The following is a 53,673-nucleotide window of genomic DNA, read 5'->3' on the forward strand; positions in this document are numbered from 1 at the left end:
CTGCTGCAGGGCGATGTGGGCTCGGGCAAGACCGTGGTGGCTGCGCTGGCGGCCACCATCGCCATGGACGCCGGCTGGCAGTGCGCGCTGATGGCGCCCACCGAAATCCTGGCCGAGCAGCATTTCGCCAAGATGATCGGCTGGCTGGAGCCGCTGCTGGCCGCGCACGGCCGCCGGGTGGCCTGGCTGGTGGGCGGGCAGAAGAAAAAGGACCGCACCGCCATGCTGGCCCTGGTCGAAAGCGGCGAGGCCGCCCTGGTGGTGGGCACGCATGCCGTGATCCAGGAGCAGGTGCGCTTCAAGAACCTGGCGCTGGCCATCATCGACGAGCAGCACCGCTTCGGCGTGGCGCAACGGCTGTCCTTGCGCCAGAAACTGGCGGCCCAAGGCATGGAGCCGCACATGCTGATGATGAGTGCGACGCCGATCCCGCGCACCCTGGCCATGAGCTACTACGCCGACCTCGATGTCTCGGTCATCGATGAGCTGCCCCCTGGGCGCACACCCATCGTCACCAAGCTCATCGCCGACAGCCGCAAGGACGAAGTGATCGCTCGCATCGGATCCCAGGTCGCCAGCGGCCGGCAGGTCTACTGGGTCTGTCCGCTGATCGAGGAGAGCGAGGCGCTGGACCTGAGCAATGCCACCGCCACCCACGCCGACCTGAGCGAGGCCCTGCCCGGTGTCATGGTCGGCCTGCTGCATTCGCGCATGCCGGCGGCCGAGAAAAAGGCCGTGATGGCGCTGTTCAGCAGCGGGCAGATGGGAGTGCTGGTGAGCACCACGGTGATCGAGGTGGGCGTGGACGTGCCCAATGCCTCGCTCATGGTCATCGAGCATGCCGAGCGCTTCGGCCTGTCGCAGCTGCACCAGCTGCGCGGGCGCGTGGGGCGCGGTGCGGCGGCATCGGCCTGCGTGCTGCTGTATTCCACCAACGAGAGCGGCCGGGTGGGCGAGACCGCCAAGGAGCGCCTGCGCGCCATGGCCGAGACCAACGACGGCTTCGAGATCGCCCGGCGCGACCTGGAGATCCGCGGGCCGGGCGAATTCCTCGGGGCCCGCCAGTCGGGCGATGCCCTGCTGCGCTTTGCCGACCTGGCCACCGACACCCACCTGCTCGAATGGGCGCGCGAGCTGGCGCCGGTGATGCTGGACCGCCACGCCGCCCTGGCCGAGCGCCACGTCATGCGCTGGCTGGGGGGAAAATCCGACTACCTGAAAGCCTGACCCCCGCCATGACGCAAGCCCCTGCTGCCCTCCCTGGCAGCTCTGCGCACGCCGATCGCAGGGGGGCGTGCGCTACTGCGACGCTGTGCCCTGGGCGTTTCGGCGCCTGGCGCTGCACAATGCGCGTACCATCCGTCTGGAATCTCCATGACCCTCACCGAACTCAAATACATCGTTGCCGTGGCGCGCGAAAAGCACTTCGGCCATGCGGCCGACGCTTGCTATGTGTCCCAGCCCACGCTGTCGGTGGCCATCAAGAAGCTCGAGGAAGAGCTCGATGTGAAGCTTTTCGAACGCAGCGCCGGCGAAGTCACCGTCACGCCGCTGGGCGAGGAAATCGTGCGCCAGGCCCAGAGCGTGCTGGAGCAGGCCGCCGCCATCAAGGAAATCGCCAAGCGTGGCAAGGACCCGCTGGCCGGGCCGCTGACCCTGGGCGTGATCTACACCATCGGCCCCTACCTGCTGCCCGACCTGGTGCGCCATTCGATTGCACGCACCCCGCAGATGCCGCTGATGCTGCAGGAGAACTTCACCGTCAAGCTGCTGGAGATGCTGCGCACCGGCGAGATCGACTGCGCCATCCTGGCCGAGCCGTTTCCCGACACGGGCCTGGCCATGGCACCGCTGTACGACGAGCCCTTCATGGCGGCCCTGCCGGCCAACCACCCGCTGGGCACGCAAAAGTCCATTTCCGCCGCCGAGCTCAAGAGCGAAACCATGCTGCTGCTGGGGGCCGGCCATTGCTTTCGCGACCATGTGCTCGAGGTCTGCCCTGAGTTCGCGCGCTTTGCCAGCAATGCCGAGGGCATCCGCAAGTCCTTCGAGGGCTCGTCGCTGGAAACCATCAAGCACATGGTGGCCGCGGGCATGGGCGTGACCCTGGTGCCGCGCCTGTCGGTGCCGCGCGATGCGCTGCTCACGGTGTCGCGCCGGCGCAAGAGCGACGAGAACTACATCCGCTATGTCCCCATCCGCGAGGACGACGGCAGCCCGCCGCCCATGCGCCGCGTGGTGCTGGCCTGGCGCCGCAGTTTCACGCGCTACGAGGCCATCGCCGCGCTGCGCAATGCGATCTACGCCTGCGAATTGCCGGGCGTCACGCGCCTGTCCTGACAACCCTTGCTGCGGGCGCCCTGGCGTGCAGTGGGCCGGCGGCGATACACTTTCGCCGCGCGGGACCCTGCGGCCTTCGGCAGATTGCCCGCCGGCGCGCCCCTACAGGGGCTCCGGTGCTGCGGGTTGGCGCGACATGCTGCCCGCACCGGTCCCGTGCTCCCCCATACTAGGAAAGCTACAGAGATGAAGAAGATTTTGATGGCCGCTGGCCTTGCCGTGGGCCTGGCAGCCTGCTCCAGCGTGACGACGAATGCACCCGCCGAGGGCTCCACGATCAAGAAGGTCCAGATGGACCGCCTGGTGGCTGCCTTGCCGGCCGCCGCACAGGGCAGCTTCGACGAGTTTCTGGCGCAGGCCGCGCGCGAGAACCCGCTGCTGCAGGCCAGCGTCGCTGCCTACAAGGCCAAGGCCCCGCTGGCCGGCGACGACCTGGTCAACATCAGCCGCCTGCTGGGCCTGTACAACCGCCTGCGCAACCAGGCGGCGGTGATCGACGCCACGGCGCGCATGGTCGCCATCCCCACCTTCCGCAACGACAAGGTGCCGCCGCACGAGGACAAGGCCATCATCGCCTTCGGCACCCTGGTCGAAGGCATGGCCAAGGAATTCGGCCTGGAATACCGCAACGTGGACAACCGCATCTTTGAAGTGAAGCTGCCGGGCTCGGGCAAGGAAGAATTCGGCATCCTCACGCACGCCGACGTGGTGCCCGTGGTGGCCGACGAATGGGTGCTGGACGATGGCACGCGCCTGGACCCCTTCAAGCTCACGCGCGTGGGCGGCAACCTGTATGGCCGCGGCTCCATCGACGACAAGGGCTCCATCGCCACCGTGCTGTACGCGATGAAGGCCGTCAAGGAAAGCGGCCTGCCGCTGTCGCGCACCATTCGCCTCATGATCGAGACCACCGAGGAGACCGGGGGCGACGCCATGAAGTACTACCGCACCAAGACCGAGCTGCCCGAGTACAACATCGTGCTCGACAGCAAGTACCCCGCCGTGGTGGCCGAGAAGGGCTCGGGTGCCCTGCGCACTTCGTTCCCGCTGCAGGATGCGCCGGCCGGCTACACCGCCATCACCGCCATGACGGGTGCGGCGTCCGCCAACGCTGTTCCGCAGACCGCGACGCTGCGCCTGCAAGGCGGTGACCTGGCCGCTGCCGTCGCGCGCCTGAACGCCGCCAAGGCGGCTTTCATCGCCAAGTACACGCCCCAGGGCGGCGCCTTCAGCATCGACGTGACGCAGGACGCGAACGGCGTGCTGATCAAGGTGACCGGTGTCTCCGCCCACGGCTCGCGCCCCGAAGAAGGTGTCAATCCACTGCCGCGCCTGGCCATGTTCCTGCGCGAGTCCGGCGTGCCCTATGCGCCCACCGGCTACGCCAGCGCCGTGCGCTACATCGCCGAACTGTATGGCACCGACTACCTGGGCCGCACCATCGGCATGGCCTACAGCGACGACTTCATGGGCCCGCTGACCATGTCGCCCAACCTGGTGCGCGTAAAGGACGACATGGTCGACGTGCTGGTGAATGTGCGCATGCCACGCGGCAACACGCCGGAGGCCCTGGTGCATGCCAGCAAGGTCAAGATCAACGACTGGGCGGCCCAGGCTTCGGTGCCGGTGATCATCGACCACCAGCAGGGCAACTGGATGGCGCGCGACCCCAAGGGCGCCTGGCTGTCCACGCTGCTCAACACCTTCGGTGACACCACGGGGCTCGAAGCCAAGCCCGTGCCCACGGCCGGCAGCACCACTGCCAAGCTCATGCCCAATGCCATCAACTTCGGCCCCGCCATGCCGGGCAAGAAGTACACGGCGCACAACGCCAAGGAGTACAAGGAAGTGGTCGACCTGGATGCGGACATGCAGATGTTCACCGAGATGCTGGTGCGCATCGGCAATTTGGACAAGATGCAGTAAAGGGATCCGGGCTTGCGCTACATTGGGCGCGAGCCCCAGCCCCCTGGTCCGGTGTGAGCCGGCCCCGGGAGGCCGGTCCATCGCTTGTTTCCAACGAAGGAGCCTCTTCCATGGCCAAAGCCGCCAAGTCCACCGCCCCCAGCATCAACATCGGCATCAGCGAGAAGGACCGCGCTGCCATCGCCCAGGGCCTGTCGCGCCTGCTGGCAGACACCTACACCCTGTACCTGACCACGCACAACTTCCATTGGAACGTGACGGGGCCGATGTTCAACACCCTGCACACCATGTTCATGGCGCAGTACACCGAGCTGTGGAACGCCGTGGACCCGATCGCCGAGCGCATCCGCTCGCTGGGCCATGTGGCGCCGGGCTCGTACGCCGACTTCGGCAAGCTGGCCACCGTGGCCGATGCGCCCAGCAAGCCCCCCAAGGCGCTGGACATGGTGCGCGTGCTGGTCGAGGGCCATGAGGCCGTGGCACGCACCGCACGCGGCCTGTTCCCCCTGGCCGACAAGGCCAGCGACGAGCCCACGGCCGACCTGCTGACCCAGCGCCTCACGGTGCACGAGCAGACGGCCTGGATGCTGCGCTCGCTGCTCGAGGAGTGAAAAAAGCAAACGGGGCCGCAAGGCCCCGTTTCTTTGGAGGCGCCCCATTTTTTCCCTGTGGCCGACCGCATTGGCCTCCCGTCCTACAGGCGGTGCCCGGGCTTTCCGGAATGATCCGGGCTGGCGATTCCTTTCTCCTTGCGCCACGTTCCGCTTTCCAGAACACGACGACACCACTCCTATGCGAATCCTTTATGTGGAGGACAACCCCGAACTGCGCGAGACCATCGGCATGCTGATGGAGGGGGAGGGGCGTATGGTCGTGACCTGCGCCACCGCCGAGGAGGCGCTCGCACTGGAGCGCGATGGCCGCTTCGACCTGCTGGTCACCGACGTGAGCCTGCCCGGCCTGTCGGGCACGGACCTGGCCCGCCAGGTGCTGGCCGCCGACCCCGGGCGCTGGGTGGTGCTGTGCAGCGGCTATGACCTGGGCACCCACCCCTCGGGCTGGGGGCCCAACGTGCGCACGCTGATGAAGCCTTTCGAGCTCGAAGACCTGGAGGCCTTGCTGGTCCAGGCGCAAGCCACGCTCGACGCTGCTGCGCACGCCGGCCGCTGAGCCCGCAACGGCGTCCCCTGCGTCCACCCCGGTCGATCAGGCCGCGCTCGGGTGGTGGCGCGGCAGGACCACGTGAAAGCGCGTGTTGCCATCCTCGGACTGCACGTCGATCCGGCCCCCATGCGAGCGCACGATCTGCTGCACGATGAACAGGCCCAGCCCCAGGCCCTGGTGGCGCCCCGGGGCCTGCTCCCGCCCGCGGAAGGGGCTGAACAAATGCGGCAGGAGCGCCGCGGGAATGGTGCCGCCATTGGTCACGGTCAGGGCCAGGGCGTGCGGATCCGTGCCATCGAGCGCTACCTCGATCGCCACGGCGGGATCACCATGGTGCACTGCGTTGCCGATGAGGTTGATGGCCAGCTGGCACAGCCGCTCTTCGTCTCCCATGCCGGCGAGGTCCCCCTGGTCGCTGGTGCTGATCACGTGGTTGGGAAAACCCGCGCGTATCTCCTGCAGCGAGCGCTGCAACACGGCCCGCAGGTCCACGGGGGCCATGCGCATGGCCAGCCCGCCGCCCTGGCGGATGCGTGTCACATCCAGCAGGTCCTCGATCATGCGGCCCATGCGCTGGCTGCTGCTGAGCACACGGCCGGCCAGGGCCTGGGCCTTGTCAGCGGGCAGGGGCTGGCGCTGCAGGGCCGTGGCCGCGGCACCGATGGACATCAGCGGCGTACGCAGGTCGTGGCTGAGCACGGCCATGAACATCTCGTTGATGCGCAGCGCCTCGGTGCGTTCGCGCAGCTCGCGCGCCAGTGAGCGCTTCTGGCGGAACAGCTCGAAGAACACCCCGGCCTTGGACGTCAGCACCTGCGGGTCGATGGGCTTGTACAGGAAATCCACGGCCCCGGTCTCGTAGCCGCGGAACTGCCAGTTCTGGTCACGCGAGCCTGCCGTCATGAAGATCAGCGGGATGTGGCGCGTGCGCTCGCTGCCGCGGATCAGCTCGGCCAGCTCGAAGCCGTTCATCTCGGGCATCTGCACGTCCAGCAGGGCCAGGGCCACATCGCCATGCGAGAGCAGCAGCTCCAGCGCCTCGGGGCCCGACTGGGCCTTGAGCACCTCGATGCTGTCGCTGTGCAGCAAGGCCTCCACCGCCACGAGGTTCTCCGGCACATCGTCCACCACCAGGCACTTGATGCGCTCGGCCGGGGCTGGCTGGGGTTGGAGGGGGGTGGGGCTCACAGGATTCTCCGCATTTGCAACTCGGCCAGCAGGGAGGCGATCTCCGAAGGGGCGAGGGTATGGTGGGGTGCCATCAGGTCCAGCGCCGACTGGGGCATGGCGGACATGGGGGCGCTCCCCGGGGACTGCACGATGGTGAGGCCTCCCGCCGCACCGATGGCGGCCAGGCCCCGGGCGCCATCCTGGTTGGCACCGGACAGAAGCATACCCATCAAACGCTCTCCATAGAGGTCCGCGGCCGATTCGAACAGCACGTCGATGGACGGGCGCGAGAAATGCACGGGCTCATCCACCGACAGCGCCAGCCGGGGCCCGGCGTCCACCAGCAGGTGGTAGTCCGGCGGTGCGAAGTACACCGTGCCGGCCGCGATGGGCTCCTTGTCCTGGGCCTCCGCAGTGCGCAGGGCACAGCGCGGGCGAAAGATCTCGGGCAGCAGGCTGGGGGCCTCGCGCGGCAGGTGCAGCGTGACCAGCACCGCCACCTGGGCCTGCGCCTGCAGGGCCGGCAGGATGGTGGAGATGGCGTCGATGGCGCCCGCCGAGCCGCCGATCACGATGGCATCGAAGGCGTGCGGCCCCAGTGCATGCGGTGGGAAGGAGGCCCTCATGTGCCCACCTTCTTGCGGTAGATGCGGTCTTCGAGCACGAAGTCGTCGAAGGCCGGGGCCTGCTCGGTGAAGCGCATCGATTCCTTGGAGCCCAGGCCCAGGAAGCCGCGGTGGCACAGTGCCTCCCTGAACAGGCCGAGCGCGCGGTTCTGCAGTTCGCGCTCGAAGTAGATCAGCACATTGCGGCAGGACACCAGGTGCACCTCGGCGAACACCGTGTCGGTGGCCAGGCTGTGGTCGGAGAACACCACCTGCTTGCGCAGCGCACGGTCGAACACCACGCGGCCGTAGGCGGCGGAATAGTAGTCCGACAGCGAGGTCTTGCCGCCCGAGCGCACATGGTTCTCGGTGAAGGAGGCCACGCGCGCCAGGTCGAACACGCCGGCCTCGGCCGCCTGCAGGGCCTGCTGGTTGATGTCGGTGGCGTAGAGGATGGTGCGCTCGAGCAGGCCTTCCTCGTGCAGCAGGATGGCCAGCGAATACACCTCTTCGCCCGTGCTGCAGCCGGCCACCCAGACCTTGAGCGAAGGGTAGGTGCGCAGGATGGGGATCACCTGCTCGCGCAGCGCCTTGAAGTAGCGTGGGTCGCGGAACATCTCGCTGACCTGCACCGTGAGGTACTCCAGCAATGGCGGGAACACGCTGGCATCGTGCAGCACCTTGTCCTGCAGCTGCGACAGCGTCTGGCAGCCAAAGCGCGACAGCGCGGTCTGCAGCCGCCGCTTGAGCGAGGCCTGCGCATAGCCGCGAAAGTCGTAGTGGTAGCGGTAGTAGATCGCATCGAGCAGCAGGCGCTGCTCGATGTCGCCGATGCGGGCCGTCCTGGGGTGCTGCAATCGGGGCTCCGGTGTGCTCACTTGGGCATCCACACCCGCACCAGCGAAAGCAGCTTCTCCACGTCCAGCGGCTTGGCGATGTAGTCGTTGGCGCCGGCGGCCAGGCACTTTTCCTGGTCGTCCTTCATGGCCTTGGCCGTGAGCGCGATGATGGGCAGCCTGCGCCAGGCGGGCTGCTTGCGGATCTCGCGCATGGCCGTGTAGCCGTCCATCTCCGGCATCATGATGTCCATCAGCACCAGGTCGACGGCCGGGCCCGTGCTGCCCGAGCGCTCCAGGTACTCCAGCGCCTCGCGCCCGTTGCGTGCGATCTGCACGGCAATGCCCGTGGGCTCCAGGATGCTGGAGAGCGCGAACACGTTGCGCACATCGTCCTCCACCACCAGCACCGTGCGGCCCTCGAAGGCCGCGTCGCGGCTGCGCGCCACCTGCAGCATCTGGCGGCGCTCCACCGAGAGTTCGGACTCCACCTGGTGCAGGAACAGCGTGACCTCGTCGAGCAGGCGCTCGGGCGAGCGCGCGTCCTTGATGATGATGGACTTGGAGAAGCGGCGCAGCTGCTGCTCCTCGTCGCGCGTGAGCGCGCGGCCGGTGTAGACGATGACGGGCGGGAAGGACACTTCCTCCTGCTCCGACATGGCCTGCAGCAGCTCGTAGCCGCTCAGGTCGGGCAGGTTCACGTCCATCACCATGCAGTCGAAGGTGCTGCTGCGCAGGTAGTCCAGCGCTGCCTTGGCATTTTCCACGCACACGATGTCCACACCGTCCGTGGCCAGCAGGGCGCGCACGCTCTCGCGCTGGCGCTCGTCGTCCTCGACCACGAGCACGCGGCGCATGCCCTGGGTGAATTTGGCCTCCAGCCGCTGCAGCGCCTGCACCAGCTCCTCGCGCTTGACGGGCTTGAGCGCATAGCCGATGGCGCCGCGGCCCATGGCCTCCTGCGAGTAGTCGGCCACCGAGACCACATGCACGGGAATGTGGCGCGTGGCCGGGTTGCGCTTGAGCTGGTCCAGCACCCCCAGGCCCGAGAAGTCGGGCAGGTTCACGTCCAGCACGATGGCGCTGGGCTGGTGCAGCGTGGCCGCAGCCAGGCCCTCGCCGGCAGTGTGTGCCAGGATGCAGTGGAAGTCCATCTCGCGCGCCAGATCGTTCAGGATGTTGGCGAAGCGCACGTCGTCTTCGATCACCAGGATGTTGCGCTCGCCCGCAGGACGCGCCACCGTCACCGGCAGGATGGCGGGCGCCGCAGGGGCGGTGGGCACCGGGCGCGCGGGCGCTGCCGCCTGTGCGGCGGGGGGGGCGCTGGCATGGTTCTGCGGTGCCTGCATGGCCATACCCGTGGAAGGCGCATCCAGCGGAACAGCATGGCGCGGCACCGTGAGCGTGAACTCGCTGCCCTGGCCCGGAGTGCTGCGGATGGCAATGCTGCCGCCCAGCAGGTGCGCCAGGTCGCGCGAGATCGACAGGCCCAGCCCCGTGCCGCCGTACTTGCGGTGCGTGCTGCCGTCGGCCTGGCGGAAGGCCTCGAAGATCAGTTCCTGCTGGTGCTCAGGGATGCCGATGCCGGTGTCGCGCACCGCAAAGGCCAGCATGTCGCCGGGCAGGGGCGAGACGTGCAGCGCCACGCTGCCCTGTTCCGTGAACTTCACGGCGTTGGAGAGCAGGTTCTTGATCACCTGGCCCAGGCGCAGGGCGTCGGTGTCCATGGTGGCTGGCACGCCCGGGTCCATGGTGACCGCCAGGGTCAGGCCCTTTTCCTCCGCGATCGGGCGCAGCGGATCGGCCAGAGACTGCATGGCGCGCGCGATGTCCACGGTCTCGATGTCGATGGTGGCCTGGCCGGCCTCGATCTTGGACAGGTCCAGGATGTCGTTGATCAGCGCCAGCAGGTCGTTGCCGGCCGAGGAGATGGTCTGCGCGTACTTCACCTGCTCGGCCGTGAGGTTGCCAGCCTTGTTGTCCGCCAGCAGCTTGGCCAGGATCAGCGTGGAGTTGAGCGGGGTGCGCAACTCGTGGCTCATGTTGGCCAGGAACTCGCTCTTGTACTGGCTGGTCTGCTCGATCTCGCGCGCTTTTTCGGTCAGGTCGGTCTGGGCGGCCAACAGTTCCTCGCGCTGGTTCTCCAACTGCTGGGTCTGCTCCTCGAGCTGGGCATTGGTCTGCTCCAGCTCGGTCTGCTGCAGTTCCATCTGCGCCTGTGATTCCTGCAGGATGCGGCTTTGCTGCTCCAGCTCTTCGTTGTTGACGCGCAGCTCCTCCTGCTGGGCCTGCAGTTCCTCGGACTGGCGCTGGGTTTCCTCGAGCAGGGCTTCGAGCCGGCTGCGGTCCTGGCCGGAGCGGATGGCCACGGCCAGCATCTCGGAGGCCTGCTGGAACAGCCGGTGCTCGAACTCGTCCACGGCACGGTAGAAACCCAACTCGATCACGGCGAAGACCTCGCCATTTTCGATGGCCGGTGCCACCAGCAGTTCGACCGGAGCCGAGACTCCGGTGCTGGACGAGACATCCAGGTGCCCGGCTGGCACGTTGCGCACGTGCAGCAATTCGCGCGAGCGCGCGCATTGGCCCACCAGGCCCTCTGCGTCCACCAGCTTCTGCGCCAGGCGCTCACGCGGCAGCGCGTAGCCGCCGAACAGCGTGAAGCCGCCGCCCTGCCCGTCGACGGCATAGGCTGCGCCCACCTTGGCGTTGAGGTAGGTGGCCAGGTACTCGAGCGCCAACTCGCCGATCTCCTCGACGCGGCGGTCGCCCTGCAGGCGCTGGGCCAGGCCGCTCAGTCCCGTCACCACCCAGTTCTGGCGCGCCTTCTGACGGTGCTCGCGCGCGGTCAGGGCGGCCGAGACGCAGATCAACGCCAGCAGCAGCAGCGAGCCGCCCCAGGAGTAGTAGGCCGACAGGGAGGTGGCCTCTTCCCAGCCGCGGCGGCGGTCTTCGAGCTCCTGGGTCTGCAGGCCTGCGAGGTCGGACGCGAGGTCGCGCACGCGGTCCATGATGTTCTTGCCCGCATCGCTGCGCACCAGGGCCATGGCGGCCTCTGTGTTGCCGGCCTTGCGCAGGTCCACGGTCTCGGCCAGCTCGGTGCGCTTTTGCCGGGCCAGGTCCTCGATCTGGACCACCAGACGGCGCTGGCCGGCGTTGCCCTCGGTACTGGCCTTGAGGGCCGTGAGCTGCCGGTCCAGCACATTCTGCGCGAGCAGGTAGGGTTGCAGGTAGGAGGCATCGCCCGTGAGCAGGTAGCCGCGCTGGCCGGTCTCCAGGTCCTTGAGCGCCGAGTGCACCAGCGACAGCTGGCGCATGGCCTGCGAGGTGCGGTCCATCGCGGCCACAGCGTCGGCCCGCACTTCGGAGGCCCGGTAGTTGACGAAGGCGATGACCAGCGTGGCGAGGGCCGCGACGATGAAGCCTGCCATCAGGCTCTTGGGGATGGCAAAGCGCTGGGCGGCCTGGGTACTCGGTGATCGGGGCATGCGGGGCAAGGTCCGGGTGAGGGGCAACCGGTCAATGTAACGGTTTTATACAAACTGCCGATGTAGGACATATCCTGCATGCCACCGCTCCCGCCGGTTCCAGTGGGCCCGGCCTGGCTGCTACATTCGGTGCGCCCGGGTGTATTGCCCCTGCCTCTTGCCTGCTGCCATGTCTGCACTTCCGCGAAGCCGCCTTTCCCTGTACCTCGACCTGATCCGCTGGGACCGGCCCGCCGGCTGGCTGGTCTGCCTGTGGCCCACGCTGAGCGCGTTGTGGATCGCGGCGGACGGCTTTCCGGGATGGCACCTGCTGGCCGTGTTCGTGCTGGGCACCTTCTTCATGCGCAGCGCGGGCTGCTGCATCAACGACGTGGCAGACCGCGACTTCGACCGCCATGTCAAGCGCACCGCGGCGCGCCCGGTGACCTCCGGGGCCGTTTCCGTCAAGCAAGCCCTGGCCCTGGGCGCCGTGCTGGCCCTGGTGTCCTTCGGACTGGTGCTCACCACCAATGCGGCGGCCATCGCCTGGTCGGTACCGGCCGTGCTCGTGGCCATTGCCTACCCGTTTTCCAAGCGCATCATCTCGATGCCGCAGGCGGTGCTGGGCATCGCCTTCAACTTCGGCATCGTCATTGCCTTTGCCGCCGTGCAGGGCCAGGTGCCGGCCGTGGCCTGGTGGATGTGGCTGGGCAACATGTTCTGGGTGCTGGCCTACGACACCGAGTACGCCATGGTCGACCGCGACGACGACCTCAAGATCGGCATCAAGACCTCGGCCATCACCCTGGGCCGCTTCGACGTGGCGGCCATCGTGCTGTTCTACCTGCTGTTCCTGGGTATCTGGGGCGTGGCGCTCGCACCCTACGGCCTGGGCCCGCTGTACTGGCTGGCCACGGCCGCCGCGCTGGCCCAGGGGGCCTGGCACTGGACGCTGATCCGCGGCCGCACGCGCGAAGGCTGCTTCAAGGCCTTCCGCGTCAACCACTGGCTGGGCGCCACGGTGTTTGCCGGCATTGCGGGCAGCTACCTGTGGCGCCAGATTGCTATCAACTAGATAGCAATCCAGGCTTTACTTCCCGAACTCATCACCCAGTTCGTGGGCGCGGTGCTCGGCAGCGCGCATGGCGCGCTCGAAGGCGGCGCCCACGCCGTCCTTTTCCATGGACTGCAGGGCGGCGTAGGTCGTGCCGCCCTTGGAGGTGACGCGCTCGCGCAGCGTGGCGGGCGGCTCGTCCGAGCGGCGCGCCAGCTCCGAAGCGCCCACGAAGGTGCCCACGGCCAGCCGGTGGGCCTGTTCGGCCGACAGGCCCATGGCCACGCCGGCACGCGTCATGGCCTCCATGAAATAGAAGGCATAGGCCGGGCCCGAGCCCGAGAGCGCCGTCACGGCATCGAGCTGCTTTTCGCTGTCCACCCACAGGTACTCGCCCGTGGTCGCCATGATGGCTTCCACACTCTGGCGCTCCGCGTCGGAGACACCGGGGCGGGCGTAGAGCGCGCTCATGCCCTTGCCCACCAGGGCGGGGGTGTTGGGCATGGTGCGCACGATGCGCTCGCTGGCGAGCCACTGGGCGATGCTGTCCGAGCGGATGCCGGCGGCCACGCTCAGGTGCAGGGCGTCCTCTGTGTGGGCACGGGCCTGGGCAGCTGCGTCCTTGAAGGTCTGGGGCTTGACGGCCCAGACGACGATGCGGGCGCGCTGCAAGGCCGGGCCGGCCTCGGCCTGGGCCTCGATCCCGTAGTTCTTGCGCAGGGCCTCGCGTGCCTGGTCCCAGGGCTCGACCACCTCGATCTGGCTGGCCGGGTGGCCCTGGCGCACCAGGCCGCCGATGATGGCGCTGGCCATGTTGCCACCGCCGATGAAGGCGATCACGGGAAGGGAAGGGGAGGCGGTGGTCTGGCTCATGGTATGCACAACGGGGAAACAAACTGCGGGGCCCTGATGGTAGCCGCACCGCCCTCAGCCGCCAGTCGGGTCATTCTGCGGTGGTTTGGCGCACCGCGCGTTCCCAGCGCTCCATGAGCTCGTGCGCGCGTGCCTTGCCCAGGGTGGGCAGGAAGCGCCGCTCGGCGCGCCACAGCTGCGACAGCTCGGCCGTGCTGCCGTACACGCCGCTGGACAGGCCCGCCAGGTAGGCCGCGCCCAGGGCCGTGGTCTCGATCACGGCGGGCCGCACCACCGGGATGCCCAGCAGGTCGGCCTGGAACTGCATCAGCAGGTCGTTGACACAGGCGCCGCCGTCCACACGCAGCTCGCTCACGGGCGCACCGCCGGCAGCCACGGCATCGCGGCTCATGGCCTGCAGCAGGGACGCGCTCTGGTAGGCAATGCTCTCCAGCGCCGCGCGCGCGATGTGGCCCAGGGTGGAGCCGCGCGTCAGGCCCGTGATGGTGCCGCGCGCGTCCGGCTTCCAGTAGGGTGCGCCGAGGCCGGTGAAGGCCGGCACCATCATCACGCCGCCCGAGTCGGGCACGCTCTGCGCGAGCGATTCGACCTCGCCGCTGGTGGAAATCGCGCGCAGGCCGTCGCGCAGCCACTGCACCACGGCCCCGCCCACGAAGACGCTGCCCTCCATCGCAAACTCGGTCTGCGTGCCGGCCTGGGCCGCGCTGGTGGTGAGCAGGCCGTTGCGCGAAGTCTGGAAGCTGCCGCCCGTGTGCATGAGCATGAAGCAGCCCGTGCCGTAGGTGTTCTTGGCCATGCCCGCGCTGAAGCAGGCCTGGCCGAACAGCGCGCTCTGCTGGTCGCCGGCGACGCCGCCCACGCGGATGGCATGGCCCAGCAGGTCTGGCGCCACATCGCAGAAGTGCGAGCTCGATGGCTGCACCTGCGGCATCAGCGCCTTGGGGATGCGCAGCAGCGCCAGCAGCTCGTCGTCCCACTGGTTGGTGTGCACATTGAACAGCATGGTGCGCGAGGCATTGCTCACGTCCGTCACATGCACCTCGCCATGCGTGAGCTGCCACATGAGCCAGCTGTCCACCGTGCCGAAGGCCAGTTCGCCGCGCTCGGCCTGTTCGCGCGCCCCGGGCACATGGTCCAGCAGCCACTGCAGCTTGGTGCCCGAGAAATAGGCGTCGATCAGCAGCCCCGTCTTGGCCTGGATGGTGCCGGCATGGCCCTGCTCGCGCAGTTGCGCGCAGGCTGGCTCGGCCCGGCGGTCCTGCCAGACGATGGCGTGGTGCATGGGCTGGCCGGTTTGGCGGTTCCACAGCACCGTGGTCTCGCGCTGGTTGGTGATGCCCACGGCGCGCACGGCGCTGGCCTGGATGTTCGCCTTCTCCAGCGCCTCGCGCGCCGTCGCCAGCTGGGTGCGCCAGATCTCCATCGGGTCGTGCTCCACCCAGCCGGGCTGCGGGTAGATCTGCGGCAGTTCGCGCTGGGCCAGGGCCACGATGTGGCCCTGTTCGTCGAAGACGATGCTGCGGGAGCTGGAGGTGCCTTGGTCGAGTGCGAGCAGGTAGGTCATGGGAACAAGGATAAGTCAGGCGGCGACCGTGCAGATGACTTCTGCATCCTGCAGCAGCATGGGAAAAGGCTCGGGCGGTGGTGCGTCGGTGAACAGGCGGTCTATCTGCGCCAGCGTGGCCAGCTGCACCATGGCCGGGCGGTTGAACTTGCTCTGGTCGGCTGCCAGCCAGACTTCGCGCGACTGCTTGATGATGGTCTGTGCCACCTTCACCTCGCGGTAGTCGAAGTCGCGCAGCGAGCCGTCGGGCTCGATGCCCGAGATGCCGATGAGCGCGATGTCCACGCGGAACTGGCGGATGAAGTCCACCGCCGCCTCGCCCACGATGCCGCGGTCGCGCGCGCGCACCACGCCGCCGGCCACGATGACCTCGCACTCCGGATTGCCGCTCAGGATGGCGGCGACATTCAGGTTGTTGGTGATCACGCGCAGGCCGCGGTGGTGCAGCAGCGCCTTGGCAATGGCCTCGGTGGTGGTGCCGATGTTCAGTATCAGCGAGCAGTCGTTGGGCACCTGTTCGGCCACGGCGCGCGCAATGCGCGCCTTGCCTTCGGCATGCAGGGTCTCGCGCTGGGTGTGGGCCAGGTTTTCCACCGTGGAGCTGGGCACGCGCACCCCGCCGTGGAAGCGCGTGAGCAGGCCCGATTCGGCCAGGCGCTGCACATCGCGGCGCACCGTCTGCAGGGTCACACCCAGGGTCTCGGCCAGCTGTTCGACGCTGGCCGATTTGCGCGCACGCACTTCTTCGAGGAGCAGGAGTTGTCGGGGATTCGTATTCACGCGGTCAAGGCAGCAAGAAAGAAGCCAATAGGGTGGCCGTACTTTAAATGGAACAAAAAGGAACACATTAAGGGTAAACCTTGATTTGAAACGATCACAAAAGAACAAGAATGAAAGGAATCGAAAACAAACGACCGCTGTGCGCCTGCGCCGGCGGTTTGGCATAACAGGCCTCTAGGGGGCGCAACGGAAAGGCGTGCGGGATGCAGCTGGCACTGGACAGCATCAGCAAGAGGGTGGGGGCGCAGACCTGGCTCCATGACATGAGCATGGCGCTGCACAGTGGCGCGGTGACGGTGCTGCTGGGCGCCACCCAGGCGGGCAAGACCAGCCTGATGCGCATCATGGCGGGGCTCGATGCGCCCACGGCAGGCACGGTGCGGGTCGACGGGGCGGATGTCACTGGCATGCCGGTGCGCGAGCGCAACGTGGCCATGGTCTACCAGCAGTTCATCAACTACCCCTCGATGAAGGTGGCCGACAACATCGCTTCGCCGCTCAAGCTGCGCGGCGAGAAGAACATCGACGCCAGGGTGCGCGAAATCGCGGCCCGCCTGCACATCGAGATGTTCCTGGAGCGCTACCCGGCCGAGCTCTCCGGCGGCCAGCAGCAGCGCGTGGCGCTGGCGCGGGCCCTGGCCAAGGGCGCGCCGCTGATGCTGCTCGACGAACCCCTGGTGAACCTGGACTACAAGCTGCGCGAAGAGCTGCGCGAAGAGCTCACGCAGCTCTTTGCTGCCGGCCAGTCCACCGTGGTCTATGCCACCACGGAGCCGGGCGAAGCCCTGCTGCTGGGCGGCTACACGGCTGTGCTCGACGAAGGCCGGCTGCTGCAGTACGGCCCCACGGCCGAAGTTTTCCATGCGCCCAATTCGCTGCGCGTGGCGCGTGCCTTCAGCGATCCGCCGATGAACCTGGTCGCCGCAACGGTGGTCGCACAAGGTGTGCAGCTGCAGGGGGGGGCGACGCTCGCCATCGCGCTGCCGCAGGGCACCTCTGCCGGCGGTGTCACCGTGGGCATTCGTGCCAGCGCCCTGCGGGTGCAGGCGCGTCCCGGCGACGTCAGTGTGAGTGGCAAGGTCGAACTGGCCGAGATCTCGGGTTCCGACACCTTCGTGCACGTGGATACCCCCTGGGGCGAGCTGGTGGCCCAGCTCACCGGTGTGCATTACTTTGAACTGGGCGCATCCCTGGCGCTGCACCTGGACCCGGCGCAGGCCTATGTCTTCGGCGCCGATGGCCGGCTGGTATGGGCGCCCGCGCGCCTGGGAGGGCGTTGAGATGGCACGCATCAGCCTGGACCTGGCGCACTCGTACAAGCCCAACCCGCAGCAGGACAGCGACTACGCCCTGCTGCCGCTCAAGATGGAGTTCGAGGACGGTGGCGCCTATGCGCTGCTCGGCCCCTCGGGCTGCGGCAAGACGACCATGCTCAACATCATGTCGGGCCTGCTCGTGCCCTCGCATGGCAAGGTGCTGTTCGATGGCCGCGACGTGACGCGTGCCAGCCCGCAGGAGCGCAACATCGCCCAGGTGTTCCAGTTCCCCGTGATCTACGACACCATGACGGTGGCCGAGAACCTGGCTTTCCCGCTGCGCAACCGCAAGGTGCCCGAAGACCAGATCAAGCAGCGCGTGGGTGCCATCGCCGAGATGCTGGAGATGAGCGGCCAGCTCAACCAGCGCGCCGCCGGCCTGGCGGCCGATGCCAAGCAGAAGATCTCGCTGGGCCGCGGTCTGGTGCGATCCGACGTGGCGGCCGTGCTGTTCGATGAACCGCTCACGGTGATCGATCCGCACCTCAAGTGGCAGTTGCGGCGCAAGCTCAAGCAGATCCACCACGAGCTCAAGCTGACCCTGATCTATGTGACGCACGATCAGGTCGAGGCGCTGACCTTTGCCGACCAGGTGGTGGTCATGACGCGCGGCCGTGCCGTGCAGGTGGGCTCGGCCGATGCGCTGTTCGAGCGCCCGGCGCATGTCTTCGTGGGCCACTTCATCGGCTCGCCGGGCATGAACTTCCTGCCCGCCCAGAGTGCCGCGGCGGCACTCTCGGTGGCCGGCCACCGCCTGGCGCTGCCGGCCGCACGCGCCCTGCCCGAGGGCGCGCTGCAGGTCGGCGTGCGCCCCGAGTACCTGGCCCTGGCGCAGCCCGAGCAGGCCGGCGCGCTGCCTTGCACGGTGGTGCAGGTGCAGGACATCGGCACCTACCTGATGCTGACGGCCAAGGTGGGTGAGCACACGCTCAAGGCGCGCTTTGCCCCCGAAACGCGCCTGCCCTCGGCCGGCGACACGGTCTGGCTGCAGGTGCTGGGCAGCCACACCTGCTTTTACCAAAATGAGGAGTTGCTGGCATGAGCGCCACGACCAAGCCCGTGAACCAGAAGGCCTGGTTCCTGATCCTGCCGGTGATCCTGTGCGTGGCCTTCTCGGCCATCCTGCCCCTGATGACCGTGGTCAACTACTCGGTGCAGGACATCATCTCGCCCGAGCGGCGCGTGTTCGTCGGCACCGAGTGGTTTGCCGCCGTGATGCGCGACGAGGAGCTGCACGCCGCCCTGTGGCGCCAGATCACCTTCTCGCTGGCCGTGCTGGCGGTGGAGATTCCGCTGGGCATCATGCTGGCGCTGTCCATGCCCGCGCAGGGCTGGAAGTCCTCGGCCGTGCTCGTCGTGGTGGCGCTGTCGCTGCTCATCCCCTGGAACGTGGTGGGCACCATCTGGCAGATCTACGGCCGGGCCGACATCGGGCTCATGGGCCGCATGCTGGAGGTGATGGGCATCGAGTACAGCTACACCGGCAATGCCACGCAGGCCTGGCTCACGGTGCTGCTGATGGACGTGTGGCACTGGACGCCGCTGGTCGCGCTGCTGGCCTTTGCCGGCCTGCGCTCCATCCCCGACGCCTACTACCAGGCCGCCCGCATCGACGGCGCCAGCAAGTTCGCGGTGTTCCGCTACATCCAGCTGCCCAAGATGCGCGGCGTGCTCATGATCGCCGTGCTGCTGCGCTTCATGGACAGCTTCATGATCTACACCGAGCCCTTCGTGCTCACGGGCGGCGGGCCGGGCAACGCCACCACCTTCCTGAGCCAGTACCTGACGACCAAGGCCGTGGGCCAATTCGACCTGGGCCCTGCCGCAGCGTTCTCGCTGATCTATTTCTTCATCATCCTGCTCCTGTGCTTCATCCTCTACAACTGGATGCAGCGCGTGGGCACCGCCAGCAACGAAGGGGCCGGCCATGAATGAAAAGCGCTTTCACAAGCGGTCGCTGTTCCTCGCGGCCTACCTGGTGTTCGCCGTGCTGCCCATCTACTGGATGGTCAACATGAGCTTCAAGACGAACGCGGAGATCCTCTCTACGTTCTCGTTCTTCCCGCAGCACTTCACCTGGGACAACTACAAGACCATCTTCACCGATGAGTCCTGGTACTCGGGCTACATCAACAGCCTGATCTACGTGGGCATCAACACGGTGATCTCGCTCACCGTGGCGCTGCCAGCGGCGTATGCCTTCTCGCGCTACCAGTTCATGGGCGACAAGCATGTGTTCTTCTGGCTGCTGACCAACCGCATGACGCCGCCGGCCGTGTTCCTGCTGCCCTTCTTCCAGCTGTACACCACCGTGGGTCTGATGGACACGCACATCGCCGTGGCGCTGGCGCACCTGTTGTTCAACGTGCCGCTGGCGGTGTGGATCCTGGAAGGCTTCATGAGCGGCATCCCGCGCGAGATCGACGAGACCGCCTACATCGACGGCTACAGCTTCCCGCGCTTCTTCGTGACCATCTTCCTGCCGCTCATCAAGGCCGGTGTGGGCGTGGCGGCGTTCTTCTGCTTCATGTTCAGCTGGGTGGAGCTGCTGCTGGCGCGCACGCTGACCAGCGTGAATGCCAAACCCATCGTGGCCACCATGACGCGCACCGTGAGCGCCTCGGGCATGGACTGGGCGACGCTGGCCGCGGCCGGCGTGCTCACCATCGTGCCCGGCGCCATCGTGATCTGGTTTGTGCGGCACTACATCGCGAAGGGTTTCGCGATGGGCCGGGTGTAAGGAGAGACCGACATGTTCGAGTGGATGGCCTGGACCCTGCCCGTGGCAGTGTTCTTCACGTGCATCGTGCTGATGCTGGTCGGCATGGCGGTGTGGGAGGTGAAGTCCCCCACCACCTTGCGCAAGGGTTTCCTGCCCCTGGAAACCACGCGCGGCGACCGCCTGTTCATCGGGTTGCTGACAGCGGCCTATGTGAACCTGATCTTCGTGGGGGTGAGCGGCAAGCTCGCGCAGTGGTTCGAGCTGGGTGCGGACCCGTCGGTCTGGTACAGCTTCGTGCTGTCCATGCTGCTGCTCGCCCTGATCATGCGCAAAGGCTGACGCGCGCGCATCCCACAGTTCCCGTTGCACGGCTCAACCCTTCCCCGGAGCCGGGCGACCCATGTGCATCCAAAGGGGAGTGACTATGAGGAGACAGGCACTATGAAGACGCGGTATACAGCGCTGGCATTGGCGGTAGCGGTTCTGGCCGGGCAGTCGGCCATGGCCGGCGAGGCCGAGGCCAAGAAGTGGATCGACAGCGAGTTCCAGCCCTCCACGCTGAGCAAGGACCAGCAGATGGCCGAGATGAAGTGGTTCATCGACGCTGCCAAGAAGCTCCAGGGCAAGGGGGTCAAGGAGATCTCCGTGGTCTCCGAGACCATCACCACCCACGAATACGAATCCAAGACCCTGGCCAAGGCCTTCGAGGAAATCACGGGCATCAAGGTCAAGCACGACCTGATCCAGGAAGGCGACGTGGTCGAGAAGCTGCAGACCTCGATGCAGTCGGGCAAGTCGATCTATGACGGCTGGATCTCGGACTCGGACCTGATCGGTACCCACTACCGCTATGGCAAGGTCATGAGCCTGACCGACTACATGGGCGGCGCGGGCAAGGAATACACCAACCCGGGCCTGGACCTCAAGGACTTCATCGGCACCAAGTTCACCACGGCGCCCGATGGCAAGCTCTACCAACTGCCCGACCAGCAGTTCGCCAACCTGTACTGGTTCCGCGCCGACCTGTTCGACCGCAAGGACATCAAGGACAAGTTCAAGGCCAAGTACGGCTACGACCTGGGCGTGCCGCTGAACTGGAGCGCCTACGAGGACATCGCCGAGTTCTTCACCAACGACGTGAAGAACATCGACGGCAAGCCGATCTATGGCCACATGGACTACGGCAAGAAGGACCCCTCGCTGGGCTGGCGTTTCACCGATGCCTGGCTGTCCATGGCCGGCACCGCCGACATCGGCGCGCCCAACGGCCTGCCGATCGACGAGTGGGGCATCCGCGTGGCCGATGACAAGTGCACGCCGGTGGGCGCCTCGGTGGCCCGTGGCGGCGCAACCAACTCGCCTGCCGCCGTCTATGCGCTGACCAAGTACGTGGACTGGATGAAGAAGTACGCGCCCAAGGAAGCCACGGGCATGACCTTCGGCGAAGCCGGCCCCGTGCCTGCCCAGGGCCAGATCGCGCAGCAGATCTTCTGGTACACCGCCTTCACGGCCGACATGACCAAGCCCGGCCTGCCCGTGGTGAATGCCGACGGCACGCCCAAGTGGCGCATGGCCCCCGGCCCGAACGGCCCCTACTGGAAGCAGGGCATGCAGAACGGCTACCAGGACGTGGGCTCCTGGACCTTCTTCAAGGACCACGATGCCAACAAGACCGCTGCCGCCTGGCTGTACGCCCAGTTCGTGACGGCCAAGACCACCTCGCTCAAGAAGACCCTGGTGGGCCTGACCCCGATCCGCGAAAGCGACATCCAGTCCAAGGCCATGACGGACGCTGCGCCCAAGCTCGGCGGCCTGGTCGAGTTCTACCGCAGCCCCGCCCGCGTGGCCTGGTCGCCCACCGGCACCAACGTGCCCGACTACCCCAAGCTGGCCCAGCTGTGGTGGAAGAACGTGGCCCAGGCCGTCACGGGTGAGAAGACGCCCCAGGGCGCGATGGACACGCTGGCCGATGAGATGGATCAGGTGATGGCCCGCCTGGAGCGCGCCGGCATGGCCAAGTGCGCGCCCAAGCTCAACCCCAAGAGCGCGCCCACCAAGTGGCTGAGCGACAAGCAGGCCCCCTGGGCCAAGCTGGCCAACGAGAAGCCCAAGGGCGAAACCATTGCCTACGACAAGCTGCTGCAGGCCTGGAAGGACGGCAAGGCGCGCTGAGCGGCCGCCGGCCCGGGGAGGCCGGCCCTCTCTCTCTCTATATAGATAGATGAGAGGAGGGGGCTGGCCTCCCTTTCTCTCCCCCGAACCTGCGGCGGCGGGTGGTCCACAAGGCCAATCCCGCTCCGCAGGTGTCAAGAATTTAAGGGTTAACCCTGGGCTCAACCCCGTGCCTGTGGACAATCGCTACCTATGACCCACGTTTCTTCCCCCTTGCCCACGCGGCGCTCCGACCTTCTCGACCGCCTTGCCGAACCCCGCCAGTACGACCTGGCCGTGATCGGAGGCGGTGCGACGGGCCTGGGCGTGGCGCTCGATGCGGCGGCCCGGGGTTTCAGCGTGGTGCTGGTCGATTCGCACGATTTCGCCAAGGGGACCTCCTCGCGTGCCACCAAACTGGTGCACGGGGGCGTGCGCTACCTGGCCCAGGGCAACATCGCGCTGGTGCGCGAGGCCCTGCACGAGCGCACCACCTTGCTCAACAACGCCCCCCACCTGGCCCAGCCCCTGGCCTTTGTGATGCCCTCCTACAAGGTCTGGGAGACGCCGTTCTACGGCATGGGCCTGATGATGTACGACGCCCTGGCCGGCAAGGCGGGCCTGGGGGCCACCCAGTTCCTGGGCCGTGCCAAGACCCTGCAATGCCTGCCCAATGCCCGCCAGGACGGGCTCAAGGGCGGTGTGAAGTACTGGGACGGCCAGTTCGACGACGCCCGCCTGGCCCTGGCGCTGGCCCGCACGGCCGCAGCCAGGGGGGCGCTGCTGGTGAATTACTGCCCTGCCACCTCCCTGGTGCACGAGAACGGCAAGGTGGCCGGCTTCGTCTGCGAAGACAGCGCCAGCGGCCGCCAGTTCACGGTGCGCGCCAAGGCCGTGGTCAATGCCACAGGCGTCTGGGTCGATGCCCTGCGCCAGATGGATGGCGAGGCCATCGGCCGCCCGGTCAAACCCATCGTGGCGCCCAGCCAGGGGGTGCACATCGTGGTGGACCGCGAGTTCCTGCCCTCCGACCACGCCCTCATGGTGCCCAAGACGGCCGATGGCCGGGTGCTGTTTGCCGTGCCCTGGCTGGGCAAACTGATCCTGGGGACCACCGACAGCCCGCGCCAGGACGTGGTGCGCGAACCCCAGGCCTTCAAGGAAGAGGTGGCCTTCATCCTTGACGAGGCCGCCCGCTACCTCACCCGTGCCCCCAAGGCGGCGGACATCCGCAGCATCTGGGTGGGCCTGCGCCCCCTGGTCAAGCCGCAGGACGACGATGGCGACAACACCAAGAAGATCAGCCGCGAGCACACCGTGCTGGCCAGCAAGAGCGGCCTGGTGACGGTGACCGGTGGCAAATGGACCACCTACCGGGCCATGGCCGAGGATGTGTTGCAAAAATGCGTCACCGTGGGCCTGCTGCCGGAAAAGGCCGCGGGCGTCACCAACCAGCTGCCCCTGGTGGGCACGCCCGGAGAGCCCGTGCGCCACCGCATCAGCGACGCCCAGGGCCTGCACTCCTACGGGGCCGAGGCCGGCGCCGTGCAGGCGCTGCCAGGGGCGGGCGTGGACCTCGGAGGCGGCCTGACCGAGGCCATGGTGCGCTTTGCCGCGCGCCATGAATACGCCTGCACGGTCGAAGATGTGCTGGCGCGCCGCTCGCGCATGCTGTTCCTGGACGCCCGCCAGGCCATCGCCTGCGCCCCCCGGGTCGCCGCCCTCCTGCAGGAGGAACTGGGCGCCGATCCGCAACTGGATGCATTTTTGTCACTCGCCGAGCAGTATCTGCACGCGCCGATGTGATAGGCACTTGACTTCGGGTTTCCCCTTTGCAATAATCGAGGGCTTCGCGTTTCCTGCGTGAAGTTTCTGCCCAGCGGGAAGTGCTGCAAATGGTTTGCGGTGCGGACGACGGGCCCAAGACTGACTGGCTGATTGGCAGCCCTTGAGAAGTTCTCTGGGGCCCTGGTCTTCTGGTGCAAGTTGGGAATATTGAAATGATCCAGACAGAATCTCGGTTAGAGGTTGCCGACAATACCGGCGCCAAGTCCGTCCTTTGCATCAAGGTGCTGGGTGGCTCGAAGCGTCGCTATGCAAGCGTTGGCGACATCATCAAAGTGAGCATCAAAGAAGCTGCTCCGCGCGGCCGCGTCAAAAAGGGCGAGGTCTACAGCGCAGTGGTGGTGCGTACGGCGAAGGGCATTCGCCGCGGCGACGGCTCGCTCGTCAAATTCGATGGCAACGCTGCGGTGTTGCTGAATGCAAAGTTGGAGCCTATCGGCACCCGCATCTTTGGACCCGTGACGCGTGAACTGCGTACCGAGAAGTTCATGAAGATCGTGTCCCTGGCTCCTGAAGTTCTCTAAGGACTCGCCATGAACAAGATTCGCAAGGGCGACGAAGTCATCGTGCTGACCGGGCGCGACAAGGGCAAGCGCGGCACCGTTTCGCTGCGCAAGGATGACTCCCACCTCGTCATCGACGGCATCAACCTGGTCAAGAAGCACGCCAAGCCGAACCCCATGAAGGGTACGACGGGCGGCATCGTGGAAAAGGCCATGCCTATCCACCAGTCCAATGTTGCCATCTTCAATGCGGCCACCGGCAAGGCTGACCGCGTGGGCATCAAGGTGCAGGCTGACGGCACGCGCGTTCGCGTGTTCAAGTCCAGCGGCGCCGAAATCAAGGCGGCCTAAGGGGTAAACATGGCACGACTCCAAGAAATCTACCGCGACAAGATCGCTCCCGAACTGACCAAGCAGTTCGGCTACACCTCGCCCATGCAGGTTCCCCGTCTGACCAAGATCACGCTCAACATGGGTGTGAGCGAAGCCGTGTCGGACAAGAAGGTGATGGACAACGCCGTGGCTGACCTGACCAAGATCGCTGGTCAGAAGCCCGTGGTGACCAAGGCCAAGAAGGCTATCGCCGGTTTCAAGATCCGCGAAGGCCAGGCCATCGGTTGCATGGTCACGCTGCGCGGCGTGCAGATGTATGAGTTCCTGGATCGTTTCGTGACCGTGGCTCTGCCCCGCGTGCGTGACTTCCGTGGTATCTCTGGCCGCGCTTTCGACGGCCGTGGCAACTACAACATCGGTGTCAAGGAACAGATCATTTTCCCTGAGATCGAGTACGACAAGGTCGACGCACTGCGCGGTCTCAACATCAGCATCACCACGACGGCCAAGTCCGATGAAGAAGCCAAGGCGCTTCTCGCCGGTTTCCGTTTCCCCTTCAAGAACTGAGGCAGGGTATGGCTAAAGTAGCTTTGATCCAGCGCGAACTGAAGCGCGAAAAACTGGCCGCCAAGTACGCAACGAAGTATGCGGAACTGAAGGCGATCGCCGGTGACGCCAAGCGCAGCGACGAAGAGCGTGATGCAGCCCGCCTGGGTCTGCAGAAGCTCCCCCGCAACGCGAACCCCACGCGCCAGCGCAACCGTTGCGAAATCACCGGTCGCCCACGCGGTACCTTCCGTCAATTCGGTCTGGCCCGCGCCAAGATCCGTGAACTGGCTTTTGCAGGCGACATCCCCGGTGTCACCAAGGCCAGCTGGTAAGCAGGCAGGAGAATTACAACATGAGCATGAGTGATCCTATCGCTGACTTGCTGACCCGCATCCGCAATGCACAGATGGTCTCCAAGGCCACGGTGCTGGTGCCTTCTTCCAAGGTGAAGGTTGCCATCGCCCAGGTGCTGAAGGACGAGGGTTATATCGACGGATTCCAGGTCAAGACCGAATCCGGCAAGTCCGAACTCGAAATCGCCCTGAAGTATTACGCTGGTCGTCCGGTGATTGAGCGCATCGAGCGCGTCAGCCGCCCTGGCCTGCGTGTGTACAAGGGCCATGATTCCATTCCACAAGTCATGAACGGTCTGGGTGTGGCAATCGTCACGACGCCCAAGGGCGTGATGACCGACCGCAAGGCGCGCGCAACCGGTGTCGGTGGCGAAGTGCTGTGCTACGTGGCCTAACCCGCGGCATTGAGGAGAAACTGAAATGTCCCGAGTAGGAAAAATGCCCGTGACCATCCCCGCAGGCGTGGATGTGTCCGTTAAAGATGACCAGATCTCCGTCAAGGGGACTGGTGGCTCCCTGTCGCTGGCGCAGAACGTGCTGGTGAAGGTGTCGAACAAGGACGGCAAGCTCAGCTTCGAGCCCGTCAACGACTCCCGTGAAGCCAATGCCATGAGCGGCACGATCCGCCAGCTCGTCAACAACATGGTTGTTGGCGTGAGCAAGGGCTTTGAGAAGAAGCTGACGCTGATCGGCGTGGGCTACAAGGCCGCCGCATCTGGCGCCAAGCTCAACCTGGCTGTCGGCTATTCGCACCCCGTCAACATCGAGATGCCTGCTGGCATCACGGTGGCCACCCCCACGCCCACGGAAGTGGTTGTGAAGGGCGCCGACCGCCAACGTGTTGGCCAAATTGCCGCTGAGATCCGTGCTGTTCGTCCACCCGAGCCCTACAAGGGCAAGGGTATCCGCTATGCGGACGAGAAGATCACGATCAAAGAGACCAAGAAGAAGTAAGGAGCTGCAGCATGTTGACCAAGAAAGAGCAGCGTCTTCGTCGTGCACGCCAGACCCGCATCCGCATTGCCCAGCAAGGCGTTGCCCGTCTGACCGTGAACCGTACGAACCTCCACATCTACGCCAGCGTCATCTCCGGCGACGGCAGCAAGGTGCTGGCAAGTGCCTCCACCGCAGAAGCCGACGTCCGCAAGGAACTCGGCGGCTCTGGCAAGGGTGGCAATGCCGCCGCTGCCACGGCCATCGGCAAGCGCATCGCTGAAAAGGCGAAGGCAGCCGGTGTCGAGAAGGTTGCGTTCGACCGCTCGGGCTTTGCCTACCACGGTCGCGTCAAGGCCCTGGCCGATGCAGCCCGCGAAGCGGGTCTGCAGTTCTAAGCGGAACGGAATACAAAATGGCTAAATTTCAACCCAAGGTGCAAGACGAAGGTCGTGACGACGGTCTGCGCGAAAAAATGATCGCGGTCAACCGCGTGACCAAAGTCGTGAAGGGCGGCCGTATCCTCGGCTTCGCTGCACTGACTGTGGTCGGCGACGGTGATGGCCGCGTGGGCATGGGCAAGGGCAAGTCCAAGGAAGTGCCTGCTGCCGTGCAAAAGGCAATGGAAGAAGCCCGCCGCAACATGGTGAAGGTGTCGCTCAAGAACGGCACGATCCACCACAACGTGACGGGTCACCACGGCGCTGCCGTCGTGATGATGGCTCCCGCCCCCAAGGGTACCGGTATCATCGCCGGCGGCCCGATGCGCGCCGTCTTCGAAGTGCTGGGTGTGACCGACATCGTGGCCAAGAGCCATGGTTCGTCGAACCCCTACAACATGGTCCGCGCCACTTTTGACGCCCTGGTGAACTCCACGACGCCTTCGCAAGTGGCAGCCAAGCGCGGCAAAACGGTCGAAGACATCTTCGCCTGATTGGAGCTGTAATGACTACGCAACAAACCGTCAAGATTCAACTGGTGCGCAGCCCTATCGGCACCAAGGAATCGCACCGCGCCACCGTCCGTGGCCTGGGTCTGCGCAAGCTGAACAGCGTCAGCGAGTTGAAGGACTCGCCCGAAGTGCGCGGCATGATTAACAAGATCAGCTACCTGGTCAAAATCGTCTGAGAGATAGATCATGGAACTCAATAGCATCAAGCCCGCAGACGGCGCCAAGCATGCCAAGCGCCGCGTAGGCCGTGGTATCGGCTCCGGCCTGGGCAAGACCGCTGGCCGTGGTCACAAGGGCCAGAAGTCCCGCTCGGGTGGCTACCACAAGGTGGGTTTCGAAGGCGGTCAAATGCCTCTGCAACGCCGTCTGCCCAAGCGTGGCTTCAAGTCGCAGTCGCTCAAGTTCAACGCCGAAGTCACGCTGTCCGACCTGGACAAGCTGGGCCTGGCCGAAGTGGACGTGCTTGCTCTGAAGCAAGCCGGCCTGATCAGCGAGCTGGCCAAGGTGGTGAAGGTCATCAAGAGCGGTGCTCTGTCCAAGGCTGTCAAGCTGACGGGCGTGGGCGCTACTGCGGGTGCCAAGGCGGCTATCGAAGCTGCCGGCGGCAGCCTGGCCTGATTTTGGTTCTGAAAGAAGGTACCTGTGGCTACTAGCGCAGCTCAAATTGCAAAGACCGGCAAGTTCGGCGACCTGCGTCGCCGCCTGGTTTTTCTGTTGCTCGCGCTGGTCGTTTACCGCATCGGGGCGCATATCCCCGTGCCCGGTATCGACCCAGCCCAGTTGCAGCAGCTGTTCAGCGGCCAGCAAGGCGGCATCCTGAACCTGTTCAACATGTTCTCGGGTGGTGCGCTCTCGCGCTTCACCGTCTTTGCACTGGGGATCATGCCGTACATCTCGGCATCGATCATCATGCAACTGATGACCTACGTGGTCCCGACATTTGAGCAGCTCAAGAAGGAAGGCGAAGCCGGCCGCAGGAAGATCACCCAGTACACGCGCTACGGCACGCTGGGCCTGGCCATTTTCCAGTCGCTCGGCATCGCCGTGGCACTGGAAAGCTCGGCCGGCCTGGTGCTCAGCCCCGGCATGGGTTTCCGCATCACGGCCATGGTCAGCCTCACGGCTGGCACCATGTTCCTGATGTGGCTCGGCGAGCAGATCACGGAGCGTGGTCTTGGCAACGGCATCTCGATCCTGATCTTTGCAGGTATCGCGGCTGGTCTGCCAAGCTCCATCGGTGGCCTGCTGGAGCTGGTGCGCACGGGTGCGATGAGCATCCTCGCCGCCATCTTCATCGTGCTGGTGGTTGCTGCGGTGACCTACTTCGTGGTGTATGTGGAACGTGGCCAGCGCAAGATCCTCGTGAACTATGCGCGCCGGCAGGTGGGTAACAAGGTCTATGGTGGTCAATCGTCCCACCTGCCCTTGAAGCTGAACATGGCAGGTGTGATTCCTCCCATCTTCGCTTCGTCCATCATCCTGCTGCCAGCCACCGTGGTGAACTGGTTCAGTGCCGGGGAGTCGATGCGCTGGTTGCGCGACATCTCTGCGGCCCTGACGCCTGGTCAGCCGGTGTATGTGATGTTCTATGCTGCTGCGATCATCTTCTTCTGCTTCTTCTACACGGCGCTGGTCTTCAACAGCCGTGAGACGGCAGACAACCTGAAGAAGAGCGGTGCGTTCATTCCCGGGATCCGTCCTGGTGAACAGACGGCCCGCTATATCGACAAGATTCTTGTGCGACTGACACTGGCGGGGGCGATCTACATCACCTTCGTCTGCCTGCTGCCCGAGTTCTTGATCCTGAAGTACAACGTACCGTTTTACTTTGGTGGAACTTCGCTGTTGATCATTGTGGTGGTCACCATGGACTTCATGGCCCAGGTGCAGAACTACATGATGTCGCAACAGTACGAATCGCTGCTCAAGAAAGCCAATTTCAAGGGCAATCAGGGCGGTTGATGGGTTCGACAGGGTCTGGGTGCACAATGCGCCCGGGCTCTGGAAGCAAGGTTTGAGTTGGTTGGCGCCCCACGATTTTGTAGCGGGCACAAAGATTGTGTTCCGTGCAAGACAAGCCGGGACGGATGGAAAAGTTTTAGGAGAATTGCAATGAGAGTTTCGGCTTCGGTCAAAAAAATCTGCCGCAACTGCAAGATCATCCGCCGCAAGGGTGTGGTGCGCGTGATCTGCACGGATCTGCGCCACAAGCAGCGCCAGGGTTGATTGGAAAGTATTAGAGGACGCATATGGCACGTATCGCTGGCATCAACATTCCGCCCCACAAGCATGCGGAAATCGGCTTGACCTCCATTTTCGGGATCGGTCGCACACGCGCTCGCAAGATTTGCGAAGCAACCGGTATCGCTTACTCCAAGAAGATCAAGGATCTGACGGACAGCGATCTGGAAAAGATTCGCGAGCAGATCGAGCAATTCACCATTGAAGGTGACCTGCGCCGCGAAACCACCATGAACATCAAGCGCTTGATGGACATTGGCTGCTACCGTGGTTTCCGCCATCGTCGTGGTCTGCCGATGCGTGGTCAGCGTACCCGTACCAATGCACGCACCCGCAAGGGCCCGCGCAAGGGTGCTGCTGCACTGAAGAAATAAAGAGATTGAAAGATCAATATGGCCAAGTCTCCAGCCAATAACGCAGCACAGCGCGTTCGCAAGAAGGTTCGCAAGAACGTGTCGGACGGCATTGCCCACGTGCATGCTTCGTTCAACAACACGATCATCACGATCACGGACCGCCAGGGCAACGCCCTGTCGTGGGCCTCGTCGGGTGGCCAAGGCTTCAAGGGCTCGCGCAAGTCCACGCCTTTCGCAGCCCAGGTGGCTTCGGAAGTGGCTGGCCGCGCCGCCATCGACCAAGGCATCAAGAACCTGGATGTCGAGATCAAGGGCCCAGGTCCTGGTCGCGAATCCTCGGTGCGTGCACTGGGTGCCCTGGGCATCCGCATCACGTCGATCTCCGATGTGACGCCGGTTCCGCACAACGGCTGCCGCCCTCAAAAGCGCCGTCGTATCTAATTTTCACAAGCCCACCGCCGCCTGCGTACGCGAGAGCGACACAGGCGGCTCCCGCACTGGTTTGCGGTAGATGACATAAAGGAAGTTCAAGTGGCACGTTACCTCGGCCCCAAGGCCAAACTCTCCCGCCGTGAAGGCACCGACCTGTTCCTCAAGAGCGCCCGTCGCTCCATTGCGGACAAGTGCAAGTTCGACTCCAAACCCGGTCAGCACGGCCGCACCTCCGGTGCCCGCACGTCCGACTACGGCCTGCAGCTGCGCGAAAAGCAGAAGGTCAAGCGCATGTACGGCATCCTGGAAAAGCAGTTCCGCCGCTACTTCGAGACCGCTGACAGCCGCAAGGGCAACACCGGCGCCAACCTGCTGTTCCTGCTGGAATCGCGTCTGGACAACGTCGTGTACCGCATGGGCTTTGGCTCCACGCGTGCAGAAGCCCGCCAGCTGGTGTCGCACTGCGCCATCACGGTGAACGGCAAGTCGGTCAACATCCCTTCGTACCTGGTCAAGGTCGGCGATGTCGTGGCCGTGCGCGAAAAGTCCAAGAAGCAGAACCGCATCGTCGAAGCCCTGCAACTGGCTGCACAGGTTGGCATGCCCGCCTGGGTGGACGTCAATGCCGACAAGGCAGAAGGCGTGTTCAAGAAGGTGCCAGACCGCGACGAGTTCGGTGCCGACATCAACGAATCGCTGATCGTTGAGTTGTACTCGCGCTAATCGCTAGTTCGAATCACATTTCGAAAAAACCGTACCTGAACCGCGAGGCATCGCGGTTTAGGCGCTTCACCAGCCTTACCGGTGTAACGAGCTGGGGGTATTGAGAGGAAGTCTGAATGCAAACCAATTTGCTGAAACCCAAGGCGATCAATGTCGAGCAGCTTGGCCACAACCGTGCCAAGGTCGCGCTGGAGCCGTTCGAGCGTGGTTACGGCCACACGCTGGGCAACGCCATTCGGCGCGTCCTGCTCTCGTCCATGGTGGGTTACGCAGCGACGGAAGTCACCATTGCAGGCGTTCTGCACGAGTACTCGTCGATCGACGGTGTCCAGGAAGATGTGGTCAACATCCTTCTGAACCTCAAGGGCGTGGTGTTCAAGCTGCACAACCGTGACGAAGTCACGCTGAGCCTGCGCAAGGATGGTGAAGGCGTGGTGACCGCGCGCGACATCCAGACGCCCCACGACGTCGAGATCGTCAACCCCGACCACGTGATCGCCACGCTGTCGCAGGGCGGCAAGCTGGACATGCAGATCAAGGTGGAAAAGGGCCGTGGCTACGTGCCGGGCAACCTGCGCCGCTATGCCGATGAATCGACCAAGTCGATCGGCCGCATCGTGCTGGACGCATCGTTCTCCCCCGTGAAGCGCGTGAGCTACACCGTGGAAAGCGCCCGTGTGGAACAGCGCACCGACCTGGACAAGCTGGTCGTCGAGATCGAGACCAATGGCGCCATCACGGCCGAAGACGCCGTGCGCGCATCGGCCAAGATCCTGGTGGAACAGCTGGCCGTGTTCGCACAGCTGGAAGGTGGCGAGCTGGCTGCGTTCGACGCGCCTGCAGGCCCACGCGGCAATGCCACGTTCGATCCTATCCTGCTGCGCCCTGTGGACGAGCTGGAGCTGACCGTGCGTTCCGCCAACTGCCTGAAGGCCGAGAACATCTACTACATCGGTGACCTGATCCAGCGCACCGAGAACGAGCTGCTCAAGACGCCTAACCTGGGCCGCAAGTCGCTCAACGAAATCAAGGAAGTGCTCGCCTCGCGTGGTCTCACGCTGGGCATGAAGCTCGAGAACTGGCCACCAGCAGGCCTGGACAAGCGTTAAACAAACGCTATAATCCCGAGTTCCCCAAAAGCTGGGGAGCCCGGTTTTGGGTCCCCCGCGAGGGGGACTTTTCGTTCCTGAAGCAGGGATCCCTGTGCAAGGAGCAGTGCCTCGGACAGTACCTGACACGGCTGGCCGATTTAATTACACAGACAGTAGAAGGAAAGCACCATGCGCCACGGACACGGCCTCCGCAAACTCAACCGCACCAGCTCGCACCGCCTCGCGATGCTGCAGAACATGATGAACTCGCTCATCGAGCACGAGGCCATCAAGACCACCGTCCCCAAGGCCAAGGAACTGCGCCGCGTGGTCGAGCCCATGATCACCCTGGCCAAGGTCGACACCGTCGCCAACCGCCGCCTGGCCTTCAACCGCCTGCGCGACCGCGACAGCGTGACCAAGCTGTTCAACGACCTGGGCCCCCGCTTCAATGCGCGCCCCGGTGGCTACACCCGTATCCTGAAGATGGGCTTCCGTGTTGGCGACAACGCGCCCATGGCACTGGTTGAATTGGTCGACCGTGCTGAAGAAAAAACTGAAAATTCTTCGGCTGCAGCCGCTGAATAAGGTATATAATTCAATCTTGCCGCGCGATGGAGCAGTCTGGTAGCTCGTTGGGCTCATAACCCAAAGGTCGGAGGTTCAAATCCTCCTCGCGCAACCAATATTGCAAAAAGCCCACTTTCGAGTGGGCTTTTTTGTTTCTGGCGTTGGCAGTCTCACTGGGGATGCTGGTGCCGGAATTCCTGGGTCTTGCCGCCATAGCCATAGGCCGTGGCGCGCACATCCTGCACGTAGATATAGCTTTCCTCGTGCAGCTCGCCCAGCAGGCCCTGGAAGGCCGCGAACACCTCAGCGATGTAGCGCGCCTTCTCGGCCTTGGTGTTGGTCTCGTCCACGACCTTGATATCGAGGTAGACGCTGCGCTTGCCCTGGGCGGCCAGGCTGCTGCCGCCCACGATCCAGTCCTCGGGGTGCACGTAGGACACGGTCACGGCCGTGATCTTCGGGTTCTTGCCCAGGATGCGGGTGGTCAGATCGAGCAGCGTGTCCGAGATGCGCTGCGACAGGGCGACCGAGCGTTCGGCCGAGACTTTGACGTTGATGATGGGCATGGAAAACTCCTTGTCAGTGAATGCCTTGGTAGGTGCCTCCACTGTAGTTTTCGGCCCGGTTTCTGGACACGGCGCCCGGCAGGAAGCGGCTTTGCAATGGCTGCAAAGCCCGCTGCTCTGGGCATGCCTCAGGCGGGCGCGATGGCCTGCCGGCGGATGAAGCGCCCGGCCCGCGCCCCGGTGGCGCGGCCTTCGGCGGTGTAGCTCAGCACCCCGTTTACCCACACCCGTTCGATCCCTTCGCTGAACTGCACGGGCTGCTCGTAGCTCGCGGTATCGCGCACGCGCGCCGGGTCGAACACCACCACATCGGCCATGAGGCCCGGGGCCAGTCGGCCCCGCTCGCCGATGCGAAAGCGCTGAGCCGACAGGCCCGTCATCTTGTGGATGGCTTCCTCCAGCCGCAGCAGGCCCTTCTCGCGCCAGTAGCAGGCCAGCACGCGCGGGAAGGCGCCCCACAGGCGGGGGTGGGGCCGTTCGTCATGCGGCAGGCCGTCCGATCCGATCATGGCCAGCGGGTGCGCGATCACGCGCTCCACATCGTCCTCGCGCATCTGGAAGTAGCAGGCCCCGCCCGGCTGCAGCCTGTCACAGGCCGCCTGTTCGGTCATGCCCCATTCGCGCGCGATGTCCTTGAGGTAGCGGCCCACCATCTCCGGGTGGGGCTGGCTGCCGGTGATCAGGATGTCGATCACACCGTCCACCAGGTCGGTGCGCAGCACCGTGGAGCCTGCGGTGTAGGGATACACGTCCAGGCTGATGGGCTGGCCCTGGGCCAGCGACTCGATCAGCGGCAGGGTTTCGCGCGTGCGGCCCCAGTTCGAGGCACCGGCGCATTTGTGGTGCGACAGCACCAGCGGCAGACCGGCCTGGCGCGCCGTCTGGGCCGCTTCCTGCAGTGCAGGCAGGATGCCTGCCAGCTCGTCGCGGATGTGGGTGGCATAGACGCCGCCATTGCGCGCGGCCACGCTGGCCAGCTCCGTCAGCTCCGTGAGGTCGGCCGCATAGGCCTCCTTGTAGAACACGCCGGACGACAGGCCCAGTGCGCCTGCGTCCATGGCCTCCTGCATGTCGGCGGCCATGGCGGCGCGCTCGCTGGCCGTGGCGGCCTGCCCCAGGTCGGCGAGGTGGCGCATGCGCAGGGCGGTGTGGCCCAGCAGCGCCGCCACGTTCACGCCGGGCTGCGCGGCGTCCACCGCGCGCGCATAGTCGGCCATGCCCGCATGGCGGAACTGGCGCGTGCCCAGCAGCGACAGCGGCGCTGCAGGCGCATCGGTCATCACCGGTGCCAGCGAGATGCCGCAGTTGCCCACGATCACCGTGGTCACGCCCTGCGAGAGCTTGGGCAGCATGTCGGGCGCGTCGATGGCCGCGGCATCGTCGTGGGTGTGCACATCGATGAAGCCGGGGGCGATCACCCGGCCCGTGCAGTCCACGGTCTCCAGTGCCATGCCGTCGAGCAGGCTGCGGTCGATGCCGCCGGGAGCGGCCAGCGCCACGATGCGCTCGCCTGCCAGCAGCAGGTCGCCCACCCACCCGGGGCGGTCCGTGCCGTCGATGAGGGTTCCGTTCTTCAGAAGAGTCGCTTGCGTTGCTGCCATCAATGGTCTTTCTGGCCCGGCTTGTGCATGCCCGGGCCGTGGTCCATGGCGCCGGAGTATTCGGCGCTGTCGAACCCGTGTTTGTGCAAAAGCTGCTTGAACTGCTGCAGCCCGCGCGTGGCCACTGGCCCCAGCTGCTGCGCCAGGCGCACCATGAGGATCTCGATCACCACCAGGTGGGCCAGGTAGGCCTCGGTGCCCACGCGCATCACCGCGTCCTGGGGCACCGAGACGGCCAGCACCAGATCGGCGGTTTCGGCCAGCGGTGTGCCCGGCTGGGTCAGGGCCACCACGGTGGCGCCCTGCGAGCGCGCGAACTTGGCCGCCTCCACCGTGTAGGGCATGCGCCCCACGTGCGAGACCACGAAGGCCACGCCCTCGGGGCCCAGCGTGCTGGCCGACACCAGCTGCTGGTGCGCGTCAAAGATCGCGTTGGCCGTGAGGCCCAGGCGGAACAGCCGGCTCTGCAGCTCGCTGGCCGTGAAGGTCGAGGCCGCTCCGACCGAATAGCAGTCGATGCGCCGCGCCTTCGCCAGCTTGGCTGCCACCTGGTCGATCACGTCCACATCGATGCGCCGGCCCAGCTCGGTCAGCGAGGAGACGGCGGCATGGATGATCTTGCTCGAAACGTCCTGCGCCGTGTCCTCGGCCAGCACGCTGCGGTGCAGGTAGGAGCCCGATACCGCCAGGTCCTGTGCCAGGGCCAGCATGAACTCGCGCACCGAGTCGTAGCCGAAGCTGCGGCAGGTGCGCACGATGGTCGGCATGGACACGCCGGCCTGCTGTGCCAGCTGCTCCACCGTGGCTGCCACCGCGGCGCGCGGGTCTTCGAGCACGGCGCGCACCACGCTGCGCTGGGCTTCGGGCAGGCTGTCCTGGCGCTCGCGCAGCTGCTGCAGCAGCCCGGGCGCCGGGCTGGGGGGCAGAGAGGTGGGCAGGCTGCTGGTGTTCATGCGCGGCCCCGCATCAGAAGCGCGTGTGGATGGCGCCGGTCACGGCGCCATCGTCTTCCACCAGCGGCATCCAGCGCCACTTGTCGAAGGTGGTGCAGGGGTGCGAAATGCCCAGTGCCACGCGGTCGCCCACGCGGGGGGCGCCGGCGTCGCCCGTGGCGGCATCGAAGCGCAGGTAGGCATGCTGGTCGTTCAGTGCGCTCACGCTCCAGCCCGCAGGCGCATCCACGGCTGTGCGCTCACCACGCCGCGCCAGTTGCACGGGGATGGGCATCTCCAGGTCGTAGGAGATGTCGCGACGCCCGCAGGTCAGCAGGGCCAGGCCCGGTTCTGGCACCGACTGCACCATCGCCCAGACCGTGAGGGCCGGGCGCAGTGAGGCATCGAGCCCTTCGCGCTGCTCCACGTTCTGGAGGAAGCGCCGGTAGTTGCCATGGTCATGCGTCACGTAGCAGCCCGAGCGCAGCACACCCTCCACCGGGCGCGACAGGCCCTGGGCCTGCAGCAGCGGCACCACCAGGTCGAACACGGCAGAGCCGCCGGCCGTGAGCAGGATGCGCTCGCTGGCAAACAGGTGCTCGCCGTCGCAGGCGCGCGCCACCTCCTGCACGCGGCGCACCAGGGCCGTCACCTCGCGCGCATCGTGCTCGCTGTCGCAGCGCGCCACGCCGCCCTCATAGCACTCGATGCCGTCGAATTGCACGGCCTCTGACGCGGCCAGCGCGCGCGCCAGGGCCAGGGCCTCGTCCAGCGTGCGGCAACCGGTGCGCTGGCCGGGGATGCCCATCTCCAGCAGCACGTTGAAGATGCGGGCGCTGCCGCGGCGCTGCTTCCAGTCCTCCACCATCGCGAGCTGCGCCAGCGAGTCCACGAGGAACCAGACCGTGAGGTCCGGGTGGCGCGCCAGCAGCGCATCGAGCGCATCGAGATCGGCATCGCAGACCACCTGGTTGGCGATGATGATGCGGCGCGCGCCGGCCTCCACGCCCGTGGCGACCTGGAAGGCCGTGGCGAAGGTCAGGCCCCAGGCGCCGGCGGCCAGCTGCTGCGCGAACAGCTCGGGCGACATGGTGGTCTTGCCATGCGGCGCCAGGGCAATGCCCTTGCGCGCGGCAAAGTCCTGCATCCAGGCCAGGTTGTGCGCCAGGGCCGTGCGGCTCAGCACCGCGAGCGGGAAAGCCAGGTCATCGGCCAGCACGTTCCAGCCGCGTGCAGCGATCTCGCTGGCGCGGCAGGGCGCTGCGGCGAGGGGGTAGCTCTTGCAGGTGGCGTCCAGGGTGAAGTCAGTGGTGGTGCTCATGGTGTCTTTTCATGTTGCGAGCGCGCAGCCGGGCTGCACAGTCAGATGTCATCGCGCCAGCAGGCCTTCCAGTGCTCGGCACCCACAGGGCGCAGGGCCATGTCGGCGCTGGCGCATTCGGCCACCGCGTGCGGGCAGCGTGTGCGGAACACGCAGCCCGAGGGCGGGTTGGCGGGGCTGGGCAGGTCGCCCTGCAGCAGCGGAATGGTACGCCGCTGCGCCGGGTCGGGGATGGGCGCGGCCGCGAGCAGCGCGCGCGTGTAGGGATGGGCGGGGTTGGCGTAGAGCGCGCTGGTGGGCGCGATCTCCATCACCCGGCCCAGGTACAGCACCACCACACGGTCGCACAGGTACTCCACCACGTCCAGGTCGTGCGAGATGAACAGCAGCGTCAGGCCCAGCTGTTCCTTGAGATCGCCCAGCAGGTTCACCACCTGGGCCTGGATCGACACGTCCAGCGCCGACAGCGGCTCGTCTGCCACGATGAAGTTCGGCTGCACGGCCAGCGCGCGCGCAATGCCGATGCGCTGGCGCTGCCCGCCCGAGAACTCGTGCGGAAAGCGGTCTGCGTGCTCGGGCCTGAGGCCCACCTGGGTCAGCAGCTCGTGGATGCGCGGCAGGCGTGCCGCGCCGCGCGCCTGCCCGTGCGTATCGAGCGCCTCGCCCAGCACTTCGCGGATGCGCATGCGCGGGTTCAGGCTCGCGTACGGGTCCTGGAAGATGATCTGGATCTTGGAGCGCAGCGGGCGGAACTGGCCCTGGCTCATGCCGCCCAGGTCCTGCCCACCGGCCTCGCTGCCGTGGTAGAGCATCTGGCCTGCCGTCGGGTCCACCAGGCGGGTCAGCAGGCGGCCGATGGTGCTCTTGCCCGAGCCCGATTCGCCCACCAGGCCCAGCGTCTCGCCGCGGCGGATGGCAAAGCTCACATCGTCCACCGCGCGCACAGGGTGCGTGCCGCTGCCGAAGTATTTGCGCAGCCCGCGCACCTCGATGAGGTTTTCAGCCGCGCCCGGGAGCACGGGGGCGATTTCCACGGCGTTCATGCGGCCACCTCCTGCGCGCTGGTCTCGCCCACGCGGATGCAGCGCACGCGGCGCCCGGCCTCGCTGCTGCTGCCGTCGGACAGCGCCGGCATGCGCGCATCGCAGGCCGCGATGCGGCGCTCGCAGCGCGGTGCGAAGGCGCAGCCCGGCGGCGGCGCGAGCGGGCTCGACACCTGGCCCGGTATGGCCACCAGGCGCGGGCGCTGCCCGGCCACGGCGGTGGCATGGCGCCGGGCCACGCCGGGCAGGCAGGCCAGCAGGCCGCGCGTGTAAGGGTGCTCGGGCTGGGCGAACAGATCGTGCACCGGGGCCGACTCGACGATGCGGCCCGCGTACATCACGGCCACGGCGTCGGCGTACTGCGCCACCACGCCCAGGTTGTGGGTCACGAACAGCATGCTCATGCCCGTCTCCTTCTGCAGCCGGCCCATGAGCGCCAGGATCTGCGCCTGGATGGTCACGTCCAGCGCGGTGGTGGGCTCGTCGGCAATCAGCAGCGTGGGGTTGCAGGCCATGGCCAGCGCGATCATCACGCGCTGGCGCATGCCGCCCGAGAGCTGGTGCGGGTACTCGTGCACGCGCTGCTTCGCGGCCGGTATCTCCACCAGCTCCAGCATGCGCTGGGCATGGGCCAGGGCGGCCTTGCGGTCGAGCTTCAGGTGCAGGCGCACCGACTCGGCGATCTGCTCGCCCACGGTCAGCACCGGGTTCAGGCTGGTCATGGGCTCCTGGAAGATCATCGCGATCTCATTGCCGCGCAGCGCGCGCCGCTCGGCCTCGGGCAGGGCCAGCAGGTCCACGCGCCGGCCGTCGCGCCGGGTGAACCAGGCCTGGCCATCGACCCGCGCCTGCGAGGTCTTGGCATGCAGGCCCATCAGCGACAGGCTGGTGACGGATTTGCCCGAGCCCGATTCACCGACCAGCGCCAGCGTCTGGCCCGGGTGGATGGCAAAGGACACGTCGGCCACGCTCTGGATGCGGCCGGCGTCGGTGGCGAACGAGGTGGACAGGCCCTGCACTTCGAGCCGGGCAGCCGTGGGGGTGGTCATGGGGTGGGTGCCTTCGTAACGCGCTCGCCAGGGGCGGGCGCTTGCGTGGGTCGGTGAAAGAAGCTCATGCGGCCTTCTTGAGCTTGGGGTCGAGCAGGTCGCGCACGCCATCGCCCAGCATCTGCAGCGACAAGGCGGTGAACACGATGGCCAGGCCCGGGTAGAGGATGGTCCAGAACGCGCGGTCGGCCGACTCCAGGCTGCCCGCGATCATGGTGCCCCAGGTGGGAATGTCGGGCGGCACGCCCACGCCCAGGAAGGACAGGCCCGCCTCGGCCAGGATGGCATAGGCGAAGATGAAGGTCACCTGCACCAGGATGGGCGAGACCAGGTTGGGCAGGATGTGCTTGAGCAAAATGCGCGGCGTGCGCACGCCCAGGGCGCGCGCCGCGTCCACGAACAGCAGCTCGCGCAGCACCAGGGTGCTGGCCCGCACCACGCGCGCCACGCGCGGCGTGTAGACGATGACCAGCGCCAGCATCACGTTCCACAGCGAGGCACCCAGGATGGACACCAGTGCGATGCCCAGCAGGATGTCGGGGAAGGACATCATCGCGTCCACCACGCGCATCAGCGGTGCATCGAGGCGCCGAAAGAAGCCCGCGAACATGCCCAGCAGCGTGCCCAGCAGCACGGCACCGGCGGCGGTGAGCCCGCCGATCAGCAGCGAATAGCGCGCACCGTGCACGATGCGCAGCATCACGTCGCGCCCGAGCTCGTCGGTGCCGGCCCAGTGCGCGGCCGAGGGCGCGTTCAGGCGCTCGCTGATCGAGATGGCGTTGGGGTCGGCATCAGACACCCAGGGGAACACCGTGGCCACCACGACCACCAGCGCCAGCACGATGGCCGAGGCCAGCACCACCTTGCGTGCGAACAGGCGGCGCGCCAGCGGCAGCCAGTAGTCCCGGAGATTGCGAATCAGGCGTTGCCACATGTCACTTGCCCTCCAGCCGGATGCGCGGATCGACCAGCGTGTACAGAAAATCGATGGCCAGGTTGATGAACACGTAGATGGCGGCGATGACCAGCAGCGTGCCCTGGATCACCGGGTAGTCGCGGCGCAGCACGGCGCGCACCACCAGGTTGCCCACGCCGGGCAGGTTGAACACCGTCTCCGTCACCACGGTGCCGCCGATCATCAGCGCCAGGGTCAGGCCCAGCACGGTGACGATGGGCACCAGCGCGTTGCGCAGCACATGCTTGACCATCACCGTGCGCTCGGCCAGGCCCTTGGCGCGCGCGGTGCGCACATAGTCCTCGCCCAGGATGTCGAGCATCGAGGCGCGCGTGAAGCGGATGATCAGCGCCGAGTTCAGCAGCCCCAACACCAGCGCAGGCAGCAAGAGGTGCGACAGGCGCTCGGCCAGCGGCGACGAAGGATCGCCATAGCCCGAGGCCGGAAACCAGCCGAGCTTGACCGCGAACAGCTGGATCAGGATCAGCCCCAGCCAGAAGCTGGGCACGCTGGCGCCCAGCATGGCCACGCCGCTCAGCGCCTGGTCACCCGGGCTGCCGCGCCAGATGGCCGCCGCCATGCCGCAGGGGATGCCGATCAGCGCCGCGATGCCCACCGCGAACAGAGCGAGGAACAGCGTGGGCTCGGCGCGCTCCAGCAGCGCCTGCGCCACCGGGCGCTGCAGGAAGATGGACTGGCCCAGGTTGCCCTGCAGCAGCTCGCCCACCCAGAGCACGAACTGCGTGGGCAGGGGCTTGTCCAGCCCGTACTGCACGCGCGCCGCGGCGATGTCGGCAGCCGTGGCCTGGTCGCCCAGCAGCAGCGCCACCGGGTCGCCCGAGGCCAGGCGCGTGAGCGCGAACACCAGCACCGCGACGAGGGCCAGCACCACCAGGGCACCGCCCAGGCGGGTCATCAGAAAACGCATGGCAACGAACCTTCGTGCAGAGGGGGCTTACCTGGCCAGGCCCGTGTTCCAGAAGAAGGGCCAGATCGCCGGGGTGTAGCCCTCGAGCTTGGCCGAGCGCGCCGACAGGCCGTTGAACTTGCCGACCTCGATGAAGGGCACCTCGTCGTACACCACCTGCTGTACTGCGCCCCACAGCGGCCCGCGCTTGGCGACATTGGTCTCCTGGTTGAAGGCTGCGAGCGCAGACTTCTTGGCCGGGGAGTCCCACCAGCCCGGTGCGCCGTCACCGAGCTGCGGTGGCGAGAGCATGGGTTCGGGGAACAGGCCCGAGTGCGTGAAGTACACGTCCCACAGCTTGGCGTCGTTGCGCCGCTGCACCAGCGTGGCCCAGTCCACCACCTGCAGCTCGGTCTTGAAGCCGGCCTTCTTGAGCTGCTCGGACATCACCAGCGCCATGTTGTAGTGGAACTCGTACTGCCGGCTGGCCATGATGCGCACCGGTTGGCCGTTGTAGCCGGCCTTGGCCGCCTGGTCCTTGGCGGCCTGTGGGTTGCGCTCGTTGTACAGCTTGCTGCCGGCATCGGCGTAGTAGGGCGTGCCCTTGGGGAAGAAGTTGGGCTCCACCACGAAGAAGCGGTTGTCGCCAAAGCCGGCTGCCATCAGCTCGCCCGCACCCACGGCGGTCTGCACCGCGCGGCGCAGCGGCTGCGCTGCCAGCACGCCTTCCTTGGTGTTGAAGACGATGTAAGGGAAGCCGAAGTTCTTGGTCACGATGGGCACCACGGCCGGCGCGCCCTTCTCGATGCGGCCCGCGGCCTCCACGGGCAGCAGGTCGGCGTACTGGAACTGGCCCGACAGCGCGCCTTCCACGCGGGTGTTGGCATTGGGCACGGGCACGAAGCGCAGCTCGTCGAGCAGGGCCTCGCGGCGGCCGGCGTAGCCGCTCGGTGCCTCCTTGCGCGCGCTGTAGGTGTCGTGGCGCACCAGCACCGTGAACTGGTCGGGGCGGCGCTCCTTGAACTTGTAGGGGCCGGTGCCGACGAAATCCTTGAGCTGCGGCGCAATGCTCTCCTTGGCCATGATGGCCGCCATGCCGCTGGGCAGGGCCAGCTGGGCCAGCAGCGGGGCATAGGGGGCTTTGAGCTTGAGCTCCACCGACAGCGGGCCCTTGGCCGTGAGCGAGGCCACTTCCTTGGCCACCGACTTGCCGCGGGGCGACAGCTCCATCCAGCGCTGCAGCGAGGCCACCACGTCGTCCGCGTTCAGGTCGCGGCCGTTGTGCAGCTTCACTTCCTTGCGCAGCGCGATGGTGTAGGTCAGCCCGTCCTTGGAGACGGTGGGCAGGCCTTCGGCCAGCATGGGCGCCACGGCCCAGTTCGCGTCAAAGGTGTACAGCGGCTCGTAGACGTGCTGCATGATGGTGCCGACCAGGTCGGCTGTGCTCACCATGGGGTCCAGCCCCTGGGGCTCGCCGACCATGGCCAGGTTGGCCGCGCCGCCTTTGGCGGGGGCCGCCTGGGCGGGCAGGCCCGACCCCAGGGCCACGAGCACGGCCGCACTGGCGGCCAGGCCCAGAACACTGCGCCGGGCGGCCTGGACAGGCATTCCGGGCGTCAACCAATCGCGGATGGATGAGGATTGCATCGTGGCTCCATAAGTAATAACATTACATTTTTCATCGTAGATTACCCTTTTGTGAAAGTCAAACGGGTTTTTTCGGATGTTTGATGTAAATAATTTACACAAGGAGCTTGATCCATGAGCCACGTAGAACTGCTGGGCCAGTCCCCCATCGCCTCCGACCGCCAGGCGCGGCCCCTGTCGCCCGCCACGCGCGCCGGCGACTTCGTCTTTGTCTCGGGCCAGGTGCCCACCGACGACCAGGGCCAGGTCATCGTCGGCGGCATCGAGGCGCAGACGCGCCAGGTGTTCCAGCGCGTCAAGGACGCCCTGGCCCTGGCCGATTGCACCCTGGCCGACGTGGCCAAGGTCAGCGTCTGGCTGGCCGATGCGCGCGACTTCGGCAGCTTCAACCGCGTCTACATGGAGTGCTTTGGCGACCACCGCCCGGCCCGCTCCACGGTGGAGTCGCGCCTCATGATTGACGCCAAGGTCGAGATCGACGTCACTGCCTACAAGCCCCGTGCCTGAGCACCGCGCACCCTCTGCGGGCAAAGCCTTCGACGTGGCCGCGCTAGGCGAGGCCATGGTCGAGTTCAACCAGGTCCACCCCGGCCAGCCGCAGTACCTGCGCGGCTTCGGCGGCGACACCAGCAACGCCGCCATCGCGGCGGCGCGCGCCGGCGCCCGCGTGGCCTACCTCACGCGCATCGGGCAAGACACCTTCGGCCAGGCCCTGGCCACGCTGTGGCGCACCGAGGGCGTGGACGTGCGCGGCGTGCAGAGCGATGGCGAGCACCCCACGGGCATCTACTTCGTCACGCACGGGGCGCATGGGCACGAGTTCAGCTACCTGCGCGCCGGCTCGGCCGCCAGCCGCATGACGCCGCAGTGGCTGGCCGGCGAGCCCGCGGCCGTGCTGCGCGCCGCGCGCATCCTGCACCTCTCGGGCATCTCGCTGGCCATTTCGCCGCAGGCCTGCGACACGGCCTTCGAGGCCATGCGCCTTGCGCGCGAGGCCGGCACCCGGGTGGCCTTCGACTCCAACCTGCGCCTGAAGCTCTGGCCGCTGGCGCGGGCCCAGGCCTGCATCGCGCAGGCGGTGGCGCTGTGCGACATCTTCCTGCCCAGCCTGGAGGACATGCAGGCCCTGACGGGCCTCGCCGACCCCGATGCCATCGTCGACTGGGGCCACGCACGGGGCGCGACCACGGTGGTGCTCAAGCTCGGTGCCGAGGGGGCTCTGGCCAGCGACGGCCAGCGCAGGGAGCGCATCGCCGGCCTGCGCGTCACCCCGGTGGACGCCACAGGCGCGGGCGACTGCTTCTGCGGCAACCTGCTGGCCCGCCTGGCCCAGGGCGACGACGTGTTCACCGCGGCGCGCTATGCCAACGCAGCCGCCGCGCTGGCCGTGCAAGGCTATGGCGCGGTGGCGCCGCTGCCCTACGCGCGCCAGGTGCAGGTGCCCGCCGCCTAGGCGGCAGGGCGGCGGCGGCCCGCAGGTGCGCCGCCGCCGTCAACCTGCAAAAAGGTCCGAGCGCGCCGCCTTGGTGATGGCCGCCACGCAGGGGTGGCTGATGCGCCGCTCCACCGAGATCGCGAAGAACTCCTCCACCAGCTCCCCCGAGCGGCCGATCACCTCCACGCCGAACTGGGCCCGGGTCTCCTCCTCCAGCACGGTCGGTGAGGTGAACACCCCGCGCCCCTCGCGGCCGAAAGCGTTCATGAGCGCGCTGTCGTCGAACTCGCCCACCAGCCGCGGTTGCAGGTGGTGCTTGTTGAACCAGTGGTCCAGCTGCTGGCGCACCGAGGACTGCGGCCCCTGGATCAGCATGGGCGCGCCGTGCAGGCATTGCGGAAACGCCCCGTCGAGCTGGCGGCGCAGCGCCGGGGCGCTGAAAAAGCTCATGCCGCTGCTGCCCAGCGCATGGTTGAAGGCCTTGACGCCGATCTTCTTGGAGACCGGCTCGTCCGCCAGCACCAGGTCCAGCCGGTGCAGGCTCAGCTGTGCCACCAGCTCGGGGAACTTGCCCTCGTGGCAGGTCATGTGCACCTGCTCGGCCAGGCCCAGGGCCGGCTCCAGCAGGCGGTAGGCGACCGACTTGGCCACCGAGTCCGCCACGCCCACGCGGAACTCCAGCGGCCGCGATTGCCCGCGAGCCAGGCGGATGGACTTTTCGAGCTCGTCGCCCAGCGCAAAGATCTGCTCGGCATAGCCCAGCGCCACGCGGCCTTCGCTGGTCAGCTCCAGGCCCCGGCCGCGCTTCTTGAACAGGTCGTGCCCCAGCCATTCCTCAAGCTGCTTGATCTGGCCCGACAGCGTCTGCGGCGTGGTGTTGAGCTGCTCGCCCGCGCGCATGATGCCGCCCGCCTTGGCCGTGGTCCAGAAGTAGCGCAGGTGCTTGAAATTCATGGCAATCCAATACTTCGTAAAAAACGAAGGAAAAATCTCAATAAATCGAATATACGCGAAGTGTCAATATCCCTAGAGTACGTACATGGACAGATCGCGCCACGCCCATTCCGGGCACCGAAACCTGGCCATGCAACGTTCACAAGGAGTCAATGATGCGCATCACTACACGAGGGCAGCTCGCCGTTTCGGCCATGACCGATCTCGCGCTGCGCCAGCAAATGCGTCCTGTGGCACTGTCGACCATCAGTGCACGCCAGGGCACTTCGTTGTCCTACCTGGAGCAGCTGTTCAGCGCGCTGCGGCGCGCCGGGCTGGTGGACAGCACGCGCGGCCCCGGCGGCGGCTACACGCTGGCACGCCGTGCGGACCAGGTGTCCGTGGCCGACATCATCCTGGCGGTGGAAAACCTCAAGGGCGATGACACCCAGAGCCTGGCCCAGGGCCAGGCGGCGCAGATGAAAGCCATGACGGGCGAGCTGTGGATCACCTTCAACAGCCGCGTGATGGAGTACCTGCAGTCCGTGACCCTGGCGGAACTGGTGACGCAGGAGCTGGCGCGTGGCGTGGTGGTGGAGTCCGGCGAGCCGGCGCCGCAGCGTGCCCGCGCCGTGCCCACGGCCAAGCCCAAGCCGCGCCTGGCGGGCCTGGGCGTGCCCAACTCGGTGTTCGCACTGGGAAGCATGCCGCTGATGCAGCGGCGCTGAAAGGGCCAGGGGCGGTGGCTACCGCCCCTGCGCCTGGCCAGGGGCCGGGCCGATCAGGCCGCGTACACCTGCTCCATGGATTGGAAGCCCTTCATCTCGATCGGGTTGCCGCTCGGGTCATAGAAGAACATCGTCCACTGCTCGCCGGGCTCGCCCTCGAAGCGCACCTGCGGCGCGAGCACGAACTGCGTGCCTGCGGCCTTCAGGCGCTCGGCCACGGCCTTCCAGGCGGGCAATTCAAGGATGGCGCCGAAGTGCGGCATGGGTACCAGGTGCTCGCCCACATGGCCGGTGGCGGCGCTGGTGAACGGCGTGCCCAGGTGCAGCGAGATCTGGTGGCCGAAGAAATCGAAATCGACCCAGGTGTCGGTGCTGCGGCCTTCGCGGCAGCCCAGCACGCCGCCATAGAAGCGGCGGGCCTCGTCGAGGTCGGTGACGTTGAAGGCGAGATGGAAAAGACTGTGCATCGGTGCAGGATAGCAGCCGCTGGCACCACCCACGGACTCGGACACCCGGCACTGCGCGTTGCGCGCCACAGGAGAAACTGGCGCGGCCAAGGCCAGTGCCGCCGTGCAAGGGCCGCCCCGCCGCAGGGGCGGCGTCCCCCTCGGGGGGGAAGGCGCGCAGCGCCTCAGGGGGGCTACTTCGGCCTGGCGAGCATTTCGGCGGTGTTCGTCTTGCGGTCGGCATTCACGCGCGCCACATGGGGGCGCTCGTTCATGCGCGTGAGGAACTCGCGCACCGGCAGTTCGGCCAGGAAGTCGCGCCCATAGATGATCTTGGTGGCCGACGACACCAGCGGCAGGTGCACGATGGCCGCGCAGTCCGCCGCGGTGAAGTGGTCGCCCCCGATGTAGGGCGTGAACTTCGTGAGCTGGGCGAAGGCCGCGATGTTCTTGGCCAGCTGGATGCCCACTTTCTCGCGGGCCGCTTCGCTCACCGTGCCGCCAAAGAAGGCCTGAGGATAGAGGTTGCGCGCCACCAGCTCCAGGTGCAGCTCCATGAAGGTGATCAGCTCGCGCACCTTGCCGGCGGCCAGCGGGTCGGCCGGGATCAGCGGGTGTTCGGGGTAGGCCGATTCGATGTAGTCGGCGATCACGGCCGACTCGCACAGCGTGCCGTTCGGCGTGCGCAGGTAGGGCACTTTGCCCAGCGGGCTGGCGCTGCGGTCGGTCTCGCCGATCCAGGCCAGCTCCTCGGTGAAGGGCACGCCCTTTTCGAGCAAGGCGAGCTTGACCTTGTTGTAGTAGTTGCTGGCCGAAAAGCCGCAGAGGGTGAGCATGGGGTAGTCTCCTTCCAGTGTCCTTTTGTGTGGATATTAGGGGCGTGGCAGACTGCGCCGCGTCGCGCAGATGACGCAGGGCGCCCCCTGGACTGGTTTTGCGATCCCCGGGGTGCGTGGCCCTCTTTCCCGTTTTCAGGAGTTTTCCCCATGATGTTCCGCATGAATACCCTTGCCGGCCTGGCACTGTCGACCCTGCTCGCAGGTGCTGCGTGGGCCCAGGCCCCTGCCGCCGTGAAGGTCGATGGCGCCTGGGCCCGTGCCAGCGTGCCCGGCCAGAAGGGCACCGGCGCCTTCATGACGCTCACCGCCCCGCAGGGCGCGCGCCTGGTGGGGGCGTCCTCGCCCGCCGCCGGCGTGACCGAGGTGCATGAAATGAAGCTCGACGGCGACGTGATGCGCATGCGTGCCGTGCCCGTGCTGGAGCTGCCTGCCGGCAAGGCCGTGGAACTCAAGCCCGGGGGCTTTCACATCATGCTGCTGGACCTCAAGGCCCCCCTGGCCAAGGACGGCACCGTGCCCCTCACGCTGAGCTTCAAGGACGCCAAGGGCGTGGACAGCAAGCTCGAACTGACCGTGCCCGTGGCCACCAGTGCGCCCGGCGCTGCGCCGGGTGCGCCAGCGCACGCGCATGGGCACAAACACTGATCCCTGGGCGCCTGGCGGCCATCGCAAGTCCCTGTGCATTGGGGTAAGCTGTGGCACCACCACAGACCCCCACCTCTTGCGGAGCGGCCATGAGCGACACATCCAACTTCGGTTTCGGCAAATTCGTCCCCGGCTTTGATTTCCTGCAGAGCCTGGCCAAGGGTGCGACCAACAGCATCCCGCAATTGCCCAACCTGTCCAACTGGGTGGCACCGACCATCAGCGTCGAAGAGCTCGAAAAGCGCATCGAGGAACTCAAGGCCGTGCAGTTCTGGCTGGAGCAGAACTCGCGGGCGCTGGCCGCCACCATCCAGGCGCTGGAGGTGCAGAAGATGACCCTGGCCACCCTCAAGGGCATGAACTTCAGCATGGGCGACGTGGCCAATGCCTTCAAGCTCAAGACCGCCGACACGGTGATGAGCGGCGTGCAGAAGGCGGCCGACACCGTGAGTGGCGCGGCCGAGGCCGTGGCCGGCGCGGCCGCGCGCGTCACGGGCCGCGCGAAGGACGAGGAAGAAGAGGACGACGCGCCCGAGGAGGCTGCACCGGCCAAGGCGGCGGCCCCCAAGGCGAAAAAGGCCAAGGCGGCTGCTGCACCCCAGGCCTCCGTGGTCGACCCGCTGCAGTGGTGGGGGGCGCTCACCGGCCAGTTCCAGCAGATCGCGGCCAATGCCATGAAGGACGCGGCCAAGCAGACCGCGCTCGACACCACCAAGAACATGGCCACCGGCCTGGCCAAGGAGGCCCTGAAGACGGCCACCGGCATGGCCAGCCAGTTCGCCTCCAAGGGCATGAAGACCATGTCGGGCGAGCGCAAGCCCGCCGCCGCAAAGGTTGCCGCCAAGCCTGCAGCCAAGTCCCGTCCGGCGGCGAAGAAAAAGACGACGACCGCGGCGGCCAAGCGCGCGCCGCGCAAGAGCGCCGGCTGACACCGGCCCGTGCGTCCCACGCGGCTGGGCACCGCGCACCTGCCTGCGAGAAGACACACACCATGAAACTCTTTCCCTCCGGCCACGCCACCCACCCCCAGTGGCGCATGGCCGCGGCCCTGGCATTGGCGCAATTGCGTGCGCAGATGGCCTTGCCCGAGTACGCGGGCGCTCCCACGCTGGGCCTGCTCTACATCACCGACCACTATGCGGGCGAGGCCCAGGCCCTGCTCGACTACCTGGCCGGCGAACTGCCCGAGGTCACCGACTGGAGCGGCACCGTGGGCGTGGGCGTGGCCGCGAACAACGCCGAGTATTTCGACGAGCCTGCGCTGTCCGTGATGCTGCTCGATGTGCCGCCCGACCAGTACCGCGTGTTCTCGGGCGTGGCCCCGCTGCCCCTCCACCCGGTGGGCGGCTTCGTGGCCCACACGGCGCTGGTGCATGCCGATGGCCACACGCCCGAGCTGACCGAGTTGCTGGCCGAGATGGCGGCGCGCACCGAGGCCGGCTACCTGTTCGGCGGCCTCTGCGCCAGCCGGGGCGCGAGCGTGCAGTTCGCGGTCGGTGGCGACGGCAACATGGCCGGGCAGGGGGGCGCCAGCGGGGTCTTCGATGGCGGCCTGTCGGGCGTGGCCTTTGGTGCCGAGGTGGCCCTGGTCTCGCGCGTCACCCAGGGCTGCCAGCCCGTGGGGCCGCTGCGCAGCGTGACCGCGGCGCACGAGAACGTGGTGCTGCAGCTCGATGGCGAACCCGCGCTCGATGTGCTGCTCGACACCCTGGAGGTCTCGCTCGACGGTGATCCGCAGCCCGCGCTGCGCAAGGTGCGCGCCACGCTGGCCGGGCTGGTGGATGCCGGAGCGCAGCCCCAGGGCCAGCAGCGCACGGGCCATTTCGGTACCGATACCCGTGTGCGCCACATCGTGGGCCTGGACGGCGCGCGGCGCGGGGTGGCCCTGGGCGACCGCGTGGAGCCCGGCATGCGCCTGGCCTTCTGCCAGCGCAACGTGGCGGCGGCCCGTGCCGACCTGATGCGCATCTGCGCCGAGATCCGCGAGGAGCTGGAGCCCGAGGAGCTGGAACCCGCCCCGCTGGCGTCGCAGGACCAGGCCGGCCGTACCATGGTGCCAGCGCCCGGCGCGGCCGCCCATGGCCCGGCGGCGGCCGCTGCGCAGAGCGGGCGGCGCATCCGCGGCGCCATCTATGTCAGTTGCTCAGGCCGTGGCGGCCCCCACTTCGGCGGGCCCAGTGCCGAGCTGCAGATCGTGCGGCATGCGCTGGGCGATGTGCCGCTGGCCGGTTTCTTTGCCGGTGGCGAGATCGCGCGCCACCACCTGTACGGCTACACCGGGGTGCTCACGGTCTTCACCTGACGGGACAGAACACTAGCCGGCGGGTCCGTTGCTTTCCGTGGGCAGGCCATCGGCATCCCACTCGGGCAGGCCGCCGCGCAGCCAGTACACCGTCTTGTAGCCCTTGCTGGCGGCCACCTTGGCCGCCTTGTAGGACTTCCAGCATTCGGCGCCGTTGCAGGCAAAGATCACCGGCTTGTTGCGGTCCACCTTCTCCAGGGCCTGGAAGTCATCCTGCGCGGCGTTGAAGGCCACGTCCTTGAGGCTCTTTTCCACATAGGCCGCGAAGACCGCGCCGCGGATGCGCTTGGTCTTGAATTCCTTCTCGGTGCGTGTGTCGACCACCACGGCGCCTTCGGCCTGCAGCTTCTGTGCCTCGCGCGCCGTGATGCGGTTCACACCGGGCAGGCTGTTGGGGGTGAACAGGCCGAGCTCGGCCACGCGGCGGTACTCGCCCGCTTCGGGTCGCAAGGCGATGGGGTTCAGGCCAGCGGCGCTGGAGCCCGAGGCGAACCATTGGCCCAGGCGCGCCTTGACGTCGGCGGGCAGGTCCTTCTTCACGGCGATCGAGAAGCCGCCCGGCACCGGCTGCGACGTGGCCAGCACCCGCGCCTGGCCCTTGTGGGTGGCCGACCATTCGGCCCAGTCGTCGGCGCGCACCACGGTGGCATCGGTGCTGCCCAGCACCAGCGCACTGAGCCCGGCCTGCGGGTGCTTCTCGTGCAGCACCGACTTGAGGTCCTGGAACGACAGGCCGGCTTCATTGAGCATGCCGCGTGCCATGTAGGTGTAGATCGAATCCTGCTGGGGCAGGTACAGGCGCTGGCCCTTCATGGCCGCCACATTGGCCACCTGGGCCGAGCCCACGAGCAGGTACAGGTCCGACTTCTGCGTGGCGCCCACGAGCTCGTAGCCGCGCTGCAGCGCCGAGGCCGCCACCTGGGCCGGGCCGACGAACACGTCATAGCCCGCGCTGCGCGTGGCGCGCATGACGTCGGCCAGGTCTTCGCTGGTGGCCACGGTGGCCGATTGCCCGGCTGCCTTGGACAGGCCGGACTCGAATGCGCTGCGCAGGATGCTGTGGGCCGCCTTCTTGGCCGTGGGCTCCACGGCCACGATGGCCGTGAGCTGGGCCTGGGCGAGGGGGCTGAGCGCCAGCATCAGCCCCAGGGACAGCAAGGCGCGGTACGGTGTGCGGTACATGGCTTCTCCTCAGCGGTCTGTCAGCCAATGTCAAATATGCACCAGGGCGCTACCGGACACACGTCTTTCATTGCAGTGTTGCCATTTCTTACACCTGCTCTCCAAAACCCCCAGGGGGAATCCAGCGTCCCATACCAGAATGGAATAAGCCCGCCTTGGTGCCCTTGTCGTCGGCCCCGCTGCGGAACCCTTGGCTTTGCAACCTCTGGAGGAACGTCCCATGAAGAATCCCGCGACCCTGCCACGCCGGCACCTGCTCACTGGCAGCGCCGCCGCACTCAGTGCCCTGGGACTGGCCGCATGGACCCGGGGCGTGCACGCCCAGACCGAGCCGGCAGCGGCGGCCAAGCCGCTGCCCGCCTATGCGGGATGGAAGAACCCCGGCAGCCTGATCGTGCACAGCAGCAGCACCCTGGAGACGCGCCGCGGGGCCTTCGGCACGGGGGTGGTCACGCCGTCGAGCCAGCTGTACATCCGCAACAACCTGCCGGCACCCGATGCCGCCATCGTGGCCGACCGCGATGCCTGGAGCGTCTCCATCGAAGGCGTGAAGGCGCCCCGTGCGCTGACCCTGGCCGAACTGCGCACCCTCGGCATCGAGACCGTGACCACGGTGCTGCAATGCTCGGGCAACGGCCGCGGCTTTTTCCCCAGCAAGCCCAGCGGTACGCCGTGGACCGTGGGCGCCGCCGGCTGCGTGGTCTGGAGCGGCGTGCCGCTGCGCAATGTGGTGGCCGCACTGGGCGGCCTGGCCGGCGGCGCGGCCTACCTCACGGGCACGGGCGGTGAAAAGCTGCCCGAGGGGGTGGATCCGCTCACCGTGGTGGTCGAGCGCTCGGTGCCCATCAAGGCGCTGGACGATGCCATCCTGGCCTGGGAGATGAATGGCGAGCCCATGCCGCTGGCCCACGGTGGGCCGCTGCGCCTGATCGTGCCGGGCTACCAGGGCGTGAACAACATCAAGTACGTCAAGCGCGTGGTCTTCGGGGCCGAGCAGTCGCAGGCGCGCATCATGTCGCACGGCTACCGCATGTCGCCGCCGGGCACCAAGGCCGGCCCTGACCAACCCTCGGTGTGGGAGATGACGACCAAGTCCTGGATCAACGGTCCCCTGCCCGAGCAGGGCACGCTCAAGGCCGGCCTGGTGCAGGTGCACGGCGTGGCGTTTGGCGGCACGCGCGGCATCAAGGGCGTGGAGGTGTCGGTCGATGGCGGCAAGACCTGGCAGGCGGCCCAGCTCATCGGCCCCGACCTGGGTCGCTTTGCCTGGCGCCAGTTCGTGCTGCCCGTGCGCCTGGCCGCAGGCTCGCACGCGCTGCTCAGCCGTGCCACCGATACGGCCGGCAATGTGCAGCCCGAGCAGCGCGAGGAAAACCTGGGGGGCTACAACAACACCAGCTGGCGCGACCACGGCGTGACCGTGGTGGTCGCGTGAGGGGGCGCAGGTCTTGCGCACCGCGCTGACCGCCGTGCTGCTGGCGCTGGCAAGCGGCGGCGCCTGGGCCGCGGATGCCGGCGAGCTGGCACGCGGCAAGGAACTGTTCGGCAAGATCCAGCCTGCCTGCAGCGTGTGCCATACGCTGCAGGCGGCGGGTGCCGAAGGCCAGGTCGGGCCCGTGCTCGACGAACTCAAGCCCAACGCCGAGCGTGTGCTGCGCGCGCTGAAGGCGGGCATCGGCGTGATGCCGTCCTATGCCGACAAGCTCAGCGACAAGGACATGCGGGCCTTGGCGAGCTTTGTCGCGCAGGCCTCGGGCGCCGCGCCCTGAGTCGGCGCGTACTCAGGCCTTCGATGCGACAGGCAGCAGGCCGGGCGCGCTGCGCTGCGGCATGCCGGTGAACGCGAAGTCCAGCTCGGGCGCCAGGCCGCTCACGATGCGTGCCACCGACTTGCCCGAGCCGCAGGCATGTGTCCAGCCCAAAGTGCCGTGGCCGGTGTTGAGGAACAGGTTGGTCAGCTTGGTCTTGCCGATCAGCGGCACGTTGCTCGGCGTGGCGGGGCGCAGGCCGGTCCAGAACTGCGCTTGGCTCGCGTCGCCCGCGCCCGGGAAGAGCTGCTCCACGCGGCGCACGATGGCATCGCAGCGCACCTGGTTGAGATCGCGCTGGTAGCCGTTGAGCTCGGCCGTGCCGGCGATGCGCAGGCGGTCGCCGCGCTCGCTGGTGTAGCGCGAGAACACGAGCTTGTATTCGTCGTCCGTGAGGCTCACCTGGTGGGCCATGGCCGCATCCTTGACCGGCATGGTCACCGAGTAGCCCTTGGCCGGATAGATCGGCAGGTGGATGCCCAGCG

59 protein-coding genes and 1 tRNA gene (2 of these 60 running past the window's edge) are annotated in these 53,673 nt (G+C 66.9%); 39 read left to right on the plus strand and 21 right to left on the minus strand.

The features are described 5' to 3' along the window. The 5 genes from recG to AC3WOH_RS06970 all read left to right on the plus strand — a co-directional run. A protein-coding gene (recG, locus tag AC3WOH_RS06950) for an ATP-dependent DNA helicase RecG (RefSeq protein ID WP_492228645.1) crosses the window boundary here: on the plus strand, window positions 1–1,227 show its 3' portion. It extends 897 nt beyond the left edge of the window; the window shows 1,227 of its 2,124 coding nt (coding positions 898–2,124); its start codon lies off the left edge, out of view; its stop codon occupies window positions 1,225–1,227. Window positions 1,228–1,374: 147 nt separating this feature from the next. Then, window positions 1,375–2,340, plus strand: coding sequence for a LysR substrate-binding domain-containing protein (locus tag AC3WOH_RS06955; protein ID WP_184860221.1), 966 nt, complete (start codon window positions 1,375–1,377; stop codon window positions 2,338–2,340). Window positions 2,341–2,526: 186 nt separating this feature from the next. Continuing rightward, window positions 2,527–4,266: a dipeptidase gene (locus tag AC3WOH_RS06960; RefSeq protein ID WP_492228646.1), complete on the plus strand. Its 1,740-nt coding sequence runs from the start codon at window positions 2,527–2,529 to the stop codon at window positions 4,264–4,266. A gap of 110 nt (window positions 4,267–4,376) precedes the next feature. Then, entirely contained in the window at window positions 4,377–4,877 is a 501-nt protein-coding gene (locus tag AC3WOH_RS06965; RefSeq protein ID WP_184860225.1) for a Dps family protein, read from the plus strand. Window positions 4,878–5,058: 181 nt separating this feature from the next. Then, entirely contained in the window at window positions 5,059–5,436 is a 378-nt protein-coding gene (locus tag AC3WOH_RS06970) for a response regulator (RefSeq protein ID WP_492228647.1), read from the plus strand. Window positions 5,437–5,472: 36 nt separating this feature from the next. Here AC3WOH_RS06970 and AC3WOH_RS06975 read toward each other — a convergent pair whose 3' ends face one another. From AC3WOH_RS06975 to AC3WOH_RS06990, 4 genes are read right to left on the minus strand one after another with little or no spacing between them, the layout of a single operon-like run. Next, window positions 5,473–6,618, minus strand: coding sequence for a hybrid sensor histidine kinase/response regulator (locus AC3WOH_RS06975; RefSeq protein WP_492228648.1), 1,146 nt, complete (start codon window positions 6,616–6,618; stop codon window positions 5,473–5,475). Then, the gene (locus AC3WOH_RS06980) at window positions 6,615–7,226 is read right to left on the minus strand and encodes a chemotaxis protein CheB (protein WP_492228649.1); all 612 of its coding nucleotides are present in this window, start codon (window positions 7,224–7,226) and stop codon (window positions 6,615–6,617) included. Before AC3WOH_RS06980 ends, AC3WOH_RS06975 begins: the two co-directional genes overlap by 4 nt. Further along, window positions 7,223–8,062: a CheR family methyltransferase gene (locus tag AC3WOH_RS06985; RefSeq protein ID WP_492228650.1), complete on the minus strand. Its 840-nt coding sequence runs from the start codon at window positions 8,060–8,062 to the stop codon at window positions 7,223–7,225. Before AC3WOH_RS06985 ends, AC3WOH_RS06980 begins: the two co-directional genes overlap by 4 nt. Before the next feature lie 17 nt (window positions 8,063–8,079). Further along, window positions 8,080–11,529 (minus strand): response regulator, encoded by a 3,450-nt coding sequence (locus tag AC3WOH_RS06990; RefSeq protein WP_492228651.1) that lies wholly within the window; start codon window positions 11,527–11,529, stop codon window positions 8,080–8,082. A 169-nt stretch (window positions 11,530–11,698) separates the two neighbouring features. On the opposite strand from AC3WOH_RS06990, the gene ubiA reads away from it, so the two are divergent. Continuing rightward, complete coding sequence (gene ubiA, locus AC3WOH_RS06995) at window positions 11,699–12,583, plus strand: 4-hydroxybenzoate octaprenyltransferase (protein WP_492228652.1); 885 nt, start codon at window positions 11,699–11,701, stop codon at window positions 12,581–12,583. A 15-nt stretch (window positions 12,584–12,598) separates the two neighbouring features. Here ubiA and proC read toward each other — a convergent pair whose 3' ends face one another. The 3 genes from proC to AC3WOH_RS07010 form a co-directional block, all read right to left on the minus strand. Beyond that, complete coding sequence (gene proC, locus AC3WOH_RS07000) at window positions 12,599–13,435, minus strand: pyrroline-5-carboxylate reductase (RefSeq protein WP_492228653.1); 837 nt, start codon at window positions 13,433–13,435, stop codon at window positions 12,599–12,601. Window positions 13,436–13,505: 70 nt separating this feature from the next. Beyond that, window positions 13,506–14,999 (minus strand): glycerol kinase GlpK, encoded by a 1,494-nt coding sequence (gene glpK, locus AC3WOH_RS07005; protein ID WP_492228654.1) that lies wholly within the window; start codon window positions 14,997–14,999, stop codon window positions 13,506–13,508. Between the two features lie 15 nt (window positions 15,000–15,014). Next, window positions 15,015–15,779 (minus strand): DeoR/GlpR family DNA-binding transcription regulator, encoded by a 765-nt coding sequence (locus tag AC3WOH_RS07010; protein WP_492228655.1) that lies wholly within the window; start codon window positions 15,777–15,779, stop codon window positions 15,015–15,017. Window positions 15,780–15,982: 203 nt separating this feature from the next. On the opposite strand from AC3WOH_RS07010, the gene AC3WOH_RS07015 reads away from it, so the two are divergent. The 25 genes from AC3WOH_RS07015 to AC3WOH_RS07135 all read left to right on the plus strand — a co-directional run bounded on the left by AC3WOH_RS07015 (window position 15,983) and on the right by AC3WOH_RS07135 (window position 32,964). After that, the gene (locus AC3WOH_RS07015; RefSeq protein ID WP_492228656.1) at window positions 15,983–17,059 is read left to right on the plus strand and encodes an ABC transporter ATP-binding protein; all 1,077 of its coding nucleotides are present in this window, start codon (window positions 15,983–15,985) and stop codon (window positions 17,057–17,059) included. Between the two features lies 1 nt (window position 17,060). Next, the gene (locus tag AC3WOH_RS07020; RefSeq protein ID WP_492228657.1) at window positions 17,061–18,137 is read left to right on the plus strand and encodes an ABC transporter ATP-binding protein; all 1,077 of its coding nucleotides are present in this window, start codon (window positions 17,061–17,063) and stop codon (window positions 18,135–18,137) included. Continuing rightward, window positions 18,134–19,030: a carbohydrate ABC transporter permease gene (locus AC3WOH_RS07025; RefSeq protein ID WP_492228658.1), complete on the plus strand. Its 897-nt coding sequence runs from the start codon at window positions 18,134–18,136 to the stop codon at window positions 19,028–19,030. The genes AC3WOH_RS07020 and AC3WOH_RS07025 overlap by 4 nt, the downstream gene beginning before the upstream one ends. Continuing rightward, on the plus strand, window positions 19,023–19,835 hold the full coding sequence (locus AC3WOH_RS07030; protein ID WP_007861697.1) for a carbohydrate ABC transporter permease: 813 nt from the start codon (window positions 19,023–19,025) through the stop codon (window positions 19,833–19,835). Before AC3WOH_RS07025 ends, AC3WOH_RS07030 begins: the two co-directional genes overlap by 8 nt. Window positions 19,836–19,847: 12 nt before the next feature. Beyond that, window positions 19,848–20,156, plus strand: a complete 309-nt coding sequence (locus AC3WOH_RS07035; RefSeq protein WP_492228659.1) for a DUF2160 domain-containing protein — start codon at window positions 19,848–19,850, stop codon at window positions 20,154–20,156. A 102-nt stretch (window positions 20,157–20,258) separates the two neighbouring features. Beyond that, window positions 20,259–21,989, plus strand: coding sequence for an ABC transporter substrate-binding protein (locus tag AC3WOH_RS07040; protein WP_184860251.1), 1,731 nt, complete (start codon window positions 20,259–20,261; stop codon window positions 21,987–21,989). Window positions 21,990–22,181: 192 nt separating this feature from the next. After that, window positions 22,182–23,774, plus strand: a complete 1,593-nt coding sequence (locus AC3WOH_RS07045) for a glycerol-3-phosphate dehydrogenase/oxidase (RefSeq protein WP_492228660.1) — start codon at window positions 22,182–22,184, stop codon at window positions 23,772–23,774. Between the two features lie 194 nt (window positions 23,775–23,968). Beyond that, on the plus strand, window positions 23,969–24,337 hold the full coding sequence (gene rplN / locus AC3WOH_RS07050; protein WP_007861702.1) for a 50S ribosomal protein L14: 369 nt from the start codon (window positions 23,969–23,971) through the stop codon (window positions 24,335–24,337). 9 nt (window positions 24,338–24,346) lie between these two features. After that, window positions 24,347–24,667 (plus strand): 50S ribosomal protein L24, encoded by a 321-nt coding sequence (rplX, locus tag AC3WOH_RS07055; RefSeq protein WP_184860255.1) that lies wholly within the window; start codon window positions 24,347–24,349, stop codon window positions 24,665–24,667. 9 nt (window positions 24,668–24,676) lie between these two features. Then, window positions 24,677–25,216, plus strand: a complete 540-nt coding sequence (rplE, locus tag AC3WOH_RS07060; protein ID WP_005793632.1) for a 50S ribosomal protein L5 — start codon at window positions 24,677–24,679, stop codon at window positions 25,214–25,216. Window positions 25,217–25,224: 8 nt separating this feature from the next. After that, window positions 25,225–25,530, plus strand: coding sequence for a 30S ribosomal protein S14 (gene rpsN, locus AC3WOH_RS07065; RefSeq protein ID WP_007861712.1), 306 nt, complete (start codon window positions 25,225–25,227; stop codon window positions 25,528–25,530). 20 nt (window positions 25,531–25,550) lie between these two features. Then, window positions 25,551–25,946: a 30S ribosomal protein S8 gene (rpsH, locus tag AC3WOH_RS07070; protein WP_184860257.1), complete on the plus strand. Its 396-nt coding sequence runs from the start codon at window positions 25,551–25,553 to the stop codon at window positions 25,944–25,946. A 25-nt stretch (window positions 25,947–25,971) separates the two neighbouring features. After that, a complete protein-coding gene (rplF, locus tag AC3WOH_RS07075) occupies window positions 25,972–26,505 on the plus strand; it encodes a 50S ribosomal protein L6 (protein WP_492228661.1) in 534 nt (177 codons plus the stop codon). Between the two features lie 11 nt (window positions 26,506–26,516). Further along, window positions 26,517–26,882: a 50S ribosomal protein L18 gene (gene rplR / locus AC3WOH_RS07080; RefSeq protein WP_184860261.1), complete on the plus strand. Its 366-nt coding sequence runs from the start codon at window positions 26,517–26,519 to the stop codon at window positions 26,880–26,882. A 17-nt stretch (window positions 26,883–26,899) separates the two neighbouring features. Beyond that, complete coding sequence (gene rpsE / locus AC3WOH_RS07085; protein ID WP_492228662.1) at window positions 26,900–27,418, plus strand: 30S ribosomal protein S5; 519 nt, start codon at window positions 26,900–26,902, stop codon at window positions 27,416–27,418. 11 nt (window positions 27,419–27,429) lie between these two features. After that, complete coding sequence (rpmD, locus tag AC3WOH_RS07090; RefSeq protein WP_005793644.1) at window positions 27,430–27,612, plus strand: 50S ribosomal protein L30; 183 nt, start codon at window positions 27,430–27,432, stop codon at window positions 27,610–27,612. Window positions 27,613–27,622: 10 nt separating this feature from the next. Further along, window positions 27,623–28,054: a 50S ribosomal protein L15 gene (gene rplO, locus AC3WOH_RS07095; RefSeq protein WP_492228663.1), complete on the plus strand. Its 432-nt coding sequence runs from the start codon at window positions 27,623–27,625 to the stop codon at window positions 28,052–28,054. A 24-nt stretch (window positions 28,055–28,078) separates the two neighbouring features. Then, a complete protein-coding gene (gene secY, locus AC3WOH_RS07100; protein ID WP_184860267.1) occupies window positions 28,079–29,398 on the plus strand; it encodes a preprotein translocase subunit SecY in 1,320 nt (439 codons plus the stop codon). Window positions 29,399–29,548: 150 nt separating this feature from the next. Beyond that, a complete protein-coding gene (gene rpmJ, locus AC3WOH_RS07105) occupies window positions 29,549–29,662 on the plus strand; it encodes a 50S ribosomal protein L36 (protein ID WP_005793651.1) in 114 nt (37 codons plus the stop codon). A gap of 23 nt (window positions 29,663–29,685) precedes the next feature. Then, window positions 29,686–30,051 carry a 30S ribosomal protein S13 gene (rpsM, locus tag AC3WOH_RS07110; RefSeq protein WP_035206424.1) on the plus strand — a complete coding sequence of 122 codons (366 nt, stop codon included), beginning with the start codon at window positions 29,686–29,688 and terminating at the stop codon, window positions 30,049–30,051. 18 nt (window positions 30,052–30,069) lie between these two features. Beyond that, on the plus strand, window positions 30,070–30,474 hold the full coding sequence (gene rpsK, locus AC3WOH_RS07115; protein ID WP_005793662.1) for a 30S ribosomal protein S11: 405 nt from the start codon (window positions 30,070–30,072) through the stop codon (window positions 30,472–30,474). Between the two features lie 90 nt (window positions 30,475–30,564). Continuing rightward, window positions 30,565–31,188 carry a 30S ribosomal protein S4 gene (gene rpsD / locus AC3WOH_RS07120; protein ID WP_409959469.1) on the plus strand — a complete coding sequence of 208 codons (624 nt, stop codon included), beginning with the start codon at window positions 30,565–30,567 and terminating at the stop codon, window positions 31,186–31,188. A 116-nt stretch (window positions 31,189–31,304) separates the two neighbouring features. Further along, window positions 31,305–32,297: a DNA-directed RNA polymerase subunit alpha gene (locus AC3WOH_RS07125; protein ID WP_184860279.1), complete on the plus strand. Its 993-nt coding sequence runs from the start codon at window positions 31,305–31,307 to the stop codon at window positions 32,295–32,297. A 171-nt stretch (window positions 32,298–32,468) separates the two neighbouring features. Beyond that, window positions 32,469–32,867 (plus strand): 50S ribosomal protein L17, encoded by a 399-nt coding sequence (rplQ, locus tag AC3WOH_RS07130; RefSeq protein ID WP_184860281.1) that lies wholly within the window; start codon window positions 32,469–32,471, stop codon window positions 32,865–32,867. 20 nt (window positions 32,868–32,887) lie between these two features. Beyond that, a tRNA-Met gene (locus tag AC3WOH_RS07135) sits at window positions 32,888–32,964 on the plus strand. Window positions 32,965–33,019: 55 nt separating this feature from the next. Here the strand turns inward: AC3WOH_RS07135 and AC3WOH_RS07140 are convergent. The 9 genes from AC3WOH_RS07140 to AC3WOH_RS07180 all read right to left on the minus strand — a co-directional run bounded on the left by AC3WOH_RS07140 (window position 33,020) and on the right by AC3WOH_RS07180 (window position 42,870). Continuing rightward, complete coding sequence (locus AC3WOH_RS07140) at window positions 33,020–33,415, minus strand: tautomerase family protein (protein WP_492228664.1); 396 nt, start codon at window positions 33,413–33,415, stop codon at window positions 33,020–33,022. 128 nt (window positions 33,416–33,543) lie between these two features. Continuing rightward, the gene (locus AC3WOH_RS07145) at window positions 33,544–35,016 is read right to left on the minus strand and encodes an N-acyl-D-amino-acid deacylase family protein (protein ID WP_492228665.1); all 1,473 of its coding nucleotides are present in this window, start codon (window positions 35,014–35,016) and stop codon (window positions 33,544–33,546) included. Next, window positions 35,016–35,969, minus strand: coding sequence for a MurR/RpiR family transcriptional regulator (locus AC3WOH_RS07150; RefSeq protein WP_184860287.1), 954 nt, complete (start codon window positions 35,967–35,969; stop codon window positions 35,016–35,018). Before AC3WOH_RS07150 ends, AC3WOH_RS07145 begins: the two co-directional genes overlap by 1 nt. A 13-nt stretch (window positions 35,970–35,982) precedes the next feature. Then, on the minus strand, window positions 35,983–37,269 hold the full coding sequence (locus AC3WOH_RS07155; protein ID WP_492228666.1) for an amino acid deaminase: 1,287 nt from the start codon (window positions 37,267–37,269) through the stop codon (window positions 35,983–35,985). 41 nt (window positions 37,270–37,310) lie between these two features. Further along, window positions 37,311–38,312, minus strand: a complete 1,002-nt coding sequence (locus tag AC3WOH_RS07160; RefSeq protein ID WP_492228667.1) for an ABC transporter ATP-binding protein — start codon at window positions 38,310–38,312, stop codon at window positions 37,311–37,313. Further along, entirely contained in the window at window positions 38,309–39,361 is a 1,053-nt protein-coding gene (locus AC3WOH_RS07165) for an ABC transporter ATP-binding protein (RefSeq protein WP_492228668.1), read from the minus strand. Before AC3WOH_RS07165 ends, AC3WOH_RS07160 begins: the two co-directional genes overlap by 4 nt. A gap of 64 nt (window positions 39,362–39,425) precedes the next feature. After that, the gene (locus tag AC3WOH_RS07170; protein ID WP_184860295.1) at window positions 39,426–40,295 is read right to left on the minus strand and encodes an ABC transporter permease; all 870 of its coding nucleotides are present in this window, start codon (window positions 40,293–40,295) and stop codon (window positions 39,426–39,428) included. A gap of 1 nt (window position 40,296) precedes the next feature. Continuing rightward, window positions 40,297–41,244, minus strand: a complete 948-nt coding sequence (locus AC3WOH_RS07175) for an ABC transporter permease (RefSeq protein WP_492228669.1) — start codon at window positions 41,242–41,244, stop codon at window positions 40,297–40,299. 27 nt (window positions 41,245–41,271) lie between these two features. Beyond that, window positions 41,272–42,870, minus strand: coding sequence for an ABC transporter substrate-binding protein (locus AC3WOH_RS07180; protein WP_492228670.1), 1,599 nt, complete (start codon window positions 42,868–42,870; stop codon window positions 41,272–41,274). Window positions 42,871–42,984: 114 nt separating this feature from the next. Between AC3WOH_RS07180 and AC3WOH_RS07185 the strand changes: the two genes are divergently transcribed. Together AC3WOH_RS07185 and AC3WOH_RS07190 are read left to right on the plus strand one after the other, a co-directional pair. Beyond that, window positions 42,985–43,377, plus strand: coding sequence for a RidA family protein (locus tag AC3WOH_RS07185; protein WP_492228671.1), 393 nt, complete (start codon window positions 42,985–42,987; stop codon window positions 43,375–43,377). Next, window positions 43,370–44,323, plus strand: coding sequence for a sugar kinase (locus tag AC3WOH_RS07190; RefSeq protein ID WP_492228672.1), 954 nt, complete (start codon window positions 43,370–43,372; stop codon window positions 44,321–44,323). Before AC3WOH_RS07185 ends, AC3WOH_RS07190 begins: the two co-directional genes overlap by 8 nt. Window positions 44,324–44,362: 39 nt before the next feature. Here AC3WOH_RS07190 and nhaR read toward each other — a convergent pair whose 3' ends face one another. Beyond that, window positions 44,363–45,259 (minus strand): transcriptional activator NhaR, encoded by an 897-nt coding sequence (gene nhaR, locus AC3WOH_RS07195; RefSeq protein WP_184860305.1) that lies wholly within the window; start codon window positions 45,257–45,259, stop codon window positions 44,363–44,365. A 155-nt stretch (window positions 45,260–45,414) separates the two neighbouring features. Here nhaR and AC3WOH_RS07200 point away from each other — a divergent pair, with 155 nt between their 5' ends. Further along, window positions 45,415–45,966, plus strand: coding sequence for an Rrf2 family transcriptional regulator (locus AC3WOH_RS07200; protein WP_184860307.1), 552 nt, complete (start codon window positions 45,415–45,417; stop codon window positions 45,964–45,966). Window positions 45,967–46,019: 53 nt separating this feature from the next. On the opposite strand, the gene AC3WOH_RS07205 is transcribed toward AC3WOH_RS07200, so the two are convergent. Both AC3WOH_RS07205 and AC3WOH_RS07210 read right to left on the minus strand, forming a co-directional pair. Next, entirely contained in the window at window positions 46,020–46,433 is a 414-nt protein-coding gene (locus tag AC3WOH_RS07205) for a VOC family protein (RefSeq protein WP_492228673.1), read from the minus strand. A gap of 173 nt (window positions 46,434–46,606) precedes the next feature. After that, complete coding sequence (locus tag AC3WOH_RS07210; RefSeq protein ID WP_492228674.1) at window positions 46,607–47,248, minus strand: glutathione S-transferase; 642 nt, start codon at window positions 47,246–47,248, stop codon at window positions 46,607–46,609. A gap of 153 nt (window positions 47,249–47,401) precedes the next feature. Between AC3WOH_RS07210 and AC3WOH_RS07215 the strand changes: the two genes are divergently transcribed. From AC3WOH_RS07215 to AC3WOH_RS07225, 3 genes are all read left to right on the plus strand, one after another. Continuing rightward, entirely contained in the window at window positions 47,402–47,896 is a 495-nt protein-coding gene (locus AC3WOH_RS07215) for a copper chaperone PCu(A)C (RefSeq protein WP_492228771.1), read from the plus strand. 89 nt (window positions 47,897–47,985) lie between these two features. Further along, window positions 47,986–48,825, plus strand: a complete 840-nt coding sequence (locus tag AC3WOH_RS07220) for a PhaM family polyhydroxyalkanoate granule multifunctional regulatory protein (RefSeq protein ID WP_492228675.1) — start codon at window positions 47,986–47,988, stop codon at window positions 48,823–48,825. Between the two features lie 62 nt (window positions 48,826–48,887). Further along, on the plus strand, window positions 48,888–50,198 hold the full coding sequence (locus tag AC3WOH_RS07225; RefSeq protein WP_492228676.1) for an FIST signal transduction protein: 1,311 nt from the start codon (window positions 48,888–48,890) through the stop codon (window positions 50,196–50,198). 12 nt (window positions 50,199–50,210) lie between these two features. Here AC3WOH_RS07225 and AC3WOH_RS07230 read toward each other — a convergent pair whose 3' ends face one another. Beyond that, window positions 50,211–51,380: a rhodanese-like domain-containing protein gene (locus AC3WOH_RS07230; RefSeq protein WP_492228677.1), complete on the minus strand. Its 1,170-nt coding sequence runs from the start codon at window positions 51,378–51,380 to the stop codon at window positions 50,211–50,213. Between the two features lie 220 nt (window positions 51,381–51,600). On the opposite strand from AC3WOH_RS07230, the gene sorT reads away from it, so the two are divergent. Together sorT and sorU are read left to right on the plus strand one after the other, a co-directional pair. Beyond that, window positions 51,601–52,815, plus strand: coding sequence for a SorT family sulfite dehydrogenase catalytic subunit (gene sorT / locus AC3WOH_RS07235; protein ID WP_492228678.1), 1,215 nt, complete (start codon window positions 51,601–51,603; stop codon window positions 52,813–52,815). Window positions 52,816–52,828: 13 nt separating this feature from the next. Then, window positions 52,829–53,149 carry a SorU family sulfite dehydrogenase c-type cytochrome subunit gene (gene sorU / locus AC3WOH_RS07240; protein ID WP_007849651.1) on the plus strand — a complete coding sequence of 107 codons (321 nt, stop codon included), beginning with the start codon at window positions 52,829–52,831 and terminating at the stop codon, window positions 53,147–53,149. Window positions 53,150–53,161: 12 nt separating this feature from the next. On the opposite strand, the gene AC3WOH_RS07245 is transcribed toward sorU, so the two are convergent. Next, window positions 53,162–53,673: the end of a D-amino acid dehydrogenase gene (locus AC3WOH_RS07245; protein ID WP_492228679.1), read on the minus strand. The gene runs 802 nt beyond the window's last position; 512 of the gene's 1,314 nt are visible here — the last part of the coding sequence; the start codon falls outside the window, past its right edge; the stop codon is at window positions 53,162–53,164.

It is taken from the genome of Acidovorax sp. FW305-C-20-28, from assembly GCF_058783375.1.

Excerpts from the sequence above, each read along its gene's own strand:
- AC3WOH_RS06955 (WP_184860221.1), top strand. The coding sequence starts at position 1,375 with ATGACCCTCACCGAACTCAAATACATCGTTGCCGTGGCGCGCGAAAAG.
- AC3WOH_RS06960 (WP_492228646.1), top strand. The coding sequence starts at position 2,527 with ATGAAGAAGATTTTGATGGCCGCTGGCCTTGCCGTGGGCCTGGCAGCC.
- AC3WOH_RS06965 (WP_184860225.1), top strand. The coding sequence starts at position 4,377 with ATGGCCAAAGCCGCCAAGTCCACCGCCCCCAGCATCAACATCGGCATC.
- AC3WOH_RS06970 (WP_492228647.1), top strand. The coding sequence starts at position 5,059 with ATGCGAATCCTTTATGTGGAGGACAACCCCGAACTGCGCGAGACCATC.
- AC3WOH_RS06980 (WP_492228649.1), bottom strand. The coding sequence starts at position 7,226 with ATGAGGGCCTCCTTCCCACCGCATGCACTGGGGCCGCACGCCTTCGAT.
- AC3WOH_RS06990 (WP_492228651.1), bottom strand. The coding sequence starts at position 11,529 with ATGCCCCGATCACCGAGTACCCAGGCCGCCCAGCGCTTTGCCATCCCC.
- ubiA (WP_492228652.1), top strand. The coding sequence starts at position 11,699 with ATGTCTGCACTTCCGCGAAGCCGCCTTTCCCTGTACCTCGACCTGATC.
- proC (WP_492228653.1), bottom strand. The coding sequence starts at position 13,435 with ATGAGCCAGACCACCGCCTCCCCTTCCCTTCCCGTGATCGCCTTCATC.
- glpK (WP_492228654.1), bottom strand. The coding sequence starts at position 14,999 with ATGACCTACCTGCTCGCACTCGACCAAGGCACCTCCAGCTCCCGCAGC.
- AC3WOH_RS07015 (WP_492228656.1), top strand. The coding sequence starts at position 15,983 with ATGCAGCTGGCACTGGACAGCATCAGCAAGAGGGTGGGGGCGCAGACC.
- AC3WOH_RS07020 (WP_492228657.1), top strand. The coding sequence starts at position 17,061 with ATGGCACGCATCAGCCTGGACCTGGCGCACTCGTACAAGCCCAACCCG.
- AC3WOH_RS07025 (WP_492228658.1), top strand. The coding sequence starts at position 18,134 with ATGAGCGCCACGACCAAGCCCGTGAACCAGAAGGCCTGGTTCCTGATC.
- AC3WOH_RS07030 (WP_007861697.1), top strand. The coding sequence starts at position 19,023 with ATGAATGAAAAGCGCTTTCACAAGCGGTCGCTGTTCCTCGCGGCCTAC.
- AC3WOH_RS07035 (WP_492228659.1), top strand. The coding sequence starts at position 19,848 with ATGTTCGAGTGGATGGCCTGGACCCTGCCCGTGGCAGTGTTCTTCACG.
- AC3WOH_RS07040 (WP_184860251.1), top strand. The coding sequence starts at position 20,259 with ATGAAGACGCGGTATACAGCGCTGGCATTGGCGGTAGCGGTTCTGGCC.
- AC3WOH_RS07045 (WP_492228660.1), top strand. The coding sequence starts at position 22,182 with ATGACCCACGTTTCTTCCCCCTTGCCCACGCGGCGCTCCGACCTTCTC.
- rplN (WP_007861702.1), top strand. The coding sequence starts at position 23,969 with ATGATCCAGACAGAATCTCGGTTAGAGGTTGCCGACAATACCGGCGCC.
- rplX (WP_184860255.1), top strand. The coding sequence starts at position 24,347 with ATGAACAAGATTCGCAAGGGCGACGAAGTCATCGTGCTGACCGGGCGC.
- rplE (WP_005793632.1), top strand. The coding sequence starts at position 24,677 with ATGGCACGACTCCAAGAAATCTACCGCGACAAGATCGCTCCCGAACTG.
- rpsN (WP_007861712.1), top strand. The coding sequence starts at position 25,225 with ATGGCTAAAGTAGCTTTGATCCAGCGCGAACTGAAGCGCGAAAAACTG.
- rpsH (WP_184860257.1), top strand. The coding sequence starts at position 25,551 with ATGAGCATGAGTGATCCTATCGCTGACTTGCTGACCCGCATCCGCAAT.
- rplF (WP_492228661.1), top strand. The coding sequence starts at position 25,972 with ATGTCCCGAGTAGGAAAAATGCCCGTGACCATCCCCGCAGGCGTGGAT.
- rplR (WP_184860261.1), top strand. The coding sequence starts at position 26,517 with ATGTTGACCAAGAAAGAGCAGCGTCTTCGTCGTGCACGCCAGACCCGC.
- rpsE (WP_492228662.1), top strand. The coding sequence starts at position 26,900 with ATGGCTAAATTTCAACCCAAGGTGCAAGACGAAGGTCGTGACGACGGT.
- rpmD (WP_005793644.1), top strand. The coding sequence starts at position 27,430 with ATGACTACGCAACAAACCGTCAAGATTCAACTGGTGCGCAGCCCTATC.
- rplO (WP_492228663.1), top strand. The coding sequence starts at position 27,623 with ATGGAACTCAATAGCATCAAGCCCGCAGACGGCGCCAAGCATGCCAAG.
- rpmJ (WP_005793651.1), top strand. The coding sequence starts at position 29,549 with ATGAGAGTTTCGGCTTCGGTCAAAAAAATCTGCCGCAACTGCAAGATC.
- rpsM (WP_035206424.1), top strand. The coding sequence starts at position 29,686 with ATGGCACGTATCGCTGGCATCAACATTCCGCCCCACAAGCATGCGGAA.
- rpsK (WP_005793662.1), top strand. The coding sequence starts at position 30,070 with ATGGCCAAGTCTCCAGCCAATAACGCAGCACAGCGCGTTCGCAAGAAG.
- AC3WOH_RS07125 (WP_184860279.1), top strand. The coding sequence starts at position 31,305 with ATGCAAACCAATTTGCTGAAACCCAAGGCGATCAATGTCGAGCAGCTT.
- rplQ (WP_184860281.1), top strand. The coding sequence starts at position 32,469 with ATGCGCCACGGACACGGCCTCCGCAAACTCAACCGCACCAGCTCGCAC.
- AC3WOH_RS07140 (WP_492228664.1), bottom strand. The coding sequence starts at position 33,415 with ATGCCCATCATCAACGTCAAAGTCTCGGCCGAACGCTCGGTCGCCCTG.
- AC3WOH_RS07145 (WP_492228665.1), bottom strand. The coding sequence starts at position 35,016 with ATGGCAGCAACGCAAGCGACTCTTCTGAAGAACGGAACCCTCATCGAC.
- AC3WOH_RS07150 (WP_184860287.1), bottom strand. The coding sequence starts at position 35,969 with ATGAACACCAGCAGCCTGCCCACCTCTCTGCCCCCCAGCCCGGCGCCC.
- AC3WOH_RS07155 (WP_492228666.1), bottom strand. The coding sequence starts at position 37,269 with ATGAGCACCACCACTGACTTCACCCTGGACGCCACCTGCAAGAGCTAC.
- AC3WOH_RS07160 (WP_492228667.1), bottom strand. The coding sequence starts at position 38,312 with ATGAACGCCGTGGAAATCGCCCCCGTGCTCCCGGGCGCGGCTGAAAAC.
- AC3WOH_RS07165 (WP_492228668.1), bottom strand. The coding sequence starts at position 39,361 with ATGACCACCCCCACGGCTGCCCGGCTCGAAGTGCAGGGCCTGTCCACC.
- AC3WOH_RS07170 (WP_184860295.1), bottom strand. The coding sequence starts at position 40,295 with ATGTGGCAACGCCTGATTCGCAATCTCCGGGACTACTGGCTGCCGCTG.
- AC3WOH_RS07175 (WP_492228669.1), bottom strand. The coding sequence starts at position 41,244 with ATGCGTTTTCTGATGACCCGCCTGGGCGGTGCCCTGGTGGTGCTGGCC.
- AC3WOH_RS07180 (WP_492228670.1), bottom strand. The coding sequence starts at position 42,870 with ATGCAATCCTCATCCATCCGCGATTGGTTGACGCCCGGAATGCCTGTC.
- AC3WOH_RS07185 (WP_492228671.1), top strand. The coding sequence starts at position 42,985 with ATGAGCCACGTAGAACTGCTGGGCCAGTCCCCCATCGCCTCCGACCGC.
- nhaR (WP_184860305.1), bottom strand. The coding sequence starts at position 45,259 with ATGAATTTCAAGCACCTGCGCTACTTCTGGACCACGGCCAAGGCGGGC.
- AC3WOH_RS07200 (WP_184860307.1), top strand. The coding sequence starts at position 45,415 with ATGCGCATCACTACACGAGGGCAGCTCGCCGTTTCGGCCATGACCGAT.
- AC3WOH_RS07205 (WP_492228673.1), bottom strand. The coding sequence starts at position 46,433 with ATGCACAGTCTTTTCCATCTCGCCTTCAACGTCACCGACCTCGACGAG.
- AC3WOH_RS07210 (WP_492228674.1), bottom strand. The coding sequence starts at position 47,248 with ATGCTCACCCTCTGCGGCTTTTCGGCCAGCAACTACTACAACAAGGTC.
- AC3WOH_RS07215 (WP_492228771.1), top strand. The coding sequence starts at position 47,402 with ATGTTCCGCATGAATACCCTTGCCGGCCTGGCACTGTCGACCCTGCTC.
- AC3WOH_RS07220 (WP_492228675.1), top strand. The coding sequence starts at position 47,986 with ATGAGCGACACATCCAACTTCGGTTTCGGCAAATTCGTCCCCGGCTTT.
- AC3WOH_RS07225 (WP_492228676.1), top strand. The coding sequence starts at position 48,888 with ATGAAACTCTTTCCCTCCGGCCACGCCACCCACCCCCAGTGGCGCATG.
- AC3WOH_RS07230 (WP_492228677.1), bottom strand. The coding sequence starts at position 51,380 with ATGTACCGCACACCGTACCGCGCCTTGCTGTCCCTGGGGCTGATGCTG.
- sorT (WP_492228678.1), top strand. The coding sequence starts at position 51,601 with ATGAAGAATCCCGCGACCCTGCCACGCCGGCACCTGCTCACTGGCAGC.